A 53,015-nucleotide genomic window follows, 5' to 3' on the forward strand; every position below is an offset into this window, starting at 1 on the left:
GGCGCAATTATATAGACGCTTGTATCGGCGAGCTGGTGCCGAACTCGTACCGAGACGGCATCGGGCTGCGAGTTCTCCTGTCCGTCGACGTGAGGAGGTGCGGGGGGCCTTCGCTATCGACGCGGCGAGGTGTCGTACATCGTGACTGGGTCGCATGCGCTCACCAGCGCAGATCCCGAAGACCTGGCCACCTTGAAACGCTCGCCGGTCCTCAGGCGGAGGCGCTCAGCGTGAGAGAGACCCGAGCGCTGATACGAAAGATCATTGAAGAAAGATGGATCCAAGCAAGGCTGCAACTCGGTGGCCATCCGAGATGGCGAGGAGTTCGCGGCCCCGGGCTCGCCATGGAGCCGCAACGACTTCGTTGCTCCGTGAAGAAGCTCACAAATAGTTAAGGACAACGACGTGTCTCGCCGAGGCTGCGAACGGCCCCGCTCGGCGGTGTGGGGGGTGAAAGCTCGGAAGGTGGTTCGGGTGGGGTTGGGATCGCGTAGCCTCCTTGTCACGCTGGTGTGGTGTGTGGGGCTGGCGGGTTGTAAGCGCGTGGTAGGGCAGGGGCGGGGTCTTCGCAGTGACGTGGTCGAGTCGATCCGGGTGTGCTCCTGTCGGTGGCAGGCGGGGCTCGCGGGGCGGCCGATGCGGCGGGGGCGGAGTTGGGCACCCGTGGTCAGCCGGTAACGTGGCCGAGCCAACGCGAAAATATCCCCGGTAGGCGGATCGAGACCCGGAGTTTCATGGGGTACGACGTCAAGCTTGTTAAGTCGGCCGAGGTTGCGGAGAGCAAGAAGGATCGGGATCCCTTCTTCGATAACGCCCGCTTTCTTGCCGTGGTCCTCGTCGTCGTCGGGCACACGGTGACCCTGTTCCCCCCGAATGACGCGACACATCCCGCGGTGCTGCTGCTGCAGACCTTCCGGATGCCGCTGCTGATCATCATCACAGGTCATCTGGCGCGCAACTTCGTGTTCGACGACTCCAAGGTGCGCGGGCTGGTGACCGGGCTCGCTCTGCCCTACCTGATATTCGAGTTGTTCTACGCCACCTACGCGTGGGCCACCGGTGCGGCCGCCTTCAACCTGCAGATCCTGCTGCCGACGTACCTGATGTGGTTCCTGATGTCGGTGATCATCTGGCGGTTGACCGTTCCGTTCTGGCGGAACGTCCGCTGGCCGCTGGCGATCGCCGTGGCGCTCACCCTCATCTCCTACACCCACGAGATGCCCCACGAGCTGACGCTCCGGCGGCTCCTCGCGCTGCTCCCGTTCTTCGTCCTGGGCGTGTGCCTGCAGCGCAAGCACATCAAGTTCCTGAAGAAGCCCGGGATGTCCGCGGTCGGCGTCCTCGTCCTGGCCGCGGGCGTCACCTTCTACTACACGGGCGGACGCTACGTCCCCGAGTACTGGACCTACTGGGACCGGGGCTACCAGTGGCTGGGCGTCAGGGCCTTCCCCGGAGTCTTCATCCACCTGGGCGTGCTGACCCTCGCGACGCTTCTCGCCGGGGCCGTCCTGTCGCTGGTCCCCAGCCGGCGGACCTGGTTCACCCCGTTCGGCACCAAGACCCTGTACGCCTACCTGCTGCACGGCCTCGGCGTCATGACCGTGGTCTACTTCGGTCTCCACCGGACCGCTTTCGTGCAGACCGTCCCGGGGGTGCTGATCAGCGCCATCGCGGCCGCGGCGGTGGCCACCCTGCTGTGCACCCCGCCGGTCGTCCGGGCCACCCGCTGCCTGATCGAGCCGAGGGCGGAGTGGCTGTTCCGCCGCCGCACCCCGCCGCCCCCGGCGCCCTCGAACCACGGCGGCTCGCGGACGCCGACCACGTGCAGCATGTCGGCCGGTGCGTCCGCGAGGACGCGGGCCATGGCGGGACGGTCGTCCCGCCATGGCGGTTCCTCCTCGTAGCCGCCGGGGCTAGGCGGTCAGTCCCACATGCCCGGCTCGTAGCCGCCGGCGGGCTGCCGGGTGATGACGTTCATGCGGTTCCACGTGTTGAGGAGGGCGATGAGGGACACCAGGGCGGCGAGCTGCTCCTCGTCGTAGTGCTTGGCGGCGTTCGCCCAGACCTCGTCCGAGACGCCGCCGGCCCCGTCGGCGATGCGGGTGCCCTCCTCGGCGACCTCCAGGGCCGCCCGCTCGGCCTCGGTGAAGACCGTGGCCTCCCGCCAGGCCGCGACCAGGTTGACCCGCAACGGGGTCTCCCCGGCATGGGCGGCGTCCTTGGTGTGCATGTCGACGCAGAAGCCGCAGCCGTTGATCTGGCTGACGCGGATCTTCACCAGCTCCTGGGTCGTGACCGGCAGCGGTGAGTTCCGGACGATCTTGTCGGCCGACTGGAGGTGCTTCATCAGCTTGGGCAGGAAGGCGGATGCGAAGTAGTCCAAGCGAGCGTCCACGGTGCTCTCCTTACGGTGTCGTCTGTTCACCCGTACTGACGGGGCGGCCCGGCTAGATGTGACACCGGGCGGGCACCGCGCACGCTGGCACGCGGCGGTCGAGCCCTGGTAAACGCCGGACTGAAGAAGCTTTCCGATGATTTGAGACGCCATTGGTCTTCGCCGCGCCTGACCTGGGCGTAGTGCGCCTAATGTGGCGGGATGTCCAATCTCATTCCACGTCAGCGCGTCATCGACGGCGCGGCCCGGTTGTTCGGAGAGCTCGGCTACGACAGCACGCCCCTGCAGCTCATCGCCGATGCGCTGGGCGTGAGCACCTCGACGATCATGAAGGTCGTCGGGGACAAGCGCACGCTCTACATGGAGGTCATGCGGCAGGCGTTCGAGGCGGAGTGGGAGATGCTGGACGCGGCCGTGGCGCAGGCCGGCGGCGGCCGGGCCGCGGTGCACGAGATCATGGACGCCTACTTGGACTTCCACGTCGCGAACCCGCAGAACCGTGCGCTGTGGGCGCACCGCTGGGTCGCCGACGCCGCCGACCTGTCCGAGCTCGAGGACCGCTATGCCCGGCCCCTGTTCGACCTGGTGGCCGCCAAGATCAAGGGCCTGGTGCCGCCCGACGTCGACACCTACTACCTGCTCGGCACGATGGTCTGGTGCGTGCACGGCTTCCTCGGCTCGGGCCTCCTCGACCGTCCCCGGGGCATCCGCAGGGCCGACGACCCGGTCGCCGTCGAGTCTTTCCGGCGGCACCTCCACGTGCTGATGGACCGCCTGCTCGCACCCCAGGCCCCGCCTCCGTCAGGCCGTCCCCGGGCGATGGCGAGCAACTGACCCGCCCACCGAAGGCCGCCCCCCGCGCGAGCACGGCCGGCCCCCGCACCCGGAAAAGCCAGAGTTCACCGGACGTCCGGCAACCGCGGCCGGTCCGAGGAACTCGACACCGTAGCGAGCGGCGACGCCCGCGATGCCGCGCCTCACACCGCCGTCAGCGCTCCGTCTGCCGGTGGGGGGATGCGGCGCGGGTGAAGCGTTCTCCCCAGTCGTCGAACTGGTCGAGCAGTTCCGGTGGCTCCACGACCTGGAAGTCGGCGCCGACCACGCCCATCGCCATGGTGGGCCAGTCCAGGGTGTCGGAGGTCATCCGCACCCGGCAGCGCTCGGCGTCGATCTCCTCGACGGCGCACCAGCGGCCGATCCGTTTCCGCACGTCGGCGGCCGGGGCGTCGACCAGCACCTCCACCCGGTAGGAGCGCGGCGGCTCCCGCAGGCTGCCGCTGACGAACTCGGCGGCGTCCGCGGCGGGCAGCTCGCGGGGGCGGAACCGGGCGCCGGTCCCGTCCGGGCCGCTGAGCCGGTCGACGCGGAAGCTGCGCCAGTCGTGCCGGACGAGGTCGTACGCGACCAGGTACCAGCGCCGTCCGACCGGCACCAGCCGGTGCGGCTCGACGTGCCGGTCGGACGCCCGGCCCTGGGCGTCGGTGTAGGCGAAGCGGAGCCGTTCGCTGTCGCGGCAGGCCAGCGCGATGGTGGTGAGGACGGCGGAGTCGATGTCCGCCCCGGCCGGGCGGCCCCACTCCGCGGGCACCGTCACCGCGCGCAGCGCCTCCACCCGGTGGCGCAGCCGCGCCGGCATGACCTGGACGACCTTGGCCAGCACGCGCACCGAGGACTCGGCGATGCCCGCCACCGCGCCCTGCGCCGCGGCCTGGAGCCCGACCGCGAGCGCGACGGCCTCCTCGTCGTCGATCACCAGCGGCGGCAGCGTCGCGCCCGCGGCCAGCTGGTAACCGCCCTCGATGCCGCGCTGGGCGTGGACCGGGTAGCCCAGCTCGCGCAGCCGGTCGATGTCCCGGCGCAGGGTGCGGACGGAGACGCCCAGCCGGTCGGCCAGCTCGGCGCCGGGCCAGTAGCGGTGGGTCTGCAGCAGGGACAGCAGACGGAGCGTCCGGTCGCTGGTGTTCGCCATGTCTTCGATTCTCCGGCACTTCAGGTCAGAAAGTGGCCGCTACGGTCCCTAACGTGGTGTTCGTCCGACGGAGCAAAGTGATCGAAGGCGGAGGCCATGACTGTGAACGCGACGACCGAGAACCCGGACACCCGTGACCTGGCCGCGCCGCCCACCGGCGAGCGCGCCGACCTGCTGACGATGCTGGCCAAGCACCGGCACTTCCTGCGCTTCACGACCCGCGACCTCAGCGACGAGCAGGCCGGGCTGCGGACGACCGCCAGTGAGCTGTGCCTCGGCGGCCTCATCAAGCACGTCTCCGCGACCGAGCGCGGCTGGGTGGACTTCATCCTGGAGGGCCCGTCCGCGATGGGCGACTTCGACGACATGACCGAGGAGGACTTCGCCCGGCGGGCCGACGAGTTCCGGATGCTGCCCGGCGAGACGCTGGCCGGCGTGCTCGACGCCTACGCCGAGGTCGCCCGCCGCACCGACCAACTGGTCGCCACACTGCCCGACCTGGACGCGACCCAGCCGCTGCCGAAGGCGCCGTGGTTCCAGGACACGCACCGGTCGGTCCGGCAGGTCTTCCTGCACATCATCGCCGAGACGGCCCAGCACGCAGGGCACGCCGACATCATCCGCGAGTCCCTGGACGGCGCGAAGACGATGGGCTGACCAACCGCGTCCCCGTCCACCAGATCCGTTGACTTGCGGCATGTTGTTGTTATCGCGGGCCGGATAACAACAACATGCCGCAAGTCAACGGTTTGGCGGCCGCGGGTCAGGGGTTGGCGGTGTTCTCCTCGCGGGGCTCCTTCTTCGTGGCCGCGCGGAGCGAGCCGGGCTTGGCCTTCTCCTCCGGGTGGGTGCGGACGCGGAGCAGGCTGGCGACGGTCGTCACGACCAGGATCAGGAGGATCACGCCCAGCGAGAGCGGCGTCGGCATCTCCGGGATCGACTTGGAGACGTCCTCGTGCAGGAAGTGCAGGATCAGCTTCACGCCGATGAAGATGAGGATCGAGGAGAGCCCGATCGTCAGGTAGACCAGGCGGTCCAGCAGGCCCTCGACGAGGAAGTACAGGGCGCGCAGCCCGAGTAGGGCGAACGCGTTGGCGGTGAAGACGATGAACGGCTCGCTCGTCACGCCGAACACGGCCGGGATGGAGTCGAGGGCGAACAGCAGGTCCGTGCTCCCGATGGCCACGAACACGATCAGCAGCGGGGTCGCGACGCGGTGGCCGTTCTCCCGGGCGAGCATCCGGCCGCCGTGGTAGTCGTCGCTGATCGGGAACAGCTTGCGGGCGCGGCGCACCAGGAAGTTCTCCTCGACGTCCGGCTCCTCGTTGCGGTGCCGGATGAGCTGGATCGCCGTCCAGATCAGCACCAGGCCGAAGATCAGGAACGTGAAGGAGAACAGGCTGATCGCCGCGGCGCCGACCGCGATCAGGACGGCCCGCAGGACGAGCGCGGCGGCGATGCCGAACAGCAGGGTCTTCTGCTGGAACTCGTCCGGCACCTCGAACCGCGCCATGATGATCACGAACACGAAGAGGTTGTCGACCGACAGGCTCTTCTCGACGACGTAGCCGGAGAAGTACTCCGTGCCCGCCGTCGAGCCGACGAGCATCCACAGGGCGAGGCCGAACAGCAGCGCGACGGCGACGTAGAACACCGACCAGAAGGTCGCCTCCCGCATGCCGACCGCGTGCGGCCGCCGGACGGCGACCAGGAGGTCGAGCACGAAGAGCCCGACGATCAATGCGATCGTCGCGGTCCAGGCCCATGCGGAAATGTCGACCATGCGGTGGCTCCACTCGGTGCGAGGTGTCGGCTGTCGTATATCCGTTCTGCGGCTGTTCTACCGTCGAATGCGCGGTGACACCCGGGAGACCGGGCGGCGGACGGAGCCTTACCAGGGCGTGAAGCGCACCCGGCCGCCCCTGGAACCGGGTGATTCACCCAGGTGCGGCTGAGTACTTGCGCCGATGTGGCCGCGGCGGGCGGGCGGCAGGCTGCGGGCATGGATACTTCGCGCTGGCGTCCCCTCGCCCTTCTCGCCAAGGCGGCCCTGGCCGCCCTCCTCGCGCTCGCCGTGGCCTTCCCCGAGTGGGACCGGTTCGCGGACAAGGCGATGGGCGTCCGCGTGGCCGCCTACCCCGCCGCCGTCATGCTCGTCACCCTGATCTGGGCGCTGCGGGGCCAGGGCAGGGCGTTCCCGTGGGACATCGACCTCCTCGTGACGGTCCCGTTCCTCATCGACGTCGCGGGGAACGCCGCCGACCTGTACGACACCGTGACGTGGTTCGACGACGCGTGCCACTTCGGGAACTGGGCGCTGCTCTGCGCGGCGGGCGGCCTGGCCCTGCGGCGCTGGGGCGGCATCACGTCCTGGACGCTCGCGCTGTGCTGCACCGGCATGAGCGCCGCGGCGGCGATCCTGTGGGAGTTCTTCGAGTACGGCGTCTTCATCCTCGACACCCCCGAGACCGTGTCCATCTACCGCGACACCATCGGCGACCTCATGCTCGGCCTCGCCGGTGCCACCGCGGCCGGTCTCGTCCTCGCCCTCACGACGGCTTTCACGACGGCCCGCGCCGCGTCAGTAGACGAGCGCCTGGACCCCGTCGGTCGTGATCTCCTCGACGAAGGTCGGCGCCCCGGCGATGCGGATGCCCGGGAGGACGTCGTCCGGGCCGATGTCGCGCCGGGCCGCGCACTGGGTGCAGAGGGTGACGCGCCCCGCGGAGAGGACCACGGCGAGAAGGTCGTCCAGGGGAGTGGCGTGCGGGAGTGAGAACCCCGCCGCCCGCCCCGGCAGCGCGAACCACGCGGACTCGCCGGTCAGCCAGAGGGAGACGGGCACGCCGCTCGCCGCGGCGGCGGCGGCCACCGTGAACGCCTGGTTGCAGCGCTCGGGTGCGTCGGCCCCCGCCGTGACCTTGATCACCAGTGGTCTCGCCATAACCGCACTCTAGCCCCGGTGCCCCCGTAGCATCGCGCTATGAGTGGGATGGTGAACGCCGGGATCCTCGTCCTCGTTCTCGGGCTGATGGCGGTCGCCGCCGTCCTGCTGGTGATCCGGCTCGGCCGGCTGAAGTAGCGGTCCGGCGGCGGGCGGACGGCGACCCGGCGGCGCGGCGGCGGGCGCGCCGCTACGCTCGGTGCCCATGGATCCTGAGCTGCACCCGGACCTTGAGCCGCTGAAGTTCCTCCTCGGCACCTGGGAGGGAGCCGGCGTCGGCGGCTATCCCACGATCGAGTCGTTCAACTTCGGCCAGGAGATGTCGTTCACCCACGTCGGGAAGCCGTTCCTCATCTACGCCAGCCGCACATGGATGATCGAGGAGGACGGCACGCTCGGGCGCCCGCTGGGCATGGAGACGGGCTACTGGCGGCCGCGTCCCGACCACAAGGTCGAGGTCACGCTGGCGCACCCCACGGGCATCGTCGAGATCTACGTCGGGAACGTGGCGTTCACGCGGGTCGAGCTGCACACGGACGTCGTCGCCCGCACGGAGTCGGCGAAGGAGGTGACGGGCGGGCACCGCCTGTACGGGATGATCGGCGAGGACCTCGGCTGGGCCTACGACATGGCGGCGATGGGGCAGGACCTCCAGTCGCACCTGTCCGCCCAGCTCAAGCGGGTCGGCTGAGGCTCACCCGCAGGCCCCCGGACATGAACGATCCCCGAACCTTCCCGCTCGGGCGGGTGATGGACAGGACGGGTCCATCGGTCCGGGGACCGGGTGTCTGCCTGGTATTCGCCGGTCGCCGTCGCGACCGGTTGCCACCGCCGGAGCGGCGGCGCCGAGGCGGGACGGCGACTAGCGGACAGCCACCTCGCGAGTCCTAGAGTCAATCATTTCTTGGACCACCTCCTTTCGCGCGTATCACGCACGCTATGCGAGCGCCTCGCGCGCAGGCAAGCCGGTTTTCCCTCGGCGGAATCCGCGGCGGGGGGCCGCACCCGGAACCGGGTTCTAGACTTGGGGCATGGTCGAGTCGTGGCAGGAGGAACTGCGGGCGAAGGGGTACCGCGTCACGCCCCAGCGCCAGCTGGTCCTTGAGGCGGTCACCAACCTGGAGCACGCGACCCCGGAGGAGATCTGCACCGAGGTCCAGCGCACCGCCCGCGGCGTGAACATCTCCACCGTCTACCGGACGCTCGAGCTGCTCGAAGAGCTCGGCCTCGTCAAGCACGCGCACCTCGGGCACGGCCCGCCGAACTACCACCTGGCGGCCGAGGCCGAGCACATCCACCTGGTGTGCCGCGGCTGCCACACCGTCCAGGACGTCGATCCGCGGGCGGCGACGGGTCTGGCCGACGTCCTGCAGCGCGATTTCGGCTTCGAGACCGACGTGCACCACCTCACGGTCTACGGGCGCTGCAAGGACTGCCGCGCCACGTAGCCTGGTGGCATGGAGAGCCCGCTGTTGCAGACGCCCGGAGCAGTCCCCGCCGACGCGCCCGACCAGGAGGTCGCCGCGCACTACGGGGAGCCTTCGCAGGAACAACGCGCCCTGGAGGACGGGGCGGCGTTCGTCGACCGGAGCAACAGGGGCGTCGTCCGGATCTCCGGGCCCGACCGGCTGAGCTGGCTGCACAGCCTGCTGAGCCAGCACCTCGACGCGCTGAAGCCGTTCGAGCCGACCGAGGCGCTGCTGCTCGGCGCCAAGGGCCACATCGAGAACCACCTCTTCCTGATCGACGACGGCGAGGCCGTGTGGGCGCACGTGGAGCCCGGGTCGGCGGCGCCGCTGGTGGAGTTCCTCGACCGCATGCGGTTCATGCTCCGCGTCGAGGTCGAGGACGTCTCCGCGTCCCACGCCGTGGTCACCGGCCCCGGCCCGGCCGAGCCCGGGACGCTCGCCTGGCCCGACGCCGCCGGGACCGTCACCCGCGTCGTGCCGCGGGGCGAGTTCCCCGAGGGGCTGCGCCCGGCGGGGATCTGGGCGTATGAGGCGCTGCGGATCGCCGAGCACCGGCCCCGGTTCGGCGTCGACACCGACCACCGGACGATCCCGCACGAGGCGGGGTACGTGGAGACGGCCGTCCACCTGAACAAGGGCTGCTACCGCGGGCAGGAGACCGTCGCCCGCGTCCACAACCTCGGCCGCCCGCCGCGCCGCCTGGTGTTCCTGCACCTGGACGGCAGCGTCGACCGGCTGCCCGCGCCCGGCGACCCGGTGGAGATCCCCGGCGGGCGGAACGTCGGGTTCGTCGGGTCGGCGGCGCGGCACCACGAGCTGGGGCCGGTCGCGCTGGCGATGGTCAAGCGGAACGTGCCGGTGGACACCGAGCTGCTGGCGGGCGGGGTCGCCGCGGCGCAGGAGGTCGTGGTGTCGCCGGACACCGGGGCGAACGCGCAGATCGATCTTCGCCGCCGGCCCGCGAAACACGGGTAGCTCACCGACCCCCGGGGCAATATCGTCTGATACAGACGATTTCTCACTGGATGCCGCCCGGGAAAGGTGGATTCCTACCGATGGTCCCGAACCTGGGGAGACAGGAGCCGCCGGCGGCACGGCGGGGTGCCCGGCGCCTTCCCCGCAGGGAGTCCGCGCTGCTGTGGTGGGCCCTGTTCGCCGCGTTCGCCGGGGCCGCCTGGTGGTTCCAGTCGTGGCGGATCGCGCTCCTCGGGTTGCTGACGTGGTGCCTGTACGAGTTCCTGCTCGTGCCGACGCTGTGCCGGGTGCTGAAGCGGCAGGGCCACCCCTGCACGAAGCGCGTCCGGGGCCGGCTGTTCGCCTGCGCCCCGAACCACCAGCAGCTGAAGAACGACGCGCTCTGGCGGCTCGCGGGGCTCCGCAACCCGTTCCAGAAGCGGGACGAGGACACCGACCCGGAGACCGGCGTCGTCGTCCACTCGCCGGACGTGCGCGGACGCCTCACCACGGTCGACCGCTCCATGGTCGTCCTCGCCGCCCTCGGCACCGTCACCACCCTCGTGGGGATGGTCTACGGCTTCCGCTGACCCCGTCCCAAGGTGCGCGTCAGATCTCCACGATCAGGGTGATGGGGCCGTCGTTGACGAGCGCCACCTGCATGTCCGCGCCGAACTCGCCCGTCTCGACCTTCGCGCCGAGAGCCCTCAGTTCGTTGACGACCGCGTCCACCAGGGGCTCGGCCACCGGGCCGGGGGCGGCGGCCGTCCAGGTCGGACGGCGGCCCTTCCGCGTGTCGCCGTAGAGGGTGAACTGGCTGACGACGAGCAGGGGGGCGTTGACGTCCGAACACGACTTCTCGTCCTGGAGGATCCGCAGGCCCCACAGCTTGGCGGCGAGCCTGCGGGCCTTTCCGGGGTCGTCGTCGTGGGTCACGCCGACGAGGACCAGCAGTCCCGGCCCGTCGATCGCGCCCACGACCCGTCCCTCGACGGACACGCTGGCCTGGCTCACCCTCTGGACTACCGCACGCATGGACGTGCATTCTGCCGCGTATTCTGCCGCGTATGGGAGCAACGACGCTCATCACGGTGGCGCCCACGGGCGCGGAGTCCGCGAAGTCGGACGTCCCCGCCCTGCCCGTCACCCTTGAGGAACTGGTCCAGACGGCCAAGGAGTGCGAGGCCGCCGGCGCGGCCGTGATCCACGTGCACATCCGCGACGACGACGCGCGGCCCACGCTCGACCCGTCCCGGCTGCGGGACACGGTGCGGGCGCTGCGGGAGAGCACGGGACTGATCGTCCAGTTGTCCACGGGCGGTGCCGTCACCGACCCCTACGAGGACCGGCTGCGCGTCCTGGACGCCGAGCCCGACATGTGCTCGCTCACCTGCGGGACGGTCAACTTCGGTGACGACGTCTTCATGAACCCCTGGCCGTTCATGGTGGAGCTCTACCAACGAACCCAGGAGCTGGAGGTCGTCCCAGAGTTCGAGTTGTTCGACCTGGGGCAGGTCGCGGCGCTGCACCGCCTCCTGGACAAGCACGGGCTCCCCTATGGGGGGCACGTCCACTGCGACCTGGTGATGGGCGTCCCCGGCGGCATGCCCGGGGACGCGCGGACGCTCGTCGCGGCCGTCGAGGCCCTGCCCGAGGGCGCGACGTGGTCGGCGACGGGCATCGGGCGGACGTCCCTGCCCGTGCTGTTCGCGGCCCTGTCGGCGGGCGGGCACCTCCGGGTCGGCATGGAGGACACGGTCACCTTCGCGAAGGGACGGCCGGTGACCGCGAACGCCCAGCTCGTGGAGCGGGCGGCGCAGGCCGCCCAGCTTGCCCAGCGCCCGCCGATGACCTCGGCCGACGCCCGCGCGCTGCTAGGCATCAAGGCCCGGTGACCGGGCAGGACGCACACATGATCAATCCTGTGCTCGCCGAGGTGGAACGGTCCGGGTTCGTGGAGTCCCGCCATCGCGGCGCGGCGGTCGGCCTCGCCGTCGACGGGTCGGTCGCGGTCCGCGCGGGGGACCCGGCCGTGCCGATCTTCCCGCGCTCGGCGAACAAACCGATGCAGGCGGTCGCGATGCTGCGGTCCGGGCTCGGCCTGGACGGGGAGCTGCTGGCGCTGGCCGCCGGCAGCCACTCGGGCGAGGAGTTCCACGTGGAGGGGGTGGAGAAGATCCTCGCCGGGGCCGGGCTGGGGGCCGCCGACCTGCGCTGCCCCGAGAGCTGGCCGCTGGACCCCGCCAAGCAGCAGGACGTCGCGCGGTCGGGCGGCGGGGCCTCCCGGATGCGCATGAACTGCTCCGGCAAGCACGCCGCGATGCTCGCCACCTGCGTCGCCGCCGACTGGCCGGTGGAGACGTACCTGGACCCCGGCCACCCGCTGCAGGCGGCGGTCCGGGAGACGGTCGAGGAGCTCGCGGGGGAGCCGGTCACGGCGGTCGGCGTCGACGGCTGCGGAGCGCCGCTCTTCGCCCTGTCCACGGTGGGGGTGGCGAAGGCGTTCCGCGCGCTCGTCCTCGCCGGGCCCGGCATGCCGGAACGGCGCGTCGCGGACGCCATGCGCGCCCATCCGCAGTGGACGTCGGGCACGCGGCGCGAGGAGCGGCGGCTCATGGAGGCCGTCCCGGGGCTGCTGGTCAAGTGCGGTGCCGAGGGGGTGGACGCGTTCGCGTTCGCCGACGGCCGCGCCGGCGCCATCAAGATCGACGACGGCGCCATGCGGGCCCGGACCCCCGTCACCGTCGCCCTTTTGCGCGCGCTGGGCGTCGAGGAGGGCCCGGCCGCGGAGCAGACGGACAAGGCCGTGCTGGACGAGTTGTCGATCGTCCAGGTCCGCGGCGGCGGCACCGTGGTGGGCGCCGTCCGCCCCACCTCGGGCCTCTTCACCGGCTTCTAGACGTTGTCGGGCTTTTGCCCTTCAGTGCCTCGAACTCATCCTTGACCACCGTCTGCTCGTAGAGGAGGCCGTCCGGCCACGGGTTCTTCGGCTCGCGGCCCGGCTGGGGGTTGTCGTGGCGGAACTCCTCGGCCTGCGACTCCTTCGAGGGCGGGTAGCTGTGGGAGAACATCCCGGGCCGGTAGGTGTACGTGCCGCCCTGCTCCATGCCGCGGTGGTTGTCCTGGTCGTTCCTGCGGTCCGGGTGGATCGGCCGGGACGACGCGGTCAGCATCATGTAGAAGCGGGCGATCAGCCCCACGACGGCGACCAGGGGAATGATCCACGCCCATACCCAGGGGCCGCGCGGTGCGGTCTCGGCCAGGGCCGGGTCCGCCAGGATCGTGGCGAGCATTCGGTCCACCTCCCGGTGGTGTTACGGGCCTCGCACGGGGTCATTCAGGGGTGTGTCCGCTAATTCCCGTGTTAACCGCATTGGGAGGTTCGTCCGCGGGGTCGCCGACCGTGCGGTTGCGGCCCGCCGCCAGTCCGGGCACGGCCATGACGATGACGACGCCGAGCACGCAGGCGATCGGAACGCTCCATCCGCCGGTGACGTCGTGCAGGGCGCCCACGCCGAGCGGGCCGAGCGCCGCGATGACGTAGCCGACGCCCTGCGCCATCCCCGACAGCTGGGCCGCGACCGGGGCGTCGTGGGCGCGCAGCCCGATGAACGACAGCGCGGTGGCGAACCCGATGCCCTGGCCCAGGCCGAGCACGACCGCCCACACCCACACCGACCCGATCGGCGCCCAGGTCACCCCGATGAAGCCGACGAACGTCAGCGTCGCCGTGGTGAGCACCAGCGGGCGCTGGTCGCGCGTCCGCCGCGCCAGCACCGGGACGGCCAGCGACCCCGCCGCCTGGATCGCCGCGGACAGGGCCAGGACGAACCCGGCGGACGTCTCGTCCATCCCGCGGTTCTGGCAGATCGTCGGGAGCCAGCCGAGCACGACGTACGCCAGCAGGGACTGCACGCCCATGAACACCGTGACGTTCCAGGCCAGGCCGGAGCGCCAGACCATGGCCGCCACGCCCCGCGACGACGCAGGTGGGGGCGCCGACCGCGCCGCGTGCGCCGCCCGGCGCGCCCGCGGCACCCACAGCAGCCCCGCCAGCGCCGCGGGGACCGCCAGCAGGCCCAGCGGCAGCCGCCACGACGAGTCGAACAGGTTCTCGACCGGCACCACCAGCCCGGACGAGAGGGACGCGCCGCTCGTCACGGCCAGCGTGTAGACGGCGGTGACCGTGGTGATCCGCGTCGGATGGTCCCGCTTGATGATCGAGGGCATCGCGATGTTGCCGATGCTGATCGCGATCCCGGCGACCAGCGACCCTGCGAACAGCGGGAACGGGGCGTCCAGCAGCCGCAGGAGCAGCCCCACGACGAGCAGCCCCATCGCGCTGACCAGCAGCGTCTCCGCGCGCGGCGCCCTGCCCAGGAACGGCGCGACGAGGCCGTACGCGCCGAAGAACAGCAGCGGCAGCGTCGTCAGCGCGCCGGCCGCCGTGCCGGACAGCCGGAACTCGTCGCTGATCTCGGTGAGCACCGGCCCGACCGCGGCGATCGCCGGCCGCAGGCTGACCGCCACGAGGACGATCATCAGCAGCGAACCGGCCAGCCCGGCGCGCCGCGCCGTCACGAGGCCCTGCCTGCTCCCACCGAAACCCCCTCAAGTAAGACGTCGGACATCATACGGGCGGGTCACCGCACTCCCGACGAGTACTCCCGCGGTCAACGGACGGTTAGCCGCCTGCCATCGGGTAGGGGCGAGAGCGAGGAGGTGCCGCCATGCTCGCCAGTTCCACCCGGCTCGGGGACGCCTACCTCTACGTCATCGCGCCCATCGTGATCTTCTCGGCCCTCGTCGTCTGGATCGCGATGACGCTGCTCACCTCGCGCCACCGCTGGAGCCGGCGCACTCCCGGCGGGCCCGCCGGGATGCCGCACCGGGGACCCGTCCAGGGCGGCGTGATCCGGGGCAGCCCCGCCCAGCGGACGCGCCGCGACCCCGTCACCCCTCCGGTGGTCCAGCGGGAGGAACGGCGGGTCCGCGAGGCCGAGCCGCCGTCCGCCAAGGGCGGGAAGCGATTGCGCAGGCGCCGGTGAGCATGCCCTCCATCGAGACCAGTTCCCCCGAGAACGCAGCGCCCGCCGGTATCGGCCCCTAGGCCCTGCACCCCGCCCGGCGGGCGCTGTCCGAGCCCGCGGTGATCGTCGAGACCCCTCCCGACGGTCACCGCGGGTCCGCCCCCCGGTGTGTCAGGGGCCGCGTCACATGCCGCGGGACTGCGAGATCGAGCCCGAGGTGGTGAGGGTGAACGTCCGCATCGACTCGGCGAACTTCGACAGGTCCCACTCGGCGGGGCCCTCGTACCAGTAGAGGTTGTCCGCGCCCTCGGCCCGCTCGCCCGCGTCCTTGACCGTCTCGGCCCACGTCGCGACGGTGTCGAACACGACCGCGTACGGCAGGAAGCGGGAGAACAGCGCGATCCGCTGCCGGGACGCCGTCTCGTCCTCGTCCGGGATGACGCCGCGTTCGAGGAACGCGCGGAAGCCGATCGTGTGCGCGAGGACGGTCGAGCCGCGCGCCGTCTTCGCGGGCATGTACTGGCCGCCGTACGCCAGCGCCGCGCCCGCGATGATCACCGCGAGCCCGGCGAGCGCCCATTCGGTGGTGAACGCCAGCGCGACGGTCCCGCCGATGCCGAGGACCGTGACGAGGAGGCCCGCGATCGTCCAGCGCGACCGGACGGTGTCGGGACGGCGAGCGAACCAGCCCTGCTTCACCACGTCGTCGTACATCGCGGACCTGACCTGGGCGAGCTTGGTGGCGAACGTCCCGCCGAGCTCCGACAGCTTCACCGAGTCGCGGGCGGTGCCGTCCGGGGCGGTCAGCAGCGCGTCCAGCAGGATCCGCTCGTAGGGCAGCAGGTCGGCGACGGGCCGCTCCAGCTTCCGCAGCGTCCAGTCGAGCCGGCCGGTGACGGCCCGGTCCTCCTCCTCGATCAGCAGGTAGCCGCGGACGGCGAGGTCGACGATCGTCGCGGTCACGTCGATGACGTCGGCCTGCTCGTCGATCAGCGTGCCGATCTGGCCGGGGCGCACCCCGTCCGGCGGCTCGAACTCCGACCCCGCGACCGGCGCGTGGTCGCCCTCCGCCGCCTTCTTGACCACGACGCGCGCGTCGCGCCCGCGCAGCAGGTAGAGGGCCGCGACGCCGCCGACGAGCAGCACCAGCAGCGCCGCGAGCGCGGAGCCGGTGACGGCGTTGACGGCGAACGCGGTCGCGACCGTGTGCCGCCGCTCGTAGATGGCCTGCCCGCCGGTCGTGCCGGCCGGCAGGCCCGCGACGACCGTGACGTACTCGCCGGGCAGCATCCCCTGCTGGGCGTAGACGCCCTGCGTGTGCGAGTGGTTCATGTAGTACTGCGTGCAGCCGATCGTGCTGCCGAGCGGCCCGGTGAAGCAGTTGACGTTGCGGATCGCCGCGCCGGCGTCCACGGTGGCGCGCGCCTCGTCCACCGGGACCTTCCAGCCGCCGATCACCGGCCAGCGCATCTCCTCGGCCTGCCCCATCCGGGTGATCGCGCCGCGCAGGTCGTACTCCAGGACGACCGTGTGGTCGCCGGTCAGCGCCTGCCCGCCGGCCACCTTGACGGTCGTCCTGGTGTCCTCGCTGGACGAGCCGACCTCCGAGGGGCCGCCGTCCGGGCTGCTCACCCGCAGGTTCGACAGCCGGTAGACGCGGTCCTCGGTCAGGCTCTCGTGCTCGCGCGTCGGGAACGTCCGCTCGAAGCCCTTCTCGCCGGCGAACCGGTAGACGATCGTCTCCTTGACGCGGACCACGCCGCCCTGGCCGGTGGTGAGGACGGCGTCCTCCTTCAGCACCCGGCCCTGCGCCGCCTGCCCTGCCTGCTCTGCCTGCCCCGTCTGTCCTGCCTGACCTGCGGCCGCTCGCGCGCCGGGCCCGGGCGCGGCCGCGGCGGTGCAGGTCATCACGGGCAGCAGGGCGACGGCCGACAGGATCGCGATGACCGGCCGTACCCGGAAGAACGGCGCAAGAGCAGACATGGCCGCAAATGGTATCGGGAATGCATGCGATGATTCACTGCTATGGCTGGTCAGTACCCCCCACCGCCTCCCCAGGGGCGGCCCCCGGCGCCCCCGTACGGCCGGCCCGTGCCCGGTCCGCCGGGCTACGGTCCGCCGGGCTACGGTCCGCCGGGATACGGCCCGCCTCCCCACGGGCCGCCGGGCCGCCCGCCCGTGCGGCCGCCTTATCCGCAGCAGTACCGGTACGTCCCGATGCGCCCGCCGCCGCGCCGCAGCGCGGGCGGGACGATCGCCGGCATCCTCGGCGCCCTCACGTCGGCGGCCGTCATCGCGATCCTCGGGGCGACGTTCCTCGTCGGGCAGGGCGGGGCCACCACCAACCGGCCCCCGATCTCGTCCGGGGGCGGCGGAGGCGGGTCCGCCCGCGAGCAGGCCGTCGGCAGCAAGCTCTACGAGACCGGCGCGCCGGCGCCGGTGAACTGCCGCGTGCCGGGCATCCAGCCGAGCAGCGCGTCGATGCGCCAGTTCATGAACGTGCTGAGCGACTGCCTCGACAACTCGTGGTCCCAGCAGTTCCGCAAGGCGGGAATCCGGTTCGACGAGCCCGACCGCGTGTTCTGGGACCAGCCCGGACGCAGCCCCTGCGGCACGTACCCTGCCCCCGGCGCGTCCGCGTTCTACTGCCCGGCCAACGACACGATGTACGTGGGCGTCCGGCACGTCGTGGAGACCTCGGGCGGTGAGCCGCTCTCCAACTGGGCGGTGTTCGCGCGGGTCATCGCGCACGAGTACGGCCACCACGTCCAGAACCGGGCCGGGATCCTGCTCTACGGGAACCGGTTGATGGACACCGGCGACATCGATCGGCGCAACGAGGCGAGCCGCCGCATCGAGCTGCAGGCGCAGTGCTTCGCGGGCGCGTTCCTCGGTACCGAGCGGGTCACGCTCCCGATGACGCAGGACCAGTTCAACGCCATGATCAGGGACGTGCGCGGCCGCGGCGACGAGCGGCTGCCGCCCGAGAAGCGCGACCACGGCTCGGGACGCCACTACGCGGGCTGGGTCGTCGCCGGCTACGAGGGGCGGCGGCTGGCCGTCTGCAACACCTGGACGGTGCCGTCTTCCAAGGTCAGCTGAGCTTTTCCCCCATTTCGCCCATCCTGTGCGGCGGCATGTGAGCGGACTCACCGCCGAGTGCTAGCTAGACTGCTTGCAATTGCAAGCACCATGACGCAGGGTGGAGACATGGCAAGTTCGAAGGTCGGCTCCATCGGGGAGTACATCCGGGAGCAGCGGACGCGGGCGAAGATCTCGCTGCGTCAGCTCGCCGACGTGTCCGGGATATCCAACCCGTACCTGAGCCAGATCGAGCGCGGGCTGCGCAAGCCGAGCGCCGAGATCCTGCAGCAGATCGCCAAGGGGCTGCGCATCTCGGCCGAGGCGCTGTACGTGCAGGCCGGGATCCTCGAAGACCGCGAGGCCGACACCGACGTCCAGGCGGCGGTCCGGGACGACCTGCTCCTCACCGAACGGCAGAAGCAGGTCCTGCTCGACATCTACGCCTCGTTCCTCAAGGAGAACGAGGCGGCGGGCATCTTCCCGGGCGGAGACGCCGAGCCCGAAGTCGGCGGCGACGCGGCCGAGAGCGAGGTGGCCGCACGGGCCGCCGAACGCGGCCGCGCCGGGCGAGTGCCGGACGCACCGGATGTCCCCGAACGAGCCATGCCAGAGCACACCGAACATGATGGAAAGGAAGAGGTCGGATGACGCTGGCCAGCAATTTCCGCGAGAGCAAGGCCGTGTACGCCGTGGCCGGCGCCGGTGACTTCGCGGTGGAGAAGATCCGCGAGGTCCCGGAGCACGTGACCAAGTACCAGGGCCGTGCCCGCGAGACCGCGACGAAGTACCAGGGCGAGGTCCGCGAGACGGTCGACCGCTACCGCGACCAGGTGCGCGGCACCGTCGAGCGCTACCGCGGCGAGGTCTCCCGCTACCAGGAGCGCGTCGACGCCAAGGACCTGCCCGGCGCGGCCGTCGCCTACGCGACGCACTTCGGCACCCGGGCGGCGGGGTTCATCGACGAGCTCGCCGAGCGCGGCAAGAAGGTCGTGCACCGCGAGGCCGTCGAGGTGGCCGAGCTGACCGAGGCCGAGGCGAAGCCGGCCGCGGGCGCGAAGGCCCGCACCTCCCAGGCGCGCAAGCCCGCGCAGGCGAGGACGCAGGCCCGCTCCACCACGAAGAAGAACGGCGCCTGAGCGCGCTTCGATCGGGGGCCCGGCCGGGAACACCCGGCCGGGCTCCTTCGTCTTCTCCCACAGGCGGCTCCGTTTTCGCCGGTGGAGGCGGGGCACCGGTCAACGCTGGACGGCGCGCATAGGGTTGGGGTAGTCAGACCCCGTGTGCGCGGCGTGGAGCCGCCGTCCGAAACGAGCAGGAGCGCTGATCGCCGATGTCGGGCTTCAATGTCCTGGACTACTTCTTCTGGCTGCTGCTGATCATCGCGTTCGTGATGGAGGCGTGGGCGCTGATCGACTCGCTGTCGGTCCCGGAGGGCGCGTACTCCGCCGCGGGCAAGTGGCGCAAGAAGATGTGGATGATCGTGCTGATCGTCGCGACGGTCGTGGGCGGCGCCCACGCCATCGCGCCCGGGGCGCTCGGCATCAGCCCGATCGGCCTGCTGATCGGCATCCTCCCGGTCGCCGCGTTCATCGCCGCCGCGATCTACCTCGCCGACGTCCGCCCGGCGGTCGCGCCCTACAAGAAGAAGAACGGCCGCGGTGACCGATCGGGTCCCTACGGCCCCTGGTGATCCCTAGGGTGAGCGCATGAGCGAGGTTCATGGGCGAACGACCCGGCTGGAACTGGACGACCAGGCACTGCGCGAATGGGAGGCCGTCGTCCTCGACGCGGGCCCCGAGGGGATCGTCCTCGACAGGTCGGCGTTCTATCCGGGCGGCGGGGGCCAGCCGCCGGACCACGGGGTCCTGCTGTGGCAGGGCGTGCAGACCCGCGTCGCCGGGGTGCGCAAGGGCGACGACCTGGAGCTGATCCCGGTGGAGGGCGATCCCGTCCCGCCGGTCGGCACCGTCGTGCGGGGCGCCGTAGAGGACGACCGCCGCACCGCGCTGATGCGCACCCACTCCGGCCTGCACCTGCTGTGCGGGGTGGTCTTCCGCGACTACGGCTGCCTCGTCACCGGCGGAAATATGGAGCCGCTGACCGCACGCATGGATTTCGACCTGCGCGAGGTCCCGTCCGGCTTCAAGCAGGCCGTCGAGGACGCGTGCAACGCCGAGGTCGAGGCCGACCGGCGCATCGACATCAAGACGCTCCCGCGGGCCGAGGCGTTCGAGATCCCCGACATCATCCGGACGGCGACGAACCTGGTGCCGCCCGAGGTGCAGGACGTCCGCATCGTGGACATCGTCGGACTCGACACGCAGGCGGACGGCGGCACCCACGTCGGCTCCACCAAGCAGATCGGCCGCATCCGGGTCGCGAAGGTCGAGAACAAGGGCCGCGGCTTCCGCCGCATCCGCCTCAAGATCGAGGACTAGCGCTAGAGCGACGGCCGGGTGAGGGCGTCGACCGAGGCGAGGCCGCGCTCCACGATGTCGACGGCCCGGTCGAGGGCCCTGCGCATCGACAGCGGGTCGTAGCCCTCGCGGCGGCAGTGCGCGACGACCGCCTGCATCCCGCCGATCGCCATGCCGGACGCGGCCACGGCGTCGACCTCCGCGAGGTCGGGGCACAGGTCGCGCAGCAGGGCCTCGATCTGCTCCTGGGTGTTCATCATCCGGTGCAGCGCCTGCGCCCGCAGGCCGGGCCGCTCCTGGATCAGGGCGATCTGCACGGCCCCGTACTCGCCGTGCTCGGCGACGAGCGCCTCCAGGACGTCGATGACGCTGCGCCGGATCGTCTCCATCGGCGTCTCGCCCGGCGTGCGGCGCAGCTGCTCGGACACCTCGGCGAGCCGGTCGTCGATCTCCGCGAAGACCACGTCCTCCTTGGACGGGAAGTAGCTGAAGAACGTGCGGGGCGACACGTCGGCCGCGGCGGCGATCTCCGCGATCGTGGTCTCCTCGTAGCCGCGCTCGGCGAACAGCCGCAGCGCGGCGGTCGCGATGGCCTGCCGGGTGCGCTGCTTCTTGCGCTCGCGCAGGCCCGCCGGCGCGGGATCGTGCTCGTCGGCCGTGCCCTGCATGTGACGGACGTTACCACGACTGCAAAGTTGCATCGGTTGCAAAAGTGCATGCAATAGGTGTTCTCTGCGAGTATGGGGCGATTCGCGGAGCGCGGCACGGCGGGGCGGTCGGACGAATCCGGCAGGATCGCGCGGTTCCTGGGCGAACTCGGCCGGTTCTGCGTGCGGCGGCGGCGCGCGGTCTTCGAGCTGTGGGTCGTCGCGATCCTCGGCGCCGGCGTGCTCGGCATCATGCACGGCGGCATGTTCGTCCAGCAGAGCTCCCTGCCCGGCACCGAGACCCAGCTCGCCCTCGACTCGCTCGCCGAGGACTTCCCGGCGATGACCGGGCCGACCTCCACCGTCGTCTTCCACGAGACTCCTAGGGCCGGCCCCGCGGACTGGCGCGTCGCCCTCGCCATCGGCGAGTCGATCGACAACATCTCCAGGCTCGACCGGGTCGCGTTCGTCGAGAACCCCTACGTCCAGGGGATGGGCGGGCTGAAGTCGGACGACGCGGTCGTCGTCCGGCTCAACTACGTCGGGACGATGAGCGACGTCAGCAAGGCCGACCTCGACGAGCTGAACGAGGCCGTCGAACCGGCGCGGATGGCCGGGGCGGACGTCAAGTTCGGCGGGATCGTCTCGATGCTCCTCACCCAGCCGGAAGGCGGCTGGCAGGAGGGCGCCGGGATGCTGCTGGCCATGGTCGTGCTGCTGCTCGCATTCGGGTCGTACTTCGCGGCGGGCATCCCGATCCTGGTGTCGCTCTGCGCGCTGGCCGTCTCGTACTCGCTGATCCATTTCCTGGCGTCGATGTTCGAGCTCGCGCCGACCGCGCCGATGGCCGCCGCGATGCTGGGCATCGGCGCCGGGATCGACTACGCGCTGTTCGTCGTCACCCGCTACCGGCAGCAGCTCGCCGAGGGCGACGACGTCGAGACGGCGGTCGGGCGCGCGATGGCGCACGCCGGGCACGCCGTGGTCTTCGCCGGCGGCACCGTCGTGTTCGCGATCTGCGGGCTGTTCCTCTCCGGGATCGCGTTCGTCGGGAGGATCGGCATCACCACTGCCCTGGCCGTCACCATGATGGTCGTCGCCGCGCTGACCCTGCTGCCCGCCATCCTGGGGTCGCTGGGGGAGCGCATCGACCGGTACAAGCTGCCCCGCACCCGGCCGGACCGCAGCTCGCAGCGGTGGATGACGTGGGGACGCCACGTGGACCGCAACGCCTGGCCGTACGCGATCGTCGCGACGCTCGTCCTGCTGGCCCTGTCGGTGCCGACGCTCAGCCTGCGGTTCGGGGTGATGGCCGACAGCATGGCGTCGCCCGAGATGGAGTCCCGGCAGGCGTACGACATCGTCGCCGAGGAGTTCGGCGCCGGGCATTTCAGCCCGTTCGTGGTCGTCGCGAAGGTGCAGGAGAAGGGGGAGCGGGAGAAGCCCGAAAGGGCGGTCCCCACGGTCGACGGGATGCAGGGGCTGGCCGGCCTGACGGGACCCGCCGCTCCGCAGGCGACGTCGTCCCCGTCCCCACCGGCCGAGGAGTCCCGCCCGAAGGGCGCCCCGGACCCGGACAAGAAGCCCGACGAGCGGGCGGTCCTCCTCGGGCAGGAGCTGCAACGCGTCCTGTCCGAGGCGCCCGGTGTCGTCCTCGCCGGCGAACCCGTGGTGACCGGGACGACCGCCGTCGTGCGGGTCACCCCGCGGGACGCGCCGCACGCCGAGACGACCACCGACCTCGTCCACCGGCTGCGGAACGTGGAGCTGGCCCAGGTACGGGCGGACAACCCCGGGGCGGACATCTACCTCGGCGGCGAGAACCCCGCGATCATCGACATCGCCGAGACGGTCGGGGACCGCATGCCGACCGTCGTCGTCGCGGTCGTGAGCGTCGCGCTGCTGCTCCTCGTCATCGCCTTCCGGTCGGTCATCGTCCCGATCAAGGCCGCGCTGATGAACCTGCTGTCGATCGGGGCGTCCTTCGGCGTCGTCACGGCGGTCTTCCAGTGGGGTTGGGGGGTCGGGCTGCTGGGCCTGGACCAGGCCATCCCGATCATGTCGTTCGTGCCGCTGTTCATGTTCGCCCTGGTCTTCGGGCTGTCCATGGACTACGAGGTGTTCCTGCTGTCCAGGATCAAGGAGGAGTACGACCGGACGGGCGACCCGCACGAGTCCGTCGCGATCGGCATCGGGGCCACCGCGCGGCTGATCAGCTGCGCCGCGCTCATCATGATCTTCGTGTTCGCCAGCTTCGTCCCGCAGCCCGACCCCACGATCAAGATGATGGCCCTCGGCCTCGCGGTCGCCGTCGCGGTGGACGCCACGATCGTCCGTCTCGTCCTCGTGCCCGCACTGATGAGCCTGCTCGGCCACGCCAACTGGTGGTGGCCCGGCCGAGGCCGCCCCACCCCGCCACCGCCACCGGCCCCGGAGCCGGACGCCGAGCAGCTGGCGCTGGAGCTAACGCGCTGACCCGCCCTCCCCGGCGGTGCCGTCCAGCAACTGGGTGCGGAGCGTGCCGTACACCCACCGCTCCCACCGGTCCGGCGGCCACCCGCGGTCGCGGGTCAGGACGAGGAAGAGCTCCGGGCTGAGCAGGCCGTAGAGGACGTCCGCCGCCTCGCCGGCGGTGACCGACGCGCGGGCGCCCGGCTTCCCGGTCAGCGACTCGGCGGCCGTCGCGATCACCGTGTACCGGGGGTCGTCCCGTTCCGGCCACATCTCCCTGATCTCCGGGTTGGTCGCCGCCGCGGCCCGCACCATCTCGTTGACGGCCGCGACGCGCTCCAGCGTCCCGCGGGTGCCGGCGACCAGCGCGGCCAGCGCCGCCTCGGCGGTGGCCGCCTCCGTGACCTCCGCGAACCACGCCCGGCCCAGCGTCGGGACGGGCTCGTCGTCGCCCGCGATCGCGACGTCGACCAGCGCCTTGAGCAGCGCGGGCTTGTTCCGGAAGACGAAGTAGATCGTCTGCACCGCCACGCCCGCCCGGTCGGCGATCTCCTGGAGCTTCGTCGCCCCGTACCCCTGCTCGACGAAGAGCGCGCCGGCCGCGTCGATGATCCGCCGCCGCGTCTCCCGGGACTTCTCGTCCCGCCGCCGCTTGACCTCAGCCATGGTTGGAGCTTATATCTAAAGTTCGACTCTAGAGGTGAGATCTAGTGAAATGAGGGAGTGGGACATGCAAGGCATCGTGAACCGGCAGCAGGCGGAGGCATGGAACGGGTGGGAGGGGGCGCACTGGGCCGAGCACCCGGAGCTCTACAACGGGATGATGGGCGAGTTCAACGCGCCGCTGTTCGCCGCCGCGGGTGTCGCGTCCCGCGACCGGGTCCTCGACGTCGGCTGCGGAACCGGCCAGACGACGCTGCTCGCCGCGCGGCGCGCCCACGACGGCAACGTCGTCGGAATCGACCTCTCGGCCCCGATGCTGGAGCGCGCCCGCCGCGACGCCGCCGCCGAGGGCATCGGGAACGTCGCCTTCGAGCAGGGCGACGCGCAGGTGCATCCGTTCCCCGACGGCGGGTTCGACGTCGTCCTCAGCCGCGGCGGCGTCATGTTCTTCACCGACCACGTCGCGGCCTTCGCCAACCTCAGGCGGGCGCTCGCACCGGACGGCCGGCTGGCGGTCCTCGGCCCGCGGCCGGGCGGCCCGGACACCGCCTACGCCCGCGCCACCGCCGCGCTCTCGCCGTTCCTGCGCGAGGCGTCCCCCGCCGCGACGGGCATGGGATCGCTGCTCGACCCCGCCCGCATCCGGGAGGTGCTCGCGGCCGCGGGGTTCACCGGCATCGACGTGACCGCGGTCGACGCCCCCATGACGTTCGGCGCCGACGCGGCGGCCGCCGCCGACTTCCTCTTCTCCATGGGCCCGACCCGCCACAACCTGCGCGACGTGGACGCGGCGTCCATCGCCCGCATACGCGGAGAAGTGCAGGACGCCCTGACGGAGTTCGAGACCCCGGACGGCGTCCGCATCCCAGGCGGGGTCTGGCTGACCACCGCGTCCCCGGCCTAGCCCGGTACGGGGCGGTTACGGGATTTGTTCTACGCGGACGCCTGGGACGCTCTCGTACACGTCGGGTTCCGCGGTGATCAGCGGCCAGCGCCGCCAGCGGGCGGACCAGGCGGCCTGCGCCGCGTCCATGCCCAGGTTCGGGTTCGCGGTGACGAGCAGCCCGGTCTGCTGGGCGATCACGTCGTCGAGGTCGTCGACGTGCACGACCTGCATGCCGGGCAGGCGTTCGAGGACGGCCCGCCCGTGGTCGGGGACGATCTGCCAGGCGCGGGCGAGTGCCGTGGCCGGTATGACGATCGTGGCGTGCTGGGCGATCGAGGCGCGCAGCCGGGCGCGGACGTAGATCGTCTTGCCGGTGGCGAGGTCCAGAAGAGCGGTCGCGTCGAAGACGTGACCGGTTATCACGCGACGTCCCGGTTCTCCGGGGTGCCGCGTTCGACGAGCCGGTCCACCATGGCCTGCTCGTCCGGGCTCGGCGGCCCGAACAGGTCGTCGATGGTGGACGCGTCCCGCAGGAGGGCCAGCTTGAGCCGCGCCCCGTCCGCGAGGAACCCGGACACCGAGGCGATCTTCTTCTCCTCGGCGAGCCCCTGCAGCGTGGCGGCAAGCTCATCCGGAAGCGTGATGTTGAGTCTCGCCATGGGGGTCACGATACACACTCTCGCGTCCTTCAGTGTGTACTCGGTGGGTGGAGTGCTGGGTGTTTGCTCCCGCTTACGACGGCCATGTCGGCCTGACCGTGGCCGCCGTCGCCTTGGCTCCGCGCACCCTCGACGCGCTCCGCCAGCATCCGCTCGAAGTTGGGGCATTGGGTGAAGTCTTCGTGGTCGCAGTCGAGGGCGCCCTCAAGGAGTTCTAGGGACGCCTGCGCGGCCGCGATGCGGGAGCGGAGCGCCTCGGCCTCCTTGCGGAGGACGTCCCTGCGCTTCGCCGGATCGGTGGCGGGGGTCAAGACGGCGATGTTCTCCAGGGAGAGCCCCGCGTCCTTGGCGCTCAGGATGAGAGCGACCCGCGTGAGGTCGGCGGGGCCGTAACGGCGGCGGCCCGCGGCGTCGCGCGCCGGTGTGAGCAGCCCCATCGACTCCCAGTGGCGCAGGACGTGCGTGGCCAGGCCGAAGTGGTCGGCCAGGAGGCCGATGCTCATCGGTCCGGGCTCGCTTGACTTCATGTCGACATTAACTCGCATCCTGGCGCCCATGACCACTGATACGGAGAAGGCGCGACAGGCGACGGAAGACCTCATCGCGCTGCTCGACGCGGCCGACCGCCTGCCCGGCTTCGAGGAAATGCGAGTCCGCTCCTACGGACTACTCGCCGCCGAGCCCGGGACGTCCGTGGTGGACGTGGGCTGCGGCGCCGGACGTGCCGTGGCCGAACTGACCGAACGCGCCGTCCGGGCGGTCGGCGTGGACCCGAACGAGAAGATGATCGCGGTCGCCCGGAGCCGGTGGCCCGAGGCGGACTTCCGGATGGCGGACGCGTACGGACTCCCGCTGGCGGACGCCTCGGTGCACGGCTACCGGGCCGACAAGGTGTTCCACCTCCTGGCCGAGCCGGAACGGGCGCTGGCCGAGGCCCGCCGCGTCCTCGTCCCCGGCGGGCGGATCGTGCTCGCCGGCCAGGACTGGGACGCCATCATGATCGACTCAGACGATCCAGCCCTGACCCGCACCATCGTGCACGCCCGCGCCGACCTGATCGCCGCCCCGCGGGCCGCCCGCCGGTACCGCAACCTGCTGCTCGACGCCGGATTCGGCGACGTCACGGTGGAGGCGCGCACCGCCGTGCTCACCGATCCGGTGATGCTGCCCGCGCTCACCGAAATGGCCGACAAGCCCCTCTCCGCCGGTGCGATCACCGACGAGCAGGCGGAGGGCTGGAAGGCCGGGCAGCGTGCGCGGGCCGAGGCCGACCGGCTGTTCATGGCGTTGCCGATGCTCATGGCGGCCGGATCCGCTCCACGGTGAGGTCGTGTCGATTTGGCCGGTGGCCGTTCGTATAGGAGGTGAGACGCCCACATCCGGGAAGGACGTGATGAGGATGAGCGAGATCCGGACGCTGGTGGACGGACGGGGCCTGGTCGAGTCGCCGCGCTGGCATGGGGACCGGCTGTACTTCTCCGACTGGTCCGCCGGTGAGGTCGTCGCGGTGGGGCCGGACGGCTCCAGCGAGGTCGTGGCGCAGGTGAAGTCGCTGCCGCTCTGCACCGCCTGGCTTCCGGACGGTCGGCTGCTGATCGTCTCGGCGTCGGACGGCCTGCTGTTGCGGCGGGAGCCCGACGGCTCACTGGTCACGCACGCCGACCTCGGCCGGCCCGGGTGGAACGACGTCGTCGCCGACGGGCGCGGCAACGTCTACGTCAACGGCTTCGAGCCACGCCCTGGCGAGCAGTTCGGGCCGGGGGTCGTGTTCCTGGTGCCGCCGGACGGCCCGGCACGCCAGGTCGCCGAGGAGATCGCGTTCCCCAACGGGATGGCGGTGACCCCCGACAACGCCACGCTCATCGTCGCGGACTCCTACGCGAACGCCCTCCTGGCCTGGGACATCGGCCCGGACGGCGGGCTGTCCGGGCGCCGCGTCTGGGCCGACCTGGGTGAGGCCGCCCCGGACGGCATCTGCGTGGATGCCGAGAACGCCGTCTGGTACGCCGACGTCCCCAACCGGCGCTGCGTGCGCGTCGCCGAGGGCGGGACGGTACTCCAGACCGTCGACCTGGACCGAGGGGCCTTCGCCTGCACGCTGGGCGGCCCCGACCGGACGACCCTGTTCATCACCGCCGCCGAGTGGCGCGGCATGACCGACCCGGACATGGTGACCCCTGGCTCCGGCCGAGTTCTCACCGTCGAGGTCGACGTCCCGAGAGCCGGATGGCCATGAACCCGCGCGCTCAGTCAGCTCGCGATGGTCAGGTGGACGCCGTGCTGGCGAGCATCGCGTAGGCGTCCCGGACGGCTGGTCTGCGGGCGTCCTTCGGAGGTGCCTTGGAGAGCGCGGTGATGGCGTTCTTACGGACAGTGTGGGTCTTGCGGTGTGCGGTGGGTAGTTGCTCCAGGACGTTCACCACATGCTTCGCGCCCGCATCGGCGTCGCCTTCCTGGATGAGGGTGGTCGCTCGGTACATCTCGACTTGCGCGGGCCCGAGGACGCTCTTAGACGTGTACGACGCCAGGGCTTCGTCCTGGGCCTGGCGGGCACGAGAGTGGTCGCCCGTGTGGGTGTAGACGAAGCCGGCGGTGTGATGAAGGCGCTGGATCGACCAGCCGAACTGCGATCCCTGGTCGGTTCGGACGTGGTCGGGGAGACGCTCGAACACTTGCCTGAGGTCGTCCAACGCCTCATACGCCTCCGCGTGGCGGCCCATCTGGGCGAGTGCTTGTGCGCGGGTCGCATGCGCGCTCGCCTGTGCGGCGCTCGGCGTGCCTCGGCTGATCGTTATGGCTTCCTCGGCAAGGTCCAAGACGGACTGCTCGGAGTGCTTGTCGCAGAGCGAGAGCACCGCCTGCCTTCCACGAGCATACGAAGCGAGCAGGGGGTCGCCGGACTCGTCCCCCGCGCGGATGGCGGTTCGCCACCAGCGTCGTGACGCTCGTAGGTCGCCGAGGCCGATCAGCGATATGGCGGTGAAGGCGGAGAGATATCCGGCCGCATGGACGAGCTTGGGCCGGACGGCGTCGGTCGCGCGGGAGATCAGCAGGTCGAGCTCGGCGAGGTCCGCGAGCATCTCGGGGAGCACCTGCGCGGGCGGGAGGTAACCGGCCTCGTGGGCGTAGTCGTGGACGACCCGCTCCCAGGTGTCGGCGTCGCGTTCGGTGGCCTCGGTCGTGAGGGTGCCAGTGAGGGTGGCACGCAGGTGTTCGGCGTCGCGGCCGAGCGGGGCGGCGACGGCGGTGGTGGCGAGGAGGCCGAGGAGGGCACGGCGTTTCACTTCGTCCTCCTCATCGTCGTGGTCGGGCTCATAGGGAGAGGATGCCTCCTTGACCACCCCTGTTGAGAAGAGTTCGGAGGGGTCCAATTTGAATGCTTTTGCGTATGCGGGTGCCCAGTCGCGGGGAAAGTTCCGCCCTTTCTCCCAGTCGTAGATCTGACGTGCGAGGTTGGCCACGCTGCCTCGCTCCAGGCCGTCCGCGCGCAGGAGTTGCCTGGCCATCTCGTGTTTGCTCCAGCCTCGCGCGTCACGCTCGGCACGGAGCCGGGCTGCCCAGATTGGGGGATTTTGGGCAGTCATTCGTGTGTGCCCCCTTTTGTGGACCCGGAGACTTTCGAGTCTCCGGGTGTCTCCGGGTCTGTCTCCGCATTCTCATCTTTCCTCGCGCTCTGTGACGGCGATTTACTCACAGTCGCGGGACGAGTTGAGACGTCCTGCCTCCGAAGACGAAGCAGCCCCGACCCGGTGCTGACACACCATTGGGCCGGGGCCTGACCAGGAAACGAGGTCCTGGCTGTGGACGAGCGTATGACCCCGGAGGTGCGGCTCGCGGCACTTGCCGCGCATCTGGCCGCGAGGAAACTCGACGTCGACCTGTCCGCCGCCGGGTTGCGTGTCGCGAACCCGCAGGTCAAGGGCTGCTGCGCGAAGAACGCCGCCGACACGGTCTCGTGCCGTCCCCGGGACGAGGACGCCGACGCGCTGTGGTTCTTCACGTCATGGGGCGAGCCGATCGCGCCCGCCGACCGCCTCACCGACGCCGCCGTGGCCGTCCTGGGCTATCTGGCCGCGAAGGAGGAGCGGTGACCCCCTGGGCGGTGGCCGACCTGGACCCCGAGCGGATCGCGGCCGACCTGGCCCGCCGGTACCCCGGCTGCTGCGTCTGGCTTGGCGAGTACACGGGAAGTTGGTGGGCCTTCACACGCGACCAGACGGGCCATGACCGCCTGATCGAGGCCCCGGACCCGGCGACGCTGGGACGCCTGCTGCAGGAACTGACCGGACGCGACCACTACGGCCGGTACTCGCGGGCGTCCCTCCAGAACCGCACGGCCGGACGGGCCGCGCCCCCGCGGGCACCCCGTCCGGCCGTGCATTCCAGGCCGCCCTCCCGTCCGCCGGTGCGGGCGAGGCGCATCGAACGGCGCCCCCGCGGCGGCTGGCTGCGGCGGATGCTCGCGTCCTTCGTGATCGTGGACACGCCCTGACGCAGCCGGACGGCCATGAGACCCAGAAAGAAGAGACCGGCCAGCAGGTAGCAGTTGGCGACAGGCAGCAGGAGCAGGTGCCAGCCGACGCGCAGTGGTTCGGGGATGTACGGCGTCCACCACATGGGGGCCAGGGCGAACAGGACGTAGCCGCAGATCGCGATGGTCCGGTCGTTGTCGCGAATGAGGACGGCCAGGGCCGGGATGACCCACACCCAGTGGTGCGCCCATGAGATGGGGGACACCAGAAGGCCGGTCACGCCGGTCACCGCTATGGCGGTCAGCCAGTCGCCGCGCCTCGCCCAGGCGGCCGCTATCAGCAGCCCGGTGATTCCGATGGTCAGTGGGACGGCGGTGTACCAGTCACCGACATCGGCCGTTCCTCTAAGGGTCCGGGTGAGTGCGCCGAGAGGGGACTGGTTGCTGATGTACGGGACGCCGACCCGGGACGTGTCGTAAAAGGTGTCGAGCCAGTAGTGGCGGGACGCCTCGGGTGCGACGGCGTACGCGAGGAGGGTGCAGACGGCGAAGGAGACCGCGGCGGTGATGGCGTCCTTCGTCCGTCTCGTCGCGAGGAGAAGGACGATGAAGATGCCCGGGGTCAGTTTGATCGCCGTCGCGATGCCGATGGCGATGCCCGCGGGGCGGCCCTGGGCGACCCGGTGCAGGTCGGCGAGGACGAGGGCGAGCAGGAACAGGTTGACCTGGCCCTGGAAGAACGAATGCCACACCGGCCCCAGGAGCAGTCCACCGGCGACCGCGACCTTCAGGGAAACGGGGTGGCCGGCCAGTTTCAGGGTCGTCGCGCAAGCCCATGTGAATGCGGCCAGTGAGGCGAGTTGCCACATCAGGCGGGCGAGAGTCAGGGGCAGGGCGGTCAGGGGGGTGAACAGCGCGGCCATGAACGGCGTGTTCGTGAACCAGTGGGCGGCGAGCTGCTCGTCGTAGAGGCGCGTGCCGTCCGTCACGGCGTTCCCGCCCAGCCAGTAGATGCGGAAGTCCAGCGAGTCGTAGGTGAGCGAGAAGACCACGACGGCGAGAACTTCGATGAGCAGGACGAATATGGGCCAGCGCTTCATGCCGACAACGCTGGCTTCGATCAAGGCGGGTGCGCGTCGGGCCGGCGGCCCCTTTTGCCATGGCGCTTGTGGCCCGCGGGCTTACGCCTGCGGGCCAATGTGCCGGTAAGGGGACCGCGGTTACGATCGCGGCATGACCGCCCTGCCGCTGAGCCGAGTGCGCCGCGTCGCGTGGACGGCCGTGCTGTGGTTCGCGGCCGTCCTTTACCCCGTCGTCCTCTTCGCGACGATGGCGAGTGGGGAGAGTGGCTTCGCCGGTGAGGAAGTCCTTGCGTCGGCCTTGCTTACGGTGCTGACGCTGGTTCTGCTGTTGCGGAACCCGCTGCCCGTGCAGGTGATCCTGCTGTTCGCATGGACCGCCGCCCTGGTGCAGATGCAGACCGGGGCGATCGCGGGCCTCCAGATCCTGATCACCGATCTCGGGGCCGGGTACATCGCGGCGACCCGTCCGCGCCGGGTGTCGGTGCCGGTGGCCGTGGTGACACTCGCCGTGCAGGTCCTGTCCGTCCTCGCCTTCGTGTCCGCGAGCGACATCCTGCTCATGACCGTGGTCCTGGCGGTCGCCGTCGCCTGGATGGTGGGGAACTCGGTCCGGGGGCGGCGGGCGCACGCCGCGGCGCTGCGGCAGCAGGCCACGGCGCAGGCCGTTGCGGAGGAGCGGCTCCGGATCGCCCGCGAACTGCACGACATGGTGGCGCACAGCATCGGCATCATCGCGATCCAGGCGGGCGTCGGCGGGCGCGTCATCGACACCCAGCCGGGGGAGGCGCGCAACGCGCTGAACGCCATCGAGGTCACGAGCCGGGAGACCCTCGCGGGGCTGCGGAGAATGCTGACAGCGCTCCGCAGGGACGACGCGGGCGCGGCGCCGCTCGGCCCGGCCCCCGGGCTGGGCGACCTGGACCGGCTGGCGGAGGCGACCAAGGACGCCGGGGTGCGGGTCGATCTCTGTGTCAAGGGTGAGCGGAGGCCGCTGCCGCCGGACGTCGACCTGTCCGCTTACCGGATCGTTCAGGAGGCGGTGACGAACGTCGTCCGGCACGCGGGCACGGACGCGTGCCGGGTCACCATCGGGCACGGGGACGGGGAGCTGTCCATCGAGGTCGACGACGACGGGCGCGGCGGCGTCCTCGGCGTCGGCTACGGCATCGTCGGGATGCGCGAGCGGGTCGGGCTGCTGGGCGGCGACCTCACCGCCGGGCCGTGTCCCGGCGGCGGGTTCCGGGTGGCGGCGCGGCTCCCGCTGCCGGCGGCCGTGCGATGACGATCCGGGTCGTCCTGGCGGACGATCAGCCGCTGATCAGGGCCGGGCTGCGCGTGCTGGTCGCCGACACCCCGGACCTGGAGATCGTCGGGGAGGCCGGGACGGGGGCGGAGGCCGTCCGGCTGGTGGAGGACGTCAAGCCCGACGTGGTCGTGATGGACATCCGCATGCCCGACATGGACGGCATCGAGGCCACCCGGCGGATCACGACCGCCCGGGTGCTGATGCTGACCACGTTCGACGACGACGAGTACGTCTACGGGTCGCTGCGCGCCGGTGCCAGCGGGTTCCTGGTGAAGGACATGGCCCTGGAGGAGATCCTCGCGGCGATCCGGGTCGTCGCCGGCGGGGACGCGCTGATCGCGCCGCGCGTCACCCGGCGGCTGATCGAGGAGTTCGCCGCCCGTCCCGAGCCCGCGAGCGCCCCGCGTCCGGCCGACGGCATCACCGAGCGGGAGCGCGAGGTGCTGACGCTCGTGGGGCGCGGCAGGACGAACCGCGAGATCGCGGACGAGCTGTTCATCAGCGTGGCGACGGCGAAGGCGCACGTGGCGCGGCTGCTGACCAAGCTCGACGCCCGCGACCGCGTCCAGCTCGTGATCATCGCCTACGAGATGGGCCTCGTGCGGCCCGCCACCGGTGGTAGTACTACCTGACGTGGTGGCCCCCGTGAGCGTCGGTTAACCTGGGTGGCGTGAAGGGTCTGGGAGAGCTTGAACGCACGGTCATGGAGGTCCTCTGGGCGAGGGAGGACGCCGGTGGCCAGGCCGCGACCGCCCGCGACGTCAGCCGCGCCCTCGCGAACGACCGCGACCTCGCGCACACCACCGTCATGACGGTGCTGGACAGGCTCGCCAAGAAAGGCTTCCTCGCCCGCGAGCGCGACGGCCGCGCCTGGCGGTACCGGCCGATGGCCAGCCGGGAGGGATACGTGACCGAGCTGATGCTGGGCGCTTTGAACGAGACGGGCGACCGGGACGCCGCGCTCGCCCACTTCGTCCGGTCCGTGTCGGAGGACGAGATCGACGTCATCCGCGAGACCCTGGCCGGTCTCATGAGCAAGGAACCACCGGCATGACCGGCACCGCCCTGCTCGCATTGATCTCCCTGGGGACCGTCGGCGGGGCGCACCTGCTGTCCCGGGCCCGGTGGACGTGGCGGACGCCGCGCACCGGCATCGCGCTCTGGCAGGCCCTCGGGCTGTGCTGGGGCGTCGCCACGATCGGCGCGCTGCTCGGCCTCGCGCTGCTGCCGTACGGGAGCGGCGTCCTCGGCGGGCTGCCCGGCCTGTACGACGACCAGGCCGCCCGGCTCGGCGCCGTGGAGGTGGCCGCGCTGCTCTCCGCCGTCAGCCTCACCGGCGTGCTGCTGGTCATGCTGATGTACGCGCTGGTGCAGGTCGTGCGGGACCGGCGGCGGCACCGGGCGCTGCTCGCGCTGGTGTCGCGCCGCGACTCGGCCGTCCCCGGAACCCTCGTCGTCGACCACCCCGGCGCCGCGGCGTACTGCGTGCCGGGGGTCCGCTCGTCGAAGGTCGTCGTCAGCGCCGGGACGCTCGCGCTGCTCGACCGCGGGGAGCTGGCCGCGGTGCTCGCGCACGAGCGCGCCCACGTCCGCGAGCGCCACGACCTGGTGCTGCTCCCGTTCACCTCGCTGCGGCAGGTGTTCCCGCAGTTCCGGCTGGTCGCCCGGTGCCTGGACGCGGTGGAGCTGCTGATCGAGATGGCCGCCGACGACCGGGCCCGCACGGGACGGCCGCCGCGCGACCTGGCGACCGCGCTGCTGCGCTTCGCCGCCGCCCGCCCGGCCGCCGCCCCGTCCGGGACGCTCGGGGTGGCCGCGCACGGCAAGATCCCGGTGATGGCGCGGGTGAACCGGCTGCTGGAGCCGGAGCCGCTGCCCCGCCCCGCCCGCGTCGCCGCCACCGTCGCCGTCCCGATCATCGCCGGCCTCCCCCTACTTCTCCTGGTCCTGCCTCATTAGTCAGGCGGTCGTCGGGACGGATTCGGCGGGCGCTTCCGCGGTGCCCGCCGGGGGCCTCGGGTTGCGCAGGACGAGGAGTGAGACGGCGAGGGCGGCGACGAGCAGGCCCGCCGAGACGCTGAACGCCAGGTGGTATCCGCCGGTGAGCGCGGCGGCCTCGCCGTCCCCGCCCGCCCGCAGGCCCTCGACGCGGGAGGCCGCGAGGGTGGTCAGCACCGCGACGCCGAGGGCCATCCCGACCTGCTGGACGGTGTTGAACAGCCCGGACGCGAGACCCGCGTCGTCCGGGCGGGCGCTGGACATGCCGAGCGCGGTCAGCGACGGCAGGACGAGCCCGCCGCCCGCGATCAGGACGAACACCGGGAGCAGGTCGGTGACGTAGTCCGCGTGCACCGGGACGGTCGTGAGCAGGAGCATCGCGCCGCTCAGCAGCACCAGCCCGGCGATCAGCACGAGGCGCTCGCCGAACCGGTTCGACAGCCGGGCCGAGACGAACAGCGACACCGCACCGATGGACACGGCCGCCGGGAGCATCGCCAGACCGGTGTCGAGCGCGCTGTACCCGAGGACCCGCTGCATGTAGAGGGCCACGATGACCTGGAACGAGAACATCGCCGACAGCGTGAGCAGCTGGACGGCGTAGGCGCCCGCCACGTTGCGGGAGCGCAGGATCCGCAGCGGCATCAGCGGGGTCGCGGCGGTGGCCTGCCGGGCGGCGAACCCGGCGAGCAGGACGAGCGACACCGCGCCGAGGCCGAGGGTGTGCGCGGACGCCCAGCCGTGCTGCTCGACCTTGACGACCGTGTAGATCCCGAGCATCAGCCCGGACGTGACGAGGAGCGCCCCGGCCAGGTCGGCGCCCGCCGACAGGCCGATGCCGCGGTCGCGCGGCAGCGCCGGGAGGGCGAACAGGATCGTGGCGAGGCCGATCGGCAGGTTGATGAAGAAGATCCAGTGCCAGCCCAGCACATCGGTGAGCACCCCGCCGAGCACCTGCCCGATGGACGCGCCGGCCGCGCCGGTGAAGCTGAAGATCCCGATGGCCTTGGCGCGTTCGCGGGCGTCGGTGAACAGCGTCACCAGGATGCCGAGGACGACAGCGGTCGCGAGGGCGCCGCCGACACCTTGCAGGAACCGCGCGGCGATCAGCATCCCGGCCGTACCGGCGGCCCCCGCGAGCACGGACGCCGCGGTGAACAGCGCGTTCCCGGCGAGGAACATCGTCCGGCGGCCGACGAGGTCGCCGAGCCGCCCGGCGAGGAGCAGCAGGCCGCCGAGGGGGATCAGGTAGGCGTTCATGATCCAGCTGAGCCCGGCGGGGGAGAAGCCGAGGTCCTGCTGGATGGCGGGGGCCGCGACGGTGACGATGCTGCCGTCGAGGATCGCCATGAGCATCGTGGTGGACAGTACGGCGAGCGCCGCCCAGCGGGAGCGGAGTCGCGTGGTCTTTTCCTGGTTCGTCGACACAGGAAAGACCGTAACAGATAGTTCTGTTACAGACGATCCTTGTCGGAACTATTTCGTCCGCTCGCGTGCCCGGCGCACCGGCTGGGGGCTCTCCGAGGGGGTGGCCAGATGCCCGGTGACCAGGGTGTTCAGTGCCCGCAGGAAGACCTCGCGGTCCGCCTCCGGCAGCGAGCCGAGAGCGGCCTCGTGGACGCCGTCCGCGATCCGCTGGCTGCGCGCGGCGACCCGGGCGCCCTCCTCGGTGACCGCGATGATCCGGGCGCGCCGGTCCCGGGACGACGGGCGGCGCTCGGCGAGCCCGGCCTTCTCCAGGGCGTCCACCGTCACGACCATGGTCGTCTTGTCCATGTCGCCGATCTCGGCGAGCTGGATCTGGGTGCGCTCCTCCTCCAGCGCGTGCACCAGGACGCAGTGCATGCGCGGCGTCAGCCCGATCTCGGCGAGCGCCGCCGTCATCTGGCTGCGCAGGACGTGGCTGGTGTGGTCGAGCAGGAAGGACAGGTCCGGGCTCGTGCGCTCCGGTGACCTGCGCGGGGTCATCGCGGTCATATCCCCAGCCTACCCAAATGGTCCCGTTCCGGATTATCTAGGAGCGGCCGCATCGGTCGGCTATGCTCGACGGCGTGACCCGCACCGCGTGCCCGAGCTGGTGGCCGTCCTAGGACGGCCGACTCGCACACGCCCCGGGGCCGTCCGCTGGACGGCCCTTCTCTCTTCCTCGGTGACGCGGCCCGTCCGGCGGGACCGGCGCCGCCGATCTGAGGAGAGACCATGGAGACCGCCCTCGAAGACCGCATCGCCCTCGAAGACCGCATCGCCGCCGAGCCCGGCTCGTTCCGGATCCTGACCGGCGACCGCCCCACCGGCCCGCTCCACCTCGGCCACTACTTCGGCACCCTCGCGAACCGGGTACGGCTCCAGCGCGCGGGCGTCGAACTGATCGTGCTGGTCGCCGACTACCAGGTCCTCACCGACCGGGACGTCGCCGACCGCCTGCCGGAGCACGTCGAGGGGCTCGTCGCCGACTACCTCGCCGCCGGCATCGACCCGTCCGGCGCGACGATCTTCCGGCACAGCGCCGTCCCGGCCCTGAACCAGCTCCTGCTGCCGTTCCTGTCGCTGGTGTCGGTCGGCGAGCTGCGGCGCAACCCCACCGTCAAGGACGAGATCGCGGCGGCGCGGCGGGCGTCGGTCAGCGGCCTGATGTTCACCTATCCCGTCCACCAGGCCGCCGACATCCTGTTCTGCAAGGCGAACCTCGTCCCCGTCGGCCGGGACCAGCTCCCGCACCAGGAGATCACCCGGACGATCGCGCGCCGCTTCAACGAGCGCTACGGGCGGGTGTTCCCCGTCCCGGACGCGCTGCTGTCGGACGCGCCGAGCCTCCTCGGGACCGACGGCCGGAAGATGAGCAAGAGCCGCGGCAACGCCATCGCCCTGTCGGCCGGACCGGACGAGACCGCCCGGCTGATCCGGCGCGCGGTGACGGACGGCGACCGGCACATCGCCTACGCGCCGGACACCCGTCCCGAGGTGTCCAGCCTGGTGCTGCTCGCCGCGCTCTGCCAGGGCCGCGATCCGCACGAGGTCGCCGCCGAGATCGGCGACGGCGGAGCCGCCGCGCTCAAGGAGGTCGCGACCGACTCCGTCAACGAGTTCCTGCGCCCGATCCGCGCCCGCCGCGCCGAGCTCGCCGCCGACCGGGCGTACCTGCGGAGCGTCCTCGCCGACGGCAACGAGCGTGCCAACACCGTCGCGAACCGAACCCTGGACGAGGTCAGGGCGGCGATGGCGATGTGACCTCTAGCGGGGCCCGATGCCTTCGAGGACGGTGGCGACGAGGTCGTCGACCTTCTCCGGGGAGGTGCGCGGGGCGGTCCCTTCGCCCTGCAGCAGCACCGACAGCACGGCCTCGTGGCACACCCCGACGATCATGGAGGTCGCCGCCTCGACCCGCGCGCCGGCGGCGATGCGGCCGAGGTCGCGCTCGCCCCGCAGGTAGCGGGCGAGCCGGTCGCGCCAGTCCCCGCCGCCGCCGTTCAGCGCCGTGAACCGGTCGAGGACCCGCGGCTGCGCGAGCAGGCCGGCCAGCGCGGGCAGGAGCCCGTCGTGCAGGAGCAGCCCGTGCTCGACGTAGACGCGCAGGTTCGCCTCGACCGTCGCGTCGCCGGGCTCGGGCAGCGGCGGCAGCGTGCGCCCGATGGCCTCGACGCGCGCCCGCAGCGCCTGGGCGAGCAGCTCCTCCTTGTCGGCGAAGTGGTTGTAGAGGACGCCGTCGGCGACCCCGGCCTCCCGGGCGATCGCCCGGACGGTCAGGCCCGCCGTCCCGCGCTCGGAGATCATCCGCTCGGCCGTGACGATCAGGTGCTCGCGCAGCGTCCGGTCGCCGGCGCGCAGCGCCGCCGCTTTTCGAGGTGACATCACCCCGCATCGTAGTGAGCCAGCGTGAAGCCGTGCGCGGCGAGTTCCGGCAGGAAGTCCGGGCCCACGGCGTCCTCGATGTGCCGGACGCCGGGGGCCGCCCCGGCCAGCCGCCGGACGACCAGCGCGGCGCCCAGTCCCGTCGCCCGGCTCTGCCTGCGTCCCGCGAACGACCGCACCGACCCGCCGGACGCGACCGCCACCGCGAACCCGTCGCCGCCGACGTGCAACCGGCGGAACGCGGCCCGCACCGCGCGGGCGTCGCGGAACGGCGCGAGGCGCGGCAGCAGGGCGGTGAGGGCGCGCGAGTCCAGGCACAGGCCCGTCCGGACGCGGCCGGGGAGGGTGTACTGGTCGGAGAACGGGAAGCGGTGGACGGTCCGGACGCCGTACGGTTCCGGGAAGCGCATCCGCCACGGCTCGCCGATGCCGCCGAGGGAGTCCAGCGTCCACTCCACGGCGGACGGCCCGTGCTCGCCGGACCCCACGAGGACGCCGATCTCGACGTCCGCGCCGCCGAACTCGCGTGCCAGAAGGTTCGTGACGCCGGGTGCGAGGCCCACGCTCAGCACCGCCGTGGCGTTCCCCTCGACCGCGAGCCCGTCGAGCTTCTCGATGCCGGACAGCACCTCGTGCGAGGCGGAGACGTCCACGTAGTGGACGCCCCGCCGCAGGCACGCCTCCGCGACGCGCGCGTTCTCCCGCTCGGCGCACATGACCACGGCGTCGGCGTCCAGGTCCAGGTCGTCGTGCCGCAGGTCGATCCGCATCGGGGTCGTGCCGTACACCGTGCTGGCCTTCGCGGGATCCCGGCCTGCGACGACCACCTCTGACACGTGCCCCAGCAGTCCCGCGGCGACCTCGCGGCCGACCGCCCCGTACCCGCCGAGCACCACGACGCGTTCCAAGGCGTCCCCTATGCCCGCGCGGTGACGAGCCAGGCCGCGCCCCGCAGGCGGACGGCCCCGTCGCGCTCGAACGGCCGCATCGCCTCCGTGATGATGTCGACCAGTTCCGGGCTCTCGCCGTAGTTGTAGCGGATCGGGCCCCAGCCGGCGAAGAACTCGCCCGCGTCGCGGGCGTCCCGTCCCTCGACCTGCTCGGCGTGCACCTTGCGGCAGGCCACACTGCGAAACCCGGCCTCCTCCAGGACCTCGCGGACCCGGTCGGGTTCGGACAGCGACAGCGGCCCGCCGTCGTGCCCGACCGGGGCGTGGCCGAGCGGCGGCAGCGCCGCGAGGACCTTGCCGATGTCGTTCTCCGCGATCGGCGCCATCGACAGGAACGCCAGGCGCCCGCCCCCGCGCAGCGCCCGCCGGATGTTGCCGAACGCGGCGACCGGGTCGGCGAAGAACATCACCCCGAACCGGCTGACCGCGACGTCGAACGCGCCGGTGGCGAACGGGTAGACCTGCGCGTCGCCCTGCTCGAACGTCACGTTCGCGACGCCCTCCTCTCCGGCGAGGGAGCGCGCGCGGGCGAGCATCGGCGCGGAGAGGTCCACGCCCGTCGCGCTTCCGAGCCTGGCCTGCCCGGCGGCCAGCCGGGTGACCTGGCCGCTTCCGCAGCCGATGTCGAGCACGCGGTCGCGCGGCCCGATCGCCGCCCCCTCCAGCAGGTATCCGTTGAAGGCGCCGTTCCCCGCGTCGTACCGGTCGTGGTGGTCGGCCCAGTGCCGCCCCTCGTACCCGTTCCACGCCTCGTACTGCGCCACGTTGACGATCTCCGGAGTACCGGATCCCATGTCCCCTCCATATGAACGAATGTTCATGAACGTATGTTCATAATGAGCGCCGACCCCGCCCGGCGTCAAGGCCCGGATTCGAGGCCGCCGGCGACCCTGTCTAGAACGGAATTCTTCGTTCCCCTAGCATGGGGGCATGGAGACCACGGCACGGGCGCCCATGAGCGGGCGCAAGGCGCAGGCGGCTCGCAACGACACGCTCATCCGGGAGGCGGCGCGGGCGGTGTTCACCGCTGACCCCGACGCGCCGATCTCGGCGGTGGCCGAGCAGGCCGGCGTGGGCATCAGCGCGCTGTACCGCCGCTACAAGAGCAAGGAGGACCTGCTGCAGAAGCTCGCCGACGAGGGCATGGACCGCTACCTCGCCCAGGTGGAGGCCGCGCTGGCGGACGAGCGCGACGCCTGGGAGGCGTTCGCCGGGTTCATGCGCCGCTGCCTGGACATCGGCGCCGGGTCCTTGACGATGCGGCTCGCGGGCAGCTTCGAGGTCACCGAGGAGATGAGCCGCAAGGGCCGGGAGATCCACCTCGCGACCACGCGGCTGCTGGAGCGCGCCAAGGAGGCAGGGGCGCTGCGGCCCGAGATCGAGGTGGGGGATGTCTCGGTGATCCTGGAGCACCTGCATGGCATCCGCATCGGCGACGACGAGCGCATGAACCGGCTCCAGCACCGGTATCTCGCCCTGATCCTGGACGCGCTGCGGCTCACGGACGCGGAGAAGCTGCCCGGCCCGGCCCCGACCTGGCAGGAGCTCCGGGGACGCTATGACGACTGACGCGGACGCCCCCGTCCTGGGGCGGCGGGCCCTGAACCGGGCGCTGCTGGCGCGGCAGATGCTCCTGGAACGGCACGCGATGCCGGCGCTCGACGCGATCGAGCGGCTCGTCGGCATGCAGTCCCAGGCGCCGAACCCGCCGTACATCGGGCTGTGGAGCCGCCTGGACGGCTTCTCCTTCGCCGAGGTCGGCGAGCTGATGACCGGCCGCCGGGCGGCCCGCATCGTGCTCATGCGCGGGACGCTGCACCTGGTCAGCGCCCGCGACGCCCGCGCGCTGCGCCCGCTCACCCAGGCCATCCAGGACGACTACCTGAAGACCAGGGCCGGCGACCTCGCCGGCGTCGACCTCGACGCCGTCTTCGCCGCGGCACGGGCCCACCTCGAAGCCGAGCCGCGCACCGACAAGGAGGTGCGGGAGCTGCTGGCCGGGCGGTGGCCCGGCGAGGACGTGGCGCTGCTCGGCTGGGCCGTCCGCTGCGGCGTGCCGCTCGTCCAGGTCCCGCCGCGCGGCATCTGGGGCGCGTCGGGCATGGCCCGGCACACGACGCTCGACGCGTGGCTGGGCGGGTCCGCAGTGCCCGAGGCCACGCTGGACGAGCTGGTCCTGCGCTACCTCGCGGCGTTCGGCCCGGCGAGCGTGCGGGACGTCCAGCAATGGTCCGGCCTGCGGCGGCTCGGCGAGGTGGTCGAGCGGCTCCGTCCCGGACTCCTGGTGTTCCGCGACGAGGACGGGCGGACGCTGTACGACGTCCCGGAGGCGCCGCGCCCCGATCCCGGCACGCCGGCCCCCGTCCGGTTCGTGCCCGACTTCGACAACCTGCTGCTGTCGCACGCCGACCGGGCACGGATCATCAGCGAGGAGCACCGCAGGCGGATCTTCACCGTCAACGGGATCATCCGGGCGACGTTCCTCGTGGACGGCTTCGTCCACGGCATGTGGAAGATCGATAAGGAGGGCGGCAAGCGTGGCGGGGCAACGCTGCGCATCACCCCGTTCGCTCCCATCCCAGACCCTGACCGGGCCGCCCTTGAGGACGAGGGAACGCGCCTGCTCGCCGCCGTTCATCCCGACGCGACATCCCACAAGATCGAGGTCCTCGCCCCTCAGGAGGCGTCCAAGTAGCCCACGCCGGCCGGGGCGGAGGCGAGCAGCTCGGCCGCGTACCGCGTCTCCACGTACTGCGAGAACAGCAGAACGCCCAGCTCTGGACGCTCCCGGCGCAGCTCGATCGCCGCGTGCAGGCCCTCGTCGGTGTGCGTCGGCGGCATCCGGATGTCGATCACCGCGACGTCCGGCCGGTGCTCGGCCACGGCCGCGCGGAGCGCCGCCGCGTCGCCGACCCCCGCGACGACCTCGTGCCCGCGCAGGCCCAGCAGGTGCGCCAGCCCCTCCCGCAGGATCACCGCGTCCTCGGCGATCACCACCCGCAGCGGGGTCATGGCGTGCGGAGGGGGAGCGTGACGGTCACGGCGGTCGGTCCTCCCGGCGGGCTGTCCAGGTGAAGCTCGCCGTCCACCGTACGCACCCGCTCGACCAGCCCCGCGAGGCCGCCGCCCGGACGCGCCCACGCGCCGCCGCTCCCGTCGTCGGTGACGGCGAGCCGCAGTGCGCCCGCGCCCGGCTCGGCGGCCGTGATGGTCACCCGGCCGGCCGCCGCGTGCCTGGCGGCGTTGGCGAGCAGCTCGGACGCGCAGAAGTACGCGATCGACTCGATGGCGGCGGACGGGCGTTCCGGCAGGTCCGTGTCCAGCTCCACCGGGACGGGGCTGCGGGCGGCCAGCGTCGCCAGCGCCGCGTCCAGGCCCTTGTCCAGCACGGGCGGGTGGATGCCCCGCACCAGCTCGCGCAGCTCGGAGATCGCCGCGCGGGCGCCGGTGTGCGCGTCGTCGACGAGCTTGCGGGCGCCGTCCGGGGCGTCCGCCGGGAGCGTCTCCTTCAGCGCGGCGAGCGTCATGGTCAGCGAGACGAGCCGCACCTGCGCGCCGTCGTGCAGGTCGCGCTCGATCCGGCGGAGCGTCGCGGCCGCGTCCTCCACCGCGTACGACCGGCTCTCCTCCAGGTCGCGGATGCGGGCGTCGCGGGGACGGGGGCCGAGCAGCGCCCGCAGCGCGGCCAGGTCCAGCCCGGCGGTGAGCCGGACGGCGCGCGGCGCGAGCAGCAGCAGCACCGCGCCCGCCAGCGCGACCAGGAGGCTGCGCTGCCAGGTGTCGAAGTAGAAGCCGTCGATCGACAGGCCGACTCTCGGCTCGCCGCTGGAGTCGCGCCCGCGTGACTCGTTGAGGCCGAGCGACCGCTGGATCGGGTACGTCAGCAGCAGGAACCCGTACACCCACGTCACGAGCACCGCGACGAGGCCGAGGAGCGCCAGCGGCAGCGCGGTCAGCAGGTGCAGGAACGCCCGGTAGCCGGTGCCGTCGTGCGCGTCGCGCACCCAGGCGCGCAGCCCCGCCCGCGAGCGGGGCCGCTCCGGCGCGGGCACGTGCTCCTCCAGGAGGACGGCCGCGAGGCGCCGGTGCAGCGCGCCGAACCTCCGGGCACCGCGCAGCACCGCCGCCGTCGCCGGTCCGCCGAGCCTGGTCACCGACAGGACACCGCCGAGCACGGCCGACAGCAGCGCGTAGGCGAAACCGATGAGGGCGAGTGGTGCCTTCACCAGGAGATAGAGGGTGTCGGCCCCAGCTCTGCGCAGCACGGGTCTCATCTACCCATCGTCCCGCCCAGAACGCCGACAGGCAGTCGGGTATGGAGCGCTGTGAGCGCCTTCAGGATGACCGGCATCAGCGCGAGCATCACGAGCCCGCCCAAGGCGTGGACGGCCCAGGCACCGGCGAGAGTGGGACCGCCCCAGGCGTCGTCGAGTGTGCCGCCCATCCCGATGAGCCACCGTCCCGGGTAGAGCAGGTTGAGGACGACGATGCTCCACGCATAACCCACCAGCAGCAGCGACACCACGTTGAGCGGCAGGGACAGCAGCGCGTGGACGATCGTGGGGAACCGTCCCGTGCGCTTTGGCTCGACGCCCAGGAGCCGTTGGGCGAGCGAAGCCTGCATCGGTGCGCCGGTCAGCGAGGCGAGGGCCGCGGGGAGGGCGGTGAGCGTGTACGCGGAGCGCAGCCAGAGCGTCCGCCCGAGATGGGCCCGGAGCCCGGCGCGGGAAGCGGTGATCGTCATGGAAACACCCCTCTGGTCAGGGACGAGCAGGTGTTTCCAGGCTCCTTCGCGGGGGCCGTCCGGGTCGATCGTGCGGGCAGGCCGGTCGGGGGTTCGGTTAACCGAACCCCGCCGCGCGGATCAGCTGGAATCCGGGGCGCAGGGGGCCGTGTGGTCGGGGTCCAGCGCTTCGAGCAGGGCGTGGAGGGTCTCGCGGAACTCCAGCATCTGCTCGCGGGTCAGCGGGTCGAACAGCCGGCGCCTGACCTCGGCGACGTGGCCGGGGGCGGCCTCGACCAGCACGGCGTAGCCCTCGTCGGTCAGCTCGGCGATCGTGGCGCGGCGGTCGGTGGCGTGCTTGGTCCGGCGGACCCAGCCGGCCTCCTCCAGCCGGTTGACGGCGTGGGACAGGCGGCTCGGCGACGAGTGGACGACCTCCGCCAGCTCGCTCATGGTCAGCGCGCGGCCGGGGGACTCCGACAGCATCGCCAGGATCATGTAGTAGGCGTGCGGCATCCCCGAGTCGCGCTGGAGCTGCCGGTCGAGGGCCTCGTTGAGCAGGCGCGACGTCCACAGGAAGGCGCGCCAGGTCTCCTGCTCGTCGGCGTCGAGCCACCGTGGTTCCGTCATGCCTTCCAGCCTACCCGGAAGATTGAACCTTCAAGACTTGAAAGTTAAACTAAATCGGGTTACCTTGAGGCAACGACTAAGGGGGATGACATGACTCGGATGCCCGTTTTGTACCTCAGCCACGGCGCACCGCCGCTAGCAGACGACCCCGTGTGGACGGACGAGCTGGCCCGCTGGTCGGCCGGGATGCCGAAGCCGAAGGCGATCTTGATGGTGTCCGCCCATTGGGAGGAGGCGCCGCTGAGCATCGGCGCCACCCGCCAGGTGCCGCTCGTCTACGACTTCTGGGGCTTCCCCGAGCACTACTACACCGTGCGTTACGACGCCCCCGGCGCGCCCGAACTGGCCGATGACGTGCGCAAGCTCATCCCGGGCGTCCACCAGGACGAGAAGCGGGGGCTCGACCACGGCGCGTACGTGCCGCTCGTCGAGATGTACCCGGACGCCGACGTTCCCGTGCTGCAGATGTCCATGCCGACGCTGGAACCCGCGCGGCTCTTCGACATCGGGCGGAGCCTCGCGCCGCTGCGCGACAAGGGCGTCCTCATCGTCGGGAGCGGGTTCACCACGCACAACCTGCGGGAGATGCGCCCCGGACCGGACGCGGAGCCGCCGGCCTGGTCGGAGGAGTTCGACGACTGGGCGCAGCGGGCCGTGGAGGGCGGCGACATCGACGCCCTGCTCGACTTCCGGGCCAAGGCACCGGCGGCCCGTGTCGCCCACCCGAGGACGGAGCACTTCGCGCCGCTGTTCATGGCGCTCGGCGCGGACGCCGACAACCCCTCGGCACGGCGGTCGGTCATCGACGGCTACTGGTTCGGCCTGGCGAAGCGGTCCTTCCAGTTCGGCTGAGCCGCCCGCGCACCCGCCGGAGGCGTCAGTCGGACCGGACGCCGTTCATCGCCGCGGACCCCTCCATCTGGGAGAACCCCGTGCGCCAGGACGCGAACTGCGGCTTCCAGCCGAGGTCCAGCGCCTTCGCGTTCGACACCGGGCGGCCCGTCGTGGCGGCGTGCTTGCCCGCGCTGCCCGGCGTGGGGGCGCCGAGGGCCGCGCTGTAGACCGGCAGCCAGTCGGCCGTCGTCGCCGGCTCGTCGTCGACGATGTTGACCGCGCCCGCGGGCCAGTCGAGCGCCGCCAGCGCGGCCGACGCCGCGTCGTCGGCGTGCACGAACGACGTCCACGAGGGCGTGAGGCGCAGGCTGCCCGCCCGCACCCGCTCGGCGATCGCGCCGTCCGGCGCGTACCAGGTGCCCGGCCCGTAGAGCGCGCCGTACCGCAGCACGATCCCGCGCGGCATCTCGGCGAGCGCGTCCTCCAGCGCGGCGACGCCCTCGTACGGCGGCAGCGACGAGTCGAGCGGGTCGGTCTCGACGGCCGGGGCGTCCCCGGGGCGGTACAGCCACGCGATGCTCTGCGCGACCATGGTCTGGACGCCGGCGGCCAGCGCGGCCTCGACGAGGTTGCGGGTGCCCTCGATCCGGAGATGCGAGTTGGCCGCGAAGTCCTCGTCGCTGAGATCGGTGAGCTGGTGGATGACCGCGTCCGGGCGCTCGGCCGCCACGGCCTTGCGCAGCGCTGAGGCGTCGAGGGCGTCCACGACGACCGGCGCGGCGCCGAGGTCGCGGAGCAGTGCGGCACGACCGGGGCGGCGCGTCGTCCCTGCGACCTCGTGGCCCGCCCGGGTCAGCAGCGGGATCAGCCGGCGACCGACGACTCCGGTCGCTCCGGCGAGGAGAATCTTCAAGGGGGTACCTCCACGACTTTCACGCCTTTGTGGTCGTCTCGACGGCAGGATAGGCATTCACTCTTTCAATGGTCACGTCCGGCCTTCCGCATGGTGCCCCCGCTTCGGCCGGACGACGTCGGACGAGCCGTAACCTCCCCTGGAGACTCGTCCGCCATGAGCGTACCGCCGGGAACCGCCCGAACGCGTTTCGCGACCGGTCCGGAAGAGAATTCTTCTCTTCTGACGGGGTTCGGCCACAGCGGAGGAACGGCGGCATGAAGATCACTCTCATCCGGGGCGACATCACCGAGCAGCAGGTGGACGCGGTGGTGAACGCGGCGAACTCGTCCCTCCTCGGCGGTGGCGGGGTGGACGGCGCGATTCATCGCAAAGGCGGTCCGGAGATCTTGGATGAATGCCGCAAACTGCGTGCATCGCACTATGGCGGCGGCCTGCCGACCGGCCAGGCGGTCGCGACGACCGGCGGCCTGCTGCCCGCCGAATGGGTCATCCACACCGTCGGGCCCGTCTACTCCGCGGCCGAGGACCGCAGCGCCCAGCTCGCGTCCTGCTACCGCGAATCGCTGCGCGTCGCCGACGACCTCGGCGTCGAGTCGATCGCTTTTCCGGCCGTGTCGGCGGGCGTTTACGGCTGGCCCATGCAGGACGCCGCGCGCATCGCCGTCGGAACCGTCCGCGCCACGCCCACCAAGGTGACCGACGCCCGCTTCGTCCTGTTCAGCACGGACGCCTACGCCGCCTTTGAGCACGCCCTCGGCACGCCGTAGCCGCGGCGGGCCCTCAGTCGTCCTCTTTCGGCGGCGGGACGACGAGCGTCGGGCGCCGGGCGTGATGAAGAACACGCGTGGAGACGCTGCCGAGGATCACCGACCGGGCGCCCGCGAGCCCGCGCGACCCGGTGACGATGAGCGAGGCGTTCAGTTCGTCAGCGACGTCCACGATCGCGGCCCACACCGGCCCGGCACCGCGCTCGGCCCGCGCCGTCACCTCGGCCGGTCCGTTGTCGCGTGCGAGGCCGGCGCCGTGCTCCGCGAGGCGCTCGGCCTCCTTCTGCTCCTCGTAGTGGCCGCCCTCCTGCCAGGCGGCGACCGACGTCACGGTCGCGAGCGACGCCCAGTTGACCTGCGCCAGCAGCGGTTCCCACACCGTCATGACCACGGTGGGCTCCGGCTTCAGATGCCGCGCCGCGTACATGACCGCCGCCTGCGCGTCGTCGGACCCGTCGTACGCAATCAGAATCGTCATACCGGACACATCTCCAACCCGGCTCGCGCTGAACGTTCAGGCCGGGTGGCCGACCTCACCTTCCGCCCGGCTCAGGCCGCGGGCGGGCGGCCGGGGCCGGACGGGCCCGCGAAGGACTGGGCGATGTCGAGCCAGCGGTCGGCGTCCGCGCCGATGGCGGTGAGGGCCAGGTCGGCGCGGTGGCGGCGCTGGGTGGTCAGGTGGCAGAAGTCGAGCGCGGGGCCGGTGACCGACTGCGCGGCGTCCGGCGGTCCCCACGTCCACTCCTCGCCCGCAGGGCCCTTGAGGACGATGCGGAACTCCCCGGCGGGCGGCTCCAGGCCGCGGTTGCGGAAGGCGAAGTCGCGGGCCCGGGCGCCGATGTGGGCGACGTGCCGGAGCCGGTGGGTGGGCTTGCGCCGCTCGCCCAGGGCGTCGGCGACGTCCTCCCCGTGCGCCCAGGTCTCCATGAGCCGCGCGGTCGCCATCGACGCCGCGCTCATCGGCGGGGCGAACCAGGGGATGCGCGTCCCGGCCGGGACGGCGGCCAGGGCGTCGACCATGCGGCGCCGTCCTTCGCGCCACCGGGCGAGGAGACGTGCGGGCTCCTCGGCCGCGCCCTCCTCGGCTCCGCCGTCGACGTAGTCGCCGGGCTCGGCCAGCGCCCGTTCGACGATCCCGGCGAACGCGGCGGCGTCGGTGGCCGCGGTGATGGCGAGGTCGTCCGTCCAGGCGAGGTGGGCGATCTGGTGGGCGATCGTCCAGCCTTCGGCGGGGGTCGGGTCCGCCCAGCGCGCGGCGGGCAGCGGCGCGACCAGGGCATCGACGGAGTCGCCTTCGGCGGCGAGGTCGGCGAGCAGGGAGTTCAGATCCGGCATGCCGCCAGGATCTCGCGGCGGGACGCCGCCCGTACAGGTCCGCGCCCGACAAACCGAACCGGGTTCGTTTAGTTCAGGAGCGTGCGGGCGGTGGCGTAGTCGGCCTTGCCGTTGGGCAGGCGCAGGCCGAGGTCCGTGCGGACGAACGCCTTCGGGATCTTGTAGCGGGCCAGGTGGGCCGCGCAGCCCTCGCGCAGCTCCTCGTCACCGGGCGCCGCACCGTCCGGCACCGGACGGACCACCGCGACGATCTTGGTGCCCCAGCGCTCGCTCGGCCGGCCGACGACCAGCGCGTCCGCGACGCCGGGCAGCCCGCGCAGGACGTTCTCGACCTCCTCCGCGAACACCTTCTCCCCGCCGGTGTTGATCGTCGTGGCCTCCCGTCCGTGGACCTCGACGGTGCCGTCCGCGAGCAGCCGCGCGCGGTCGCCCGCCACGACGAGGCGCTCGCCGTCCAGGGTGAGGAACGTGGCCGCGGTCTTCGCCGGGTCGCCGAGGTAGCCGAGCGGGATCGCGTCGCCGCCCTTGGCCAGCCAGCCCATCTCGTCCTCGCCGGGCGCGAGGCGGCGCGACCGGTCGGCGCTGAGCACGGCCGTCCCCGGCGTCGGCATGAACGACCGGGCCGACGAGCCGTTGCGCGCGACCTGGAAGCCGGACTCCGACGACCCGAGGATGTCCACGATGCGGGCGTGGGGGAGGAGCTCCAGGAGCCGCCGCTTGACGTCCGGGCTGATGGCGGCGGCCGAGTTCACGAACGTCCGCATCGAGCCGAGGTCGTGCGGCCGGGCTTCGAGCGCCTCGACGATCGGGCGGGCGAACGCGTCCCCGACCAGCGGCATCCGGGTGATGCGCTCCCGCTCGGCGGTGGCCATCAGGTCGGCGGCGTCCAGGCCGTCCACCCGGCCGGGGAAGACGACGCACGCGCCGCCGCACCAGCCGCCCAGCGCCGACCACGTGCCCGCGCCGTGCATGAGCGGCGGGCCTACGAGCACGCGGTGGTCGCTCCGCACGGCCTTTTCGAGGGCCTCGCCGAGATCGGTGAGCGGGGCGCCGTCGCGGCGGCGCATCCCGAGCGGCCCGGTCATCAGGTCGCCGATCCGCCACAGCACGCCCTTGGGCATCCCGGTCGTCCCGCCGGTGTAGAGGATGTGCAGGTCGCCGGCCTCGGGACGGACGTCCCGCAGGGGCTCGGCGGACGCCTTCGCGAGGGCCTCCTCGTAGTCGAGCGCGCCCGGCAGGAGGTCCTCCCCGGACGCGTCGGCCACCTGGAGGAGCAGCGGACGCCGTTCGAGTTGCGCGACCACCCGTCCGATCACCGGCGCGAACCGGGCGTGGTAGATCACCGCGGCCGGGCGGGCGTCCCGGAAGAGGTGGGCCAGCTCGTCGTCCACGTACCGGTAGTTGACGTTGAACGGCGCGACCCGGGCCTTGTGCGCGCCGACGAGGCCCTCCAGGTACTCCGGGCCGTTGTGCAGGTAGAGGGCGAGGTGCTCGTGCGGCGACTCCCACGGTTCGGCCCGCCCGCCGTCCTCGCGCAGGCCCAGGCCGTGGCCGTGCAGGACGTTCGCCAGCCGCCGGGTCCGCTCGGCCATCTCGCGCCAGGTCACCCGGTGGTCGCCCCAGACCAGGCACTCGCGGTCGGGGACGGCGGCGGCGATGGCCTCGTGCAGGGTCGCCAGGTCGAGCATTCGGCACTCCTCCAGGGGACGGCGTCGCTCCTCCGGACGCTTGCCAGTACCGTAAACGACCGCTTACCGAATCTCGTTCAGCGGGGTCCGCGATCCGGCGGGTTGGAAATGTCGTACGAGGCATAGCGGGCGAGAAGGAACAATTATCCGGTGCCCCCCGTACACCGGCCGCGGGGCGTGGTGACCCGCGGCACCACCGCCCCCAACCGCCTGCGCCGCGTCGACCGCTGGATCGCCGCCACCCAGGCCGGCCCGCTGCGCTCGATCCCGGGCCCGCCGCGCCCGGCCCGGCCGCCGACCCCGCGCCGCCCGCCGGACTCGGACGGCTCATCGGCCCCGCCGCGCCGGGCGCCTCCCGGAAGTTCGGCGCCGCCCCGCAGGGCCCCACCGGGCACCGGCCCCCGCCCCCTCGCCGTCGACCTCGGCTACGGCGCCTCCCCCGTCACGACGTTCGAGCTCTACACCCGCCTCCGCGCCGTGTCCCCCCGCCTGGAGGTCGTCGGCATCGAGATAGACCCCGACCGCGTCGCCGCCGGGCTCGCCTTCCTCTCCGCGCTGGACGCGTCCAAAGGAGATCACTCGAAAGGAGGCCCCGGCGCGTGCGAGGGCCTGTCGTTCCGGCGCGGCGGCTTCGAGCTCCCGGTCGCGCGCCCGCCCGTCCTGATCAGGGCGTTCAACGTCCTGCGCCAGTACGACGAACCCGCGGCCTGGCGCGCCTGGGACGAGATGTGCGCGCGCCTCGACCCGTCCGGCGTCCTCGTGGAGGGGACGTGCGACGAGATCGGGCGCCGCGCCGTCTGGGCGACGCTCACCCCGGGCGGGCCGCGGACGATAACGTTCGCGGCGCACCTGCCGACGCTCGACCGCCCGTCCGCGCTGGCGGAGCGGCTGCCGAAGACGCTGATCCACCGGAACGTCCCGGGCGAGCCCGTCCACGCGTTCCTCGCCGCGTTCGACCGCTGCTGGGCGACCGCCGCGCCGCACTCGGTGTTCGGCCCCCGCGCCCGCTGGGTCGAGGCGGTCCGGCTGCTGTCGGCGGACTACCCCGTGCTGACCCGTCCGCCCTACGGCGGCCGGAACCGCTGGCGCCTCGGCGAGGTGACCCTCCCCTGGACGGCGGTCGCGCCCGGCACCGGCTGACCCGCTACCCGCGCGGCTCGCGGTGGAGCTTGTAGGGGGCCGCCTGGACGCGCGGCTGGACGTCGATCCGGTCGATGTTGACGTGCGGCGGACGGGTGACGGCCCAGGCCACGCAGTCGGCGACGTCCTCGGCGACCAGCGGCTCGGCGACGCCCTCGTACGGCTTGGCCGCCTTCTCCGCGTCGCCGTGGAACCGGACCAGCGAGAACTCCTCCGTCTTCACCATGCCCGGCGCGATCTCGGTGACCCGGACGGGCTCGGCGACCAGCTCCAGCCGCATCACCTCGTTCACCGCGTACGCGGCGTGCTTGGCCGCGTTGTAGCCCGCGCCGCCCTCGTAGGGGAAGTGCGCCGCCAGCGAGGTGACGTTGACGACGTGCCCGGCGCCGCTCTCGATGAGCTTCGGCAGCAGTGCCTTGGTCACCCGGACCAGCCCGAGGACGTTGGAGTCGTACATCTTCTGCCACTCGCCCAGGTCGGCGTTCGCCACGGGGTCGAGGCCGAGGGCGCCCCCGGCGTTGTTGACCAGCACGTGGCAGCCGCCGACCGCGGCCGCGAGCGCGTCCACCGACTCCTGCGAGGTCACGTCGAGGGCGATCGGGACGACCCGGCCCGCGCCCGGCTCGTTCTCGGCGATCTCCTTGGCGAGGGCCTCCAGGCGGTCCCGCCGCCGCGCGGCGAGCACGACGTGGAACCCCTCGGCCGCCAGGCGCCGCGCCGTGGCGGCCCCGATTCCGCTGCTTGCTCCGGTGACTACCGCGGTCTTACGCATGCGTCCAGTGTCCCGCTCGCGGGCCCCGGTGGCGGAGCCGGGACGGCCCGTTCACCGGTGAGACCGGTCACTGTGGCGGCGGATGACGATTGGCCCCCTAACCGAGGGAACACCCAACGCGGTCGATAGGTTGCACTACCGGAGGTGATGTCCGGTGTCGCGTCGTATCAACCGGGTTGCGACGGTCAGTGTTCATACTTCCCCCCTTGATCAACCAGGTACCGGCGATGCGGGCGGCATGAACGTCTACATCGTCGAGGTGGCCAAGCGCCTCGCCGCCAGAGGCGTCGAGGTCGACATCTTCACCCGCGCGACCTGCCGCGCGATGCCGCCCGTCGTCGAGCTCGCCCCCGGCGTGCTCGTCCGGAACGTCGTCGCCGGGCCGTTCGAGGAACTGGACAAGACCGACCTCCCCCGGCACCTGTGCGGCTTCACCTCCGGCATCCTGCGCGTGGAGGCGGCGCACGACCCCGGCCACTACGACCTCCTGCACACCCACTACTGGCTGTCCGGCCAGGCCGGGTGGGCGGCGAAGCAGCGCTGGGGCGTCCCGCTCGTCCACTCCATGCACACCATGGCCAAGGTCAAGAACGCGGCGCTCGCGGACGGCGACAAGGCCGAACCGGTCGAGCGCGTCCTCGGCGAGGAGCAGGTCGTGGCGTCGTCCGACCAGCTCGTCGCCAACACCGCCAAGGAGGCCCGCGAACTCGTCGACCTGTACGGCGCCGACCCCGCCCGCGTCGCGACCGTCAGCCCCGGCGTCGACCTGTCGCTCTTCCGCCCCGAGTCGCCCCTGCTCGCCCGCGGCGCCGGCCTGTTCCCGCACCGCACCGGCCCCGCCCGCCGCCGCCTCGGCCTGCCCCGCGACGCGTACGTGCTGCTGTTCGTCGGCCGCATCCAGCCGCTCAAGGCCCCGGACGTGCTGCTCCGCGCCGTCGCCCGCATGATCGCCGACGACCCGGCGCTGCGCGCGAAGCTCGTCGTCG

59 protein-coding genes and 2 pseudogenes (1 of these 61 only partly in view) are annotated in these 53,015 nt (G+C 72.1%); 32 read left to right on the forward strand and 29 right to left on the reverse strand.

Features of this window, described 5'->3' with window-relative positions:
- Nucleotides 1–734: 734 nt before the first annotated feature.
- Nucleotides 735–1,904 carry an acyltransferase family protein gene (locus tag IEZ03_RS21025; protein ID WP_184880583.1) on the forward strand — a complete coding sequence of 390 codons (1,170 nt, stop codon included), beginning with the start codon at nt 735–737 and terminating at the stop codon, nt 1,902–1,904.
- 17 nt (nt 1,905–1,921) lie between these two features.
- Here the strand turns inward: IEZ03_RS21025 and IEZ03_RS21030 are convergent, their stop codons facing one another.
- Nucleotides 1,922–2,395, reverse strand: a complete 474-nt coding sequence (locus IEZ03_RS21030; RefSeq protein ID WP_184880585.1) for a carboxymuconolactone decarboxylase family protein — start codon at nt 2,393–2,395, stop codon at nt 1,922–1,924.
- 201 nt (nt 2,396–2,596) lie between these two features.
- On the opposite strand from IEZ03_RS21030, the gene IEZ03_RS21035 reads away from it, so the two are divergent.
- Complete coding sequence (locus tag IEZ03_RS21035; protein ID WP_184880587.1) at nt 2,597–3,229, forward strand: TetR/AcrR family transcriptional regulator; 633 nt, start codon at nt 2,597–2,599, stop codon at nt 3,227–3,229.
- A 154-nt stretch (nt 3,230–3,383) separates the two neighbouring features.
- On the opposite strand, the gene IEZ03_RS21040 is transcribed toward IEZ03_RS21035, so the two are convergent.
- Nucleotides 3,384–4,364 (reverse strand): helix-turn-helix transcriptional regulator, encoded by a 981-nt coding sequence (locus IEZ03_RS21040; RefSeq protein WP_184880589.1) that lies wholly within the window; start codon nt 4,362–4,364, stop codon nt 3,384–3,386.
- 96 nt (nt 4,365–4,460) lie between these two features.
- Here IEZ03_RS21040 and IEZ03_RS21045 point away from each other — a divergent pair, with 96 nt between their 5' ends.
- The gene (locus IEZ03_RS21045; protein WP_184880591.1) at nt 4,461–5,021 is read left to right on the forward strand and encodes a DinB family protein; all 561 of its coding nucleotides are present in this window, start codon (nt 4,461–4,463) and stop codon (nt 5,019–5,021) included.
- A gap of 106 nt (nt 5,022–5,127) precedes the next feature.
- On the opposite strand, the gene IEZ03_RS21050 is transcribed toward IEZ03_RS21045, so the two are convergent.
- On the reverse strand, nt 5,128–6,147 hold the full coding sequence (locus tag IEZ03_RS21050) for a TerC family protein (RefSeq protein WP_184880593.1): 1,020 nt from the start codon (nt 6,145–6,147) through the stop codon (nt 5,128–5,130).
- A 219-nt stretch (nt 6,148–6,366) separates the two neighbouring features.
- Between IEZ03_RS21050 and IEZ03_RS39020 the strand changes: the two are divergent.
- Nucleotides 6,367–6,903, forward strand: a pseudogene (locus tag IEZ03_RS39020) (DUF2238 domain-containing protein); the annotation flags it as partial.
- A 42-nt stretch (nt 6,904–6,945) separates the two neighbouring features.
- Here IEZ03_RS39020 and IEZ03_RS21055 read toward each other — a convergent pair.
- A complete protein-coding gene (locus IEZ03_RS21055) occupies nt 6,946–7,308 on the reverse strand; it encodes a DsrE family protein (protein ID WP_184880595.1) in 363 nt (120 codons plus the stop codon).
- Nucleotides 7,309–7,513: 205 nt separating this feature from the next.
- Between IEZ03_RS21055 and IEZ03_RS21060 the strand changes: the two genes are divergently transcribed.
- The 4 genes from IEZ03_RS21060 to IEZ03_RS21075 all read left to right on the forward strand — a co-directional run bounded on the left by IEZ03_RS21060 (nt 7,514) and on the right by IEZ03_RS21075 (nt 10,321).
- On the forward strand, nt 7,514–7,999 hold the full coding sequence (locus tag IEZ03_RS21060) for a heme-binding beta-barrel domain-containing protein (protein ID WP_132052263.1): 486 nt from the start codon (nt 7,514–7,516) through the stop codon (nt 7,997–7,999).
- Between the two features lie 340 nt (nt 8,000–8,339).
- The gene (locus IEZ03_RS21065; protein ID WP_184880597.1) at nt 8,340–8,756 is read left to right on the forward strand and encodes a Fur family transcriptional regulator; all 417 of its coding nucleotides are present in this window, start codon (nt 8,340–8,342) and stop codon (nt 8,754–8,756) included.
- Nucleotides 8,757–8,765: 9 nt separating this feature from the next.
- On the forward strand, nt 8,766–9,752 hold the full coding sequence (gene ygfZ / locus IEZ03_RS21070; protein WP_184880599.1) for a CAF17-like 4Fe-4S cluster assembly/insertion protein YgfZ: 987 nt from the start codon (nt 8,766–8,768) through the stop codon (nt 9,750–9,752).
- An 80-nt stretch (nt 9,753–9,832) separates the two neighbouring features.
- Entirely contained in the window at nt 9,833–10,321 is a 489-nt protein-coding gene (locus IEZ03_RS21075; protein ID WP_184880601.1) for a hypothetical protein, read from the forward strand.
- Nucleotides 10,322–10,340: 19 nt separating this feature from the next.
- On the opposite strand, the gene dtd is transcribed toward IEZ03_RS21075, so the two are convergent.
- Nucleotides 10,341–10,766: a D-aminoacyl-tRNA deacylase gene (gene dtd, locus IEZ03_RS21080; protein WP_184880603.1), complete on the reverse strand. Its 426-nt coding sequence runs from the start codon at nt 10,764–10,766 to the stop codon at nt 10,341–10,343.
- Nucleotides 10,767–10,798: 32 nt separating this feature from the next.
- Here dtd and IEZ03_RS21085 point away from each other — a divergent pair, with 32 nt between their 5' ends.
- Nucleotides 10,799–11,626 carry a beta-keto acid cleavage family enzyme gene (locus IEZ03_RS21085; RefSeq protein WP_184880605.1) on the forward strand — a complete coding sequence of 276 codons (828 nt, stop codon included), beginning with the start codon at nt 10,799–10,801 and terminating at the stop codon, nt 11,624–11,626.
- A 17-nt stretch (nt 11,627–11,643) separates the two neighbouring features.
- A complete protein-coding gene (locus IEZ03_RS21090) occupies nt 11,644–12,630 on the forward strand; it encodes an asparaginase (protein WP_184880607.1) in 987 nt (328 codons plus the stop codon).
- Here the strand turns inward: IEZ03_RS21090 and IEZ03_RS21095 are convergent.
- Together IEZ03_RS21095 and IEZ03_RS21100 are read right to left on the reverse strand one after the other, a co-directional pair.
- Nucleotides 12,617–13,024 carry a hypothetical protein gene (locus IEZ03_RS21095; protein WP_184880609.1) on the reverse strand — a complete coding sequence of 136 codons (408 nt, stop codon included), beginning with the start codon at nt 13,022–13,024 and terminating at the stop codon, nt 12,617–12,619. The two genes, IEZ03_RS21090 and IEZ03_RS21095, sit on opposite strands and share 14 nt — an antisense overlap.
- A gap of 40 nt (nt 13,025–13,064) precedes the next feature.
- Nucleotides 13,065–14,312 (reverse strand): CynX/NimT family MFS transporter, encoded by a 1,248-nt coding sequence (locus IEZ03_RS21100; RefSeq protein ID WP_184880611.1) that lies wholly within the window; start codon nt 14,310–14,312, stop codon nt 13,065–13,067.
- A 149-nt stretch (nt 14,313–14,461) separates the two neighbouring features.
- On the opposite strand from IEZ03_RS21100, the gene IEZ03_RS21105 reads away from it, so the two are divergent.
- Nucleotides 14,462–14,779, forward strand: coding sequence for a hypothetical protein (locus tag IEZ03_RS21105; RefSeq protein ID WP_184880613.1), 318 nt, complete (start codon nt 14,462–14,464; stop codon nt 14,777–14,779).
- A 165-nt stretch (nt 14,780–14,944) separates the two neighbouring features.
- Here the strand turns inward: IEZ03_RS21105 and IEZ03_RS21110 are convergent, their stop codons facing one another.
- Entirely contained in the window at nt 14,945–16,744 is a 1,800-nt protein-coding gene (locus IEZ03_RS21110) for a DUF2207 domain-containing protein (RefSeq protein ID WP_184880615.1), read from the reverse strand.
- A 108-nt stretch (nt 16,745–16,852) separates the two neighbouring features.
- On the opposite strand from IEZ03_RS21110, the gene IEZ03_RS21115 reads away from it, so the two are divergent.
- From IEZ03_RS21115 to IEZ03_RS21135, 5 genes are all read left to right on the forward strand, one after another.
- Nucleotides 16,853–17,863 carry a neutral zinc metallopeptidase gene (locus IEZ03_RS21115; RefSeq protein WP_229808443.1) on the forward strand — a complete coding sequence of 337 codons (1,011 nt, stop codon included), beginning with the start codon at nt 16,853–16,855 and terminating at the stop codon, nt 17,861–17,863.
- A 108-nt stretch (nt 17,864–17,971) separates the two neighbouring features.
- Nucleotides 17,972–18,493 (forward strand): helix-turn-helix domain-containing protein, encoded by a 522-nt coding sequence (locus IEZ03_RS21120; RefSeq protein WP_281399819.1) that lies wholly within the window; start codon nt 17,972–17,974, stop codon nt 18,491–18,493.
- Nucleotides 18,490–18,981: a hypothetical protein gene (locus IEZ03_RS21125; protein WP_184880617.1), complete on the forward strand. Its 492-nt coding sequence runs from the start codon at nt 18,490–18,492 to the stop codon at nt 18,979–18,981. Before IEZ03_RS21120 ends, IEZ03_RS21125 begins: the two co-directional genes overlap by 4 nt.
- A gap of 194 nt (nt 18,982–19,175) precedes the next feature.
- Nucleotides 19,176–19,535: a DUF2516 family protein gene (locus IEZ03_RS21130; protein ID WP_132054354.1), complete on the forward strand. Its 360-nt coding sequence runs from the start codon at nt 19,176–19,178 to the stop codon at nt 19,533–19,535.
- A 16-nt stretch (nt 19,536–19,551) separates the two neighbouring features.
- The gene (locus IEZ03_RS21135) at nt 19,552–20,283 is read left to right on the forward strand and encodes an alanyl-tRNA editing protein (protein WP_184880619.1); all 732 of its coding nucleotides are present in this window, start codon (nt 19,552–19,554) and stop codon (nt 20,281–20,283) included.
- Between the two features lie 2 nt (nt 20,284–20,285).
- Here the strand turns inward: IEZ03_RS21135 and IEZ03_RS21140 are convergent, their stop codons facing one another.
- Complete coding sequence (locus IEZ03_RS21140) at nt 20,286–20,930, reverse strand: TetR/AcrR family transcriptional regulator (RefSeq protein ID WP_184880621.1); 645 nt, start codon at nt 20,928–20,930, stop codon at nt 20,286–20,288.
- A 72-nt stretch (nt 20,931–21,002) separates the two neighbouring features.
- Here IEZ03_RS21140 and IEZ03_RS21145 point away from each other — a divergent pair, with 72 nt between their 5' ends.
- Nucleotides 21,003–23,384, forward strand: coding sequence for an MMPL family transporter (locus IEZ03_RS21145; RefSeq protein WP_184880623.1), 2,382 nt, complete (start codon nt 21,003–21,005; stop codon nt 23,382–23,384).
- On the opposite strand, the gene IEZ03_RS21150 is transcribed toward IEZ03_RS21145, so the two are convergent.
- Complete coding sequence (locus IEZ03_RS21150) at nt 23,373–24,026, reverse strand: TetR/AcrR family transcriptional regulator (protein WP_184880625.1); 654 nt, start codon at nt 24,024–24,026, stop codon at nt 23,373–23,375. The genes IEZ03_RS21145 and IEZ03_RS21150 overlap by 12 nt on opposite strands.
- A 64-nt stretch (nt 24,027–24,090) precedes the next feature.
- Between IEZ03_RS21150 and IEZ03_RS21155 the strand changes: the two genes are divergently transcribed.
- A complete protein-coding gene (locus IEZ03_RS21155) occupies nt 24,091–24,927 on the forward strand; it encodes a class I SAM-dependent methyltransferase (RefSeq protein ID WP_184880627.1) in 837 nt (278 codons plus the stop codon).
- Nucleotides 24,928–24,942: 15 nt separating this feature from the next.
- Here the strand turns inward: IEZ03_RS21155 and IEZ03_RS21160 are convergent, their stop codons facing one another.
- Genes IEZ03_RS21160 through IEZ03_RS21170 form a run of 3 tightly spaced genes read right to left on the reverse strand, consistent with a single transcriptional unit; the run spans nt 24,943 to nt 26,071 of the window.
- Nucleotides 24,943–25,332, reverse strand: a complete 390-nt coding sequence (locus tag IEZ03_RS21160; protein ID WP_184880629.1) for a hypothetical protein — start codon at nt 25,330–25,332, stop codon at nt 24,943–24,945.
- Nucleotides 25,329–25,568: a ribbon-helix-helix domain-containing protein gene (locus tag IEZ03_RS21165; RefSeq protein ID WP_131954661.1), complete on the reverse strand. Its 240-nt coding sequence runs from the start codon at nt 25,566–25,568 to the stop codon at nt 25,329–25,331. The genes IEZ03_RS21160 and IEZ03_RS21165 overlap by 4 nt, the downstream gene beginning before the upstream one ends.
- 29 nt (nt 25,569–25,597) lie before the next feature.
- A complete protein-coding gene (locus IEZ03_RS21170; protein WP_229808444.1) occupies nt 25,598–26,071 on the reverse strand; it encodes a MerR family transcriptional regulator in 474 nt (157 codons plus the stop codon).
- Between the two features lie 52 nt (nt 26,072–26,123).
- Between IEZ03_RS21170 and IEZ03_RS21175 the strand changes: the two genes are divergently transcribed.
- Both IEZ03_RS21175 and IEZ03_RS21180 read left to right on the forward strand, forming a co-directional pair.
- Nucleotides 26,124–26,894, forward strand: coding sequence for a methyltransferase domain-containing protein (locus IEZ03_RS21175; RefSeq protein WP_184880633.1), 771 nt, complete (start codon nt 26,124–26,126; stop codon nt 26,892–26,894).
- Between the two features lie 73 nt (nt 26,895–26,967).
- Nucleotides 26,968–27,804, forward strand: coding sequence for an SMP-30/gluconolactonase/LRE family protein (locus IEZ03_RS21180; RefSeq protein ID WP_184880635.1), 837 nt, complete (start codon nt 26,968–26,970; stop codon nt 27,802–27,804).
- A gap of 28 nt (nt 27,805–27,832) precedes the next feature.
- Here IEZ03_RS21180 and IEZ03_RS21185 read toward each other — a convergent pair whose 3' ends face one another.
- Complete coding sequence (locus tag IEZ03_RS21185) at nt 27,833–29,152, reverse strand: transcriptional regulator (RefSeq protein ID WP_481951645.1); 1,320 nt, start codon at nt 29,150–29,152, stop codon at nt 27,833–27,835.
- Between the two features lie 216 nt (nt 29,153–29,368).
- Here IEZ03_RS21185 and IEZ03_RS21190 point away from each other — a divergent pair, with 216 nt between their 5' ends.
- Nucleotides 29,369–29,659, forward strand: a complete 291-nt coding sequence (locus IEZ03_RS21190; protein WP_184880639.1) for a hypothetical protein — start codon at nt 29,369–29,371, stop codon at nt 29,657–29,659.
- A 205-nt stretch (nt 29,660–29,864) separates the two neighbouring features.
- Here IEZ03_RS21190 and IEZ03_RS21195 read toward each other — a convergent pair whose 3' ends face one another.
- Complete coding sequence (locus IEZ03_RS21195) at nt 29,865–31,139, reverse strand: glycosyltransferase 87 family protein (RefSeq protein ID WP_184880641.1); 1,275 nt, start codon at nt 31,137–31,139, stop codon at nt 29,865–29,867.
- Between the two features lie 133 nt (nt 31,140–31,272).
- On the opposite strand from IEZ03_RS21195, the gene IEZ03_RS21200 reads away from it, so the two are divergent.
- Genes IEZ03_RS21200 through IEZ03_RS21215 form a run of 4 tightly spaced genes read left to right on the forward strand, consistent with a single transcriptional unit; the run spans nt 31,273 to nt 34,386 of the window.
- Nucleotides 31,273–32,403 carry a sensor histidine kinase gene (locus IEZ03_RS21200; protein WP_184880643.1) on the forward strand — a complete coding sequence of 377 codons (1,131 nt, stop codon included), beginning with the start codon at nt 31,273–31,275 and terminating at the stop codon, nt 32,401–32,403.
- Complete coding sequence (locus IEZ03_RS21205; RefSeq protein WP_184880645.1) at nt 32,400–33,059, forward strand: response regulator; 660 nt, start codon at nt 32,400–32,402, stop codon at nt 33,057–33,059. Before IEZ03_RS21200 ends, IEZ03_RS21205 begins: the two co-directional genes overlap by 4 nt.
- A gap of 38 nt (nt 33,060–33,097) precedes the next feature.
- A complete protein-coding gene (locus tag IEZ03_RS21210; protein WP_184880647.1) occupies nt 33,098–33,481 on the forward strand; it encodes a BlaI/MecI/CopY family transcriptional regulator in 384 nt (127 codons plus the stop codon).
- A complete protein-coding gene (locus tag IEZ03_RS21215; protein WP_184880649.1) occupies nt 33,478–34,386 on the forward strand; it encodes a M56 family metallopeptidase in 909 nt (302 codons plus the stop codon). The genes IEZ03_RS21210 and IEZ03_RS21215 overlap by 4 nt, the downstream gene beginning before the upstream one ends.
- On the opposite strand, the gene IEZ03_RS21220 is transcribed toward IEZ03_RS21215, so the two are convergent.
- Together IEZ03_RS21220 and IEZ03_RS21225 are read right to left on the reverse strand one after the other, a co-directional pair.
- Nucleotides 34,387–35,853 carry an MFS transporter gene (locus IEZ03_RS21220; protein WP_229808445.1) on the reverse strand — a complete coding sequence of 489 codons (1,467 nt, stop codon included), beginning with the start codon at nt 35,851–35,853 and terminating at the stop codon, nt 34,387–34,389.
- Nucleotides 35,854–35,901: 48 nt separating this feature from the next.
- Nucleotides 35,902–36,402, reverse strand: a complete 501-nt coding sequence (locus IEZ03_RS21225; protein ID WP_184880651.1) for a MarR family winged helix-turn-helix transcriptional regulator — start codon at nt 36,400–36,402, stop codon at nt 35,902–35,904.
- Nucleotides 36,403–36,624: 222 nt separating this feature from the next.
- Between IEZ03_RS21225 and trpS the strand changes: the two genes are divergently transcribed.
- Nucleotides 36,625–37,653 carry a tryptophan--tRNA ligase gene (gene trpS, locus IEZ03_RS21230; protein WP_184880653.1) on the forward strand — a complete coding sequence of 343 codons (1,029 nt, stop codon included), beginning with the start codon at nt 36,625–36,627 and terminating at the stop codon, nt 37,651–37,653.
- A 3-nt stretch (nt 37,654–37,656) separates the two neighbouring features.
- Here trpS and IEZ03_RS21235 read toward each other — a convergent pair whose 3' ends face one another.
- From IEZ03_RS21235 to IEZ03_RS21245, 3 genes are read right to left on the reverse strand one after another with little or no spacing between them, the layout of a single operon-like run.
- Complete coding sequence (locus IEZ03_RS21235) at nt 37,657–38,274, reverse strand: TetR/AcrR family transcriptional regulator (RefSeq protein WP_184880655.1); 618 nt, start codon at nt 38,272–38,274, stop codon at nt 37,657–37,659.
- Nucleotides 38,274–39,182, reverse strand: coding sequence for a saccharopine dehydrogenase NADP-binding domain-containing protein (locus IEZ03_RS21240; protein ID WP_184880657.1), 909 nt, complete (start codon nt 39,180–39,182; stop codon nt 38,274–38,276). The genes IEZ03_RS21235 and IEZ03_RS21240 overlap by 1 nt, the downstream gene beginning before the upstream one ends.
- Nucleotides 39,183–39,190: 8 nt before the next feature.
- On the reverse strand, nt 39,191–40,018 hold the full coding sequence (locus IEZ03_RS21245) for a class I SAM-dependent methyltransferase (RefSeq protein WP_184880658.1): 828 nt from the start codon (nt 40,016–40,018) through the stop codon (nt 39,191–39,193).
- Between the two features lie 136 nt (nt 40,019–40,154).
- Here IEZ03_RS21245 and IEZ03_RS21250 point away from each other — a divergent pair, with 136 nt between their 5' ends.
- Nucleotides 40,155–40,793, forward strand: a complete 639-nt coding sequence (locus IEZ03_RS21250; protein ID WP_229808446.1) for a TetR/AcrR family transcriptional regulator — start codon at nt 40,155–40,157, stop codon at nt 40,791–40,793.
- Nucleotides 40,783–41,919: a winged helix DNA-binding domain-containing protein gene (locus IEZ03_RS21255; RefSeq protein ID WP_184880660.1), complete on the forward strand. Its 1,137-nt coding sequence runs from the start codon at nt 40,783–40,785 to the stop codon at nt 41,917–41,919. The genes IEZ03_RS21250 and IEZ03_RS21255 overlap by 11 nt, the downstream gene beginning before the upstream one ends.
- On the opposite strand, the pseudogene IEZ03_RS21260 reads toward IEZ03_RS21255, so the two are convergent.
- The 4 genes and pseudogenes from IEZ03_RS21260 to IEZ03_RS21275 all read right to left on the reverse strand — a co-directional run.
- Nucleotides 41,913–42,227: pseudogene (locus tag IEZ03_RS21260) on the reverse strand (response regulator); the annotation flags it as partial. The gene IEZ03_RS21255 and the pseudogene IEZ03_RS21260 sit on opposite strands and share 7 nt — an antisense overlap.
- Nucleotides 42,228–42,232: 5 nt before the next feature.
- The gene (locus IEZ03_RS21265) at nt 42,233–43,498 is read right to left on the reverse strand and encodes a sensor histidine kinase (RefSeq protein ID WP_184880662.1); all 1,266 of its coding nucleotides are present in this window, start codon (nt 43,496–43,498) and stop codon (nt 42,233–42,235) included.
- Nucleotides 43,495–43,968 carry a hypothetical protein gene (locus IEZ03_RS21270; RefSeq protein ID WP_184880664.1) on the reverse strand — a complete coding sequence of 158 codons (474 nt, stop codon included), beginning with the start codon at nt 43,966–43,968 and terminating at the stop codon, nt 43,495–43,497. The genes IEZ03_RS21265 and IEZ03_RS21270 overlap by 4 nt, the downstream gene beginning before the upstream one ends.
- A 120-nt stretch (nt 43,969–44,088) precedes the next feature.
- Nucleotides 44,089–44,577 carry a MarR family winged helix-turn-helix transcriptional regulator gene (locus tag IEZ03_RS21275; protein ID WP_184880666.1) on the reverse strand — a complete coding sequence of 163 codons (489 nt, stop codon included), beginning with the start codon at nt 44,575–44,577 and terminating at the stop codon, nt 44,089–44,091.
- 99 nt (nt 44,578–44,676) lie between these two features.
- Here IEZ03_RS21275 and IEZ03_RS21280 point away from each other — a divergent pair, with 99 nt between their 5' ends.
- A complete protein-coding gene (locus tag IEZ03_RS21280) occupies nt 44,677–45,429 on the forward strand; it encodes a dioxygenase family protein (RefSeq protein ID WP_184880668.1) in 753 nt (250 codons plus the stop codon).
- Nucleotides 45,430–45,454: 25 nt separating this feature from the next.
- Here the strand turns inward: IEZ03_RS21280 and IEZ03_RS21285 are convergent, their stop codons facing one another.
- On the reverse strand, nt 45,455–46,324 hold the full coding sequence (locus IEZ03_RS21285; RefSeq protein ID WP_184880670.1) for an NAD-dependent epimerase/dehydratase family protein: 870 nt from the start codon (nt 46,322–46,324) through the stop codon (nt 45,455–45,457).
- Nucleotides 46,325–46,581: 257 nt separating this feature from the next.
- Here IEZ03_RS21285 and IEZ03_RS21290 point away from each other — a divergent pair, with 257 nt between their 5' ends.
- On the forward strand, nt 46,582–47,094 hold the full coding sequence (locus IEZ03_RS21290) for an O-acetyl-ADP-ribose deacetylase (RefSeq protein WP_184880671.1): 513 nt from the start codon (nt 46,582–46,584) through the stop codon (nt 47,092–47,094).
- A 13-nt stretch (nt 47,095–47,107) separates the two neighbouring features.
- On the opposite strand, the gene IEZ03_RS21295 is transcribed toward IEZ03_RS21290, so the two are convergent.
- From IEZ03_RS21295 to IEZ03_RS21305, 3 genes are all read right to left on the reverse strand, one after another.
- The gene (locus IEZ03_RS21295) at nt 47,108–47,572 is read right to left on the reverse strand and encodes a universal stress protein (protein ID WP_184880673.1); all 465 of its coding nucleotides are present in this window, start codon (nt 47,570–47,572) and stop codon (nt 47,108–47,110) included.
- 71 nt (nt 47,573–47,643) lie between these two features.
- Entirely contained in the window at nt 47,644–48,429 is a 786-nt protein-coding gene (locus IEZ03_RS21300) for a TIGR03084 family metal-binding protein (RefSeq protein ID WP_184880675.1), read from the reverse strand.
- Between the two features lie 68 nt (nt 48,430–48,497).
- On the reverse strand, nt 48,498–50,117 hold the full coding sequence (locus IEZ03_RS21305; protein ID WP_184880677.1) for an AMP-binding protein: 1,620 nt from the start codon (nt 50,115–50,117) through the stop codon (nt 48,498–48,500).
- Nucleotides 50,118–50,267: 150 nt separating this feature from the next.
- On the opposite strand from IEZ03_RS21305, the gene IEZ03_RS21310 reads away from it, so the two are divergent.
- Nucleotides 50,268–51,257: a class I SAM-dependent methyltransferase gene (locus tag IEZ03_RS21310; RefSeq protein WP_229808447.1), complete on the forward strand. Its 990-nt coding sequence runs from the start codon at nt 50,268–50,270 to the stop codon at nt 51,255–51,257.
- A 4-nt stretch (nt 51,258–51,261) separates the two neighbouring features.
- Here IEZ03_RS21310 and IEZ03_RS21315 read toward each other — a convergent pair whose 3' ends face one another.
- Nucleotides 51,262–52,029: an SDR family NAD(P)-dependent oxidoreductase gene (locus tag IEZ03_RS21315; protein WP_184880679.1), complete on the reverse strand. Its 768-nt coding sequence runs from the start codon at nt 52,027–52,029 to the stop codon at nt 51,262–51,264.
- Between the two features lie 154 nt (nt 52,030–52,183).
- On the opposite strand from IEZ03_RS21315, the gene mshA reads away from it, so the two are divergent.
- Nucleotides 52,184–53,015 carry the 5' portion of a D-inositol-3-phosphate glycosyltransferase gene (gene mshA, locus IEZ03_RS21320; protein ID WP_184880681.1) on the forward strand. It continues 491 nt past the right edge of the window, so the window shows 832 of its 1,323 coding nt (coding positions 1–832); it begins with the start codon at nt 52,184–52,186; its stop codon lies off the right edge, out of view.

The sequence above is a fragment of the Actinomadura livida genome (assembly GCF_014648675.1).
GTDB classification, from domain to species: Bacteria; Actinomycetota; Actinomycetes; order Streptosporangiales; family Streptosporangiaceae; genus Spirillospora; species Spirillospora livida.

Bases quoted from the DNA above. Each gene is read 5' to 3' on its own strand.
- IEZ03_RS21290 (WP_184880671.1), top strand. From the start codon at position 46,582: ATGAAGATCACTCTCATCCGGGGCGACATCACCGAGCAGCAGGTGGAC.
- IEZ03_RS21105 (WP_184880613.1), top strand. From the start codon at position 14,462: ATGCTCGCCAGTTCCACCCGGCTCGGGGACGCCTACCTCTACGTCATC.
- IEZ03_RS21130 (WP_132054354.1), top strand. From the start codon at position 19,176: ATGTCGGGCTTCAATGTCCTGGACTACTTCTTCTGGCTGCTGCTGATC.
- IEZ03_RS21270 (WP_184880664.1), bottom strand. From the start codon at position 43,968: ATGACGATCACCGCTTCCCGCGCCGGGCTCCGGGCCCATCTCGGGCGG.
- IEZ03_RS21140 (WP_184880621.1), bottom strand. From the start codon at position 20,930: ATGCAGGGCACGGCCGACGAGCACGATCCCGCGCCGGCGGGCCTGCGC.
- IEZ03_RS21275 (WP_184880666.1), bottom strand. From the start codon at position 44,577: ATGACGGAACCACGGTGGCTCGACGCCGACGAGCAGGAGACCTGGCGC.
- IEZ03_RS21315 (WP_184880679.1), bottom strand. From the start codon at position 52,029: ATGCGTAAGACCGCGGTAGTCACCGGAGCAAGCAGCGGAATCGGGGCC.
- IEZ03_RS21060 (WP_132052263.1), top strand. From the start codon at position 7,514: ATGGATCCTGAGCTGCACCCGGACCTTGAGCCGCTGAAGTTCCTCCTC.
- IEZ03_RS21265 (WP_184880662.1), bottom strand. From the start codon at position 43,498: ATGAGACCCGTGCTGCGCAGAGCTGGGGCCGACACCCTCTATCTCCTG.
- IEZ03_RS21300 (WP_184880675.1), bottom strand. From the start codon at position 48,429: ATGCCGGATCTGAACTCCCTGCTCGCCGACCTCGCCGCCGAAGGCGAC.
- IEZ03_RS21090 (WP_184880607.1), top strand. From the start codon at position 11,644: ATGATCAATCCTGTGCTCGCCGAGGTGGAACGGTCCGGGTTCGTGGAG.
- IEZ03_RS21235 (WP_184880655.1), bottom strand. From the start codon at position 38,274: ATGTCACCTCGAAAAGCGGCGGCGCTGCGCGCCGGCGACCGGACGCTG.
- ygfZ (WP_184880599.1), top strand. From the start codon at position 8,766: ATGGAGAGCCCGCTGTTGCAGACGCCCGGAGCAGTCCCCGCCGACGCG.
- IEZ03_RS21050 (WP_184880593.1), bottom strand. From the start codon at position 6,147: ATGGTCGACATTTCCGCATGGGCCTGGACCGCGACGATCGCATTGATC.
- IEZ03_RS21065 (WP_184880597.1), top strand. From the start codon at position 8,340: ATGGTCGAGTCGTGGCAGGAGGAACTGCGGGCGAAGGGGTACCGCGTC.
- IEZ03_RS21205 (WP_184880645.1), top strand. From the start codon at position 32,400: ATGACGATCCGGGTCGTCCTGGCGGACGATCAGCCGCTGATCAGGGCC.
- IEZ03_RS21045 (WP_184880591.1), top strand. From the start codon at position 4,461: ATGACTGTGAACGCGACGACCGAGAACCCGGACACCCGTGACCTGGCC.
- IEZ03_RS21250 (WP_229808446.1), top strand. From the start codon at position 40,155: ATGGAGACCACGGCACGGGCGCCCATGAGCGGGCGCAAGGCGCAGGCG.
- IEZ03_RS21245 (WP_184880658.1), bottom strand. From the start codon at position 40,018: ATGGGATCCGGTACTCCGGAGATCGTCAACGTGGCGCAGTACGAGGCG.
- IEZ03_RS21150 (WP_184880625.1), bottom strand. From the start codon at position 24,026: ATGGCTGAGGTCAAGCGGCGGCGGGACGAGAAGTCCCGGGAGACGCGG.
- IEZ03_RS21095 (WP_184880609.1), bottom strand. From the start codon at position 13,024: ATGCTCGCCACGATCCTGGCGGACCCGGCCCTGGCCGAGACCGCACCG.
- IEZ03_RS21055 (WP_184880595.1), bottom strand. From the start codon at position 7,308: ATGGCGAGACCACTGGTGATCAAGGTCACGGCGGGGGCCGACGCACCC.
- trpS (WP_184880653.1), top strand. From the start codon at position 36,625: ATGGAGACCGCCCTCGAAGACCGCATCGCCCTCGAAGACCGCATCGCC.
- IEZ03_RS21255 (WP_184880660.1), top strand. From the start codon at position 40,783: ATGACGACTGACGCGGACGCCCCCGTCCTGGGGCGGCGGGCCCTGAAC.
- IEZ03_RS21180 (WP_184880635.1), top strand. From the start codon at position 26,968: ATGAGCGAGATCCGGACGCTGGTGGACGGACGGGGCCTGGTCGAGTCG.
- IEZ03_RS21165 (WP_131954661.1), bottom strand. From the start codon at position 25,568: ATGGCGAGACTCAACATCACGCTTCCGGATGAGCTTGCCGCCACGCTG.
- IEZ03_RS21225 (WP_184880651.1), bottom strand. From the start codon at position 36,402: ATGACCGCGATGACCCCGCGCAGGTCACCGGAGCGCACGAGCCCGGAC.
- IEZ03_RS21170 (WP_229808444.1), bottom strand. From the start codon at position 26,071: ATGAGCATCGGCCTCCTGGCCGACCACTTCGGCCTGGCCACGCACGTC.
- IEZ03_RS21280 (WP_184880668.1), top strand. From the start codon at position 44,677: ATGCCCGTTTTGTACCTCAGCCACGGCGCACCGCCGCTAGCAGACGAC.
- IEZ03_RS21120 (WP_281399819.1), top strand. From the start codon at position 17,972: ATGGCAAGTTCGAAGGTCGGCTCCATCGGGGAGTACATCCGGGAGCAG.
- IEZ03_RS21155 (WP_184880627.1), top strand. From the start codon at position 24,091: ATGCAAGGCATCGTGAACCGGCAGCAGGCGGAGGCATGGAACGGGTGG.
- IEZ03_RS21305 (WP_184880677.1), bottom strand. From the start codon at position 50,117: ATGCTCGACCTGGCGACCCTGCACGAGGCCATCGCCGCCGCCGTCCCC.
- IEZ03_RS21185 (WP_481951645.1), bottom strand. From the start codon at position 29,152: ATGACTGCCCAAAATCCCCCAATCTGGGCAGCCCGGCTCCGTGCCGAG.
- IEZ03_RS21025 (WP_184880583.1), top strand. From the start codon at position 735: ATGGGGTACGACGTCAAGCTTGTTAAGTCGGCCGAGGTTGCGGAGAGC.
- IEZ03_RS21195 (WP_184880641.1), bottom strand. From the start codon at position 31,139: ATGAAGCGCTGGCCCATATTCGTCCTGCTCATCGAAGTTCTCGCCGTC.
- IEZ03_RS21295 (WP_184880673.1), bottom strand. From the start codon at position 47,572: ATGACGATTCTGATTGCGTACGACGGGTCCGACGACGCGCAGGCGGCG.
- IEZ03_RS21085 (WP_184880605.1), top strand. From the start codon at position 10,799: ATGGGAGCAACGACGCTCATCACGGTGGCGCCCACGGGCGCGGAGTCC.
- dtd (WP_184880603.1), bottom strand. From the start codon at position 10,766: ATGCGTGCGGTAGTCCAGAGGGTGAGCCAGGCCAGCGTGTCCGTCGAG.
- IEZ03_RS21145 (WP_184880623.1), top strand. From the start codon at position 21,003: ATGGGGCGATTCGCGGAGCGCGGCACGGCGGGGCGGTCGGACGAATCC.
- IEZ03_RS21125 (WP_184880617.1), top strand. From the start codon at position 18,490: ATGACGCTGGCCAGCAATTTCCGCGAGAGCAAGGCCGTGTACGCCGTG.
- IEZ03_RS21035 (WP_184880587.1), top strand. From the start codon at position 2,597: ATGTCCAATCTCATTCCACGTCAGCGCGTCATCGACGGCGCGGCCCGG.
- IEZ03_RS21110 (WP_184880615.1), bottom strand. From the start codon at position 16,744: ATGTCTGCTCTTGCGCCGTTCTTCCGGGTACGGCCGGTCATCGCGATC.
- IEZ03_RS21075 (WP_184880601.1), top strand. From the start codon at position 9,833: ATGGTCCCGAACCTGGGGAGACAGGAGCCGCCGGCGGCACGGCGGGGT.
- IEZ03_RS21175 (WP_184880633.1), top strand. From the start codon at position 26,124: ATGACCACTGATACGGAGAAGGCGCGACAGGCGACGGAAGACCTCATC.
- IEZ03_RS21040 (WP_184880589.1), bottom strand. From the start codon at position 4,364: ATGGCGAACACCAGCGACCGGACGCTCCGTCTGCTGTCCCTGCTGCAG.
- IEZ03_RS21200 (WP_184880643.1), top strand. From the start codon at position 31,273: ATGACCGCCCTGCCGCTGAGCCGAGTGCGCCGCGTCGCGTGGACGGCC.
- IEZ03_RS21135 (WP_184880619.1), top strand. From the start codon at position 19,552: ATGAGCGAGGTTCATGGGCGAACGACCCGGCTGGAACTGGACGACCAG.
- IEZ03_RS21215 (WP_184880649.1), top strand. From the start codon at position 33,478: ATGACCGGCACCGCCCTGCTCGCATTGATCTCCCTGGGGACCGTCGGC.